General features: G+C 38.3%; 38 protein-coding genes, 1 tRNA gene and 1 pseudogene. 23 read left to right on the top strand and 17 right to left on the bottom strand.

Annotated features, from left to right (window positions below; all coding sequences use genetic code 11):
- Nucleotides 1–33 precede the first annotated feature (33 nt).
- The 9 genes and pseudogenes from AC1DDX_RS00940 to ruvX all read right to left on the bottom strand — a co-directional run.
- Nucleotides 34–201, bottom strand: a pseudogene (locus AC1DDX_RS00940) (magnesium chelatase subunit ChlI family protein); the annotation flags it as partial.
- Nucleotides 202–240: 39 nt separating this feature from the next.
- Nucleotides 241–435: a hypothetical protein gene (locus AC1DDX_RS00935; RefSeq protein ID WP_337717099.1), complete on the bottom strand. Its 195-nt coding sequence runs from the start codon at nt 433–435 to the stop codon at nt 241–243.
- 79 nt (nt 436–514) lie between these two features.
- Nucleotides 515–1855 (bottom strand): signal recognition particle protein, encoded by a 1341-nt coding sequence (gene ffh, locus AC1DDX_RS00930; protein ID WP_172662385.1) that lies wholly within the window; start codon nt 1853–1855, stop codon nt 515–517.
- Between the two features lie 95 nt (nt 1856–1950).
- The gene (locus tag AC1DDX_RS00925; protein ID WP_172662386.1) at nt 1951–2949 is read right to left on the bottom strand and encodes a DUF3078 domain-containing protein; all 999 of its coding nucleotides are present in this window, start codon (nt 2947–2949) and stop codon (nt 1951–1953) included.
- A 404-nt stretch (nt 2950–3353) separates the two neighbouring features.
- A complete protein-coding gene (locus AC1DDX_RS00920) occupies nt 3354–4106 on the bottom strand; it encodes a hypothetical protein (protein ID WP_172662388.1) in 753 nt (250 codons plus the stop codon).
- Between the two features lie 50 nt (nt 4107–4156).
- Nucleotides 4157–5062, bottom strand: a complete 906-nt coding sequence (locus AC1DDX_RS00915) for a glucosaminidase domain-containing protein (protein WP_337717101.1) — start codon at nt 5060–5062, stop codon at nt 4157–4159.
- The gene (locus tag AC1DDX_RS00910) at nt 5062–5742 is read right to left on the bottom strand and encodes a glucosaminidase domain-containing protein (protein WP_288881390.1); all 681 of its coding nucleotides are present in this window, start codon (nt 5740–5742) and stop codon (nt 5062–5064) included. The genes AC1DDX_RS00915 and AC1DDX_RS00910 overlap by 1 nt, the downstream gene beginning before the upstream one ends.
- 3 nt (nt 5743–5745) lie before the next feature.
- On the bottom strand, nt 5746–6381 hold the full coding sequence (locus tag AC1DDX_RS00905) for an O-methyltransferase (RefSeq protein WP_337717103.1): 636 nt from the start codon (nt 6379–6381) through the stop codon (nt 5746–5748).
- 20 nt (nt 6382–6401) lie between these two features.
- Entirely contained in the window at nt 6402–6818 is a 417-nt protein-coding gene (ruvX, locus tag AC1DDX_RS00900) for a Holliday junction resolvase RuvX (protein ID WP_337717105.1), read from the bottom strand.
- A 220-nt stretch (nt 6819–7038) separates the two neighbouring features.
- Between ruvX and AC1DDX_RS00895 the strand changes: the two genes are divergently transcribed.
- The 5 genes from AC1DDX_RS00895 (at nt 7039) to AC1DDX_RS00875 (ending at nt 11206) form a co-directional block, all read left to right on the top strand.
- Complete coding sequence (locus tag AC1DDX_RS00895) at nt 7039–8187, top strand: DNA polymerase III subunit (protein ID WP_337717107.1); 1149 nt, start codon at nt 7039–7041, stop codon at nt 8185–8187.
- Between the two features lie 2 nt (nt 8188–8189).
- Nucleotides 8190–9659, top strand: coding sequence for a PSP1 domain-containing protein (locus AC1DDX_RS00890; RefSeq protein ID WP_288881399.1), 1470 nt, complete (start codon nt 8190–8192; stop codon nt 9657–9659).
- Nucleotides 9652–10125: a gliding motility lipoprotein GldH gene (locus AC1DDX_RS00885; RefSeq protein WP_288881402.1), complete on the top strand. Its 474-nt coding sequence runs from the start codon at nt 9652–9654 to the stop codon at nt 10123–10125. Before AC1DDX_RS00890 ends, AC1DDX_RS00885 begins: the two co-directional genes overlap by 8 nt.
- Nucleotides 10126–10456: 331 nt before the next feature.
- Complete coding sequence (locus tag AC1DDX_RS00880) at nt 10457–10729, top strand: hypothetical protein (protein WP_337717108.1); 273 nt, start codon at nt 10457–10459, stop codon at nt 10727–10729.
- An 18-nt stretch (nt 10730–10747) separates the two neighbouring features.
- Complete coding sequence (locus tag AC1DDX_RS00875) at nt 10748–11206, top strand: hypothetical protein (protein WP_337717111.1); 459 nt, start codon at nt 10748–10750, stop codon at nt 11204–11206.
- A gap of 298 nt (nt 11207–11504) precedes the next feature.
- On the opposite strand, the gene AC1DDX_RS00870 is transcribed toward AC1DDX_RS00875, so the two are convergent.
- The gene (locus AC1DDX_RS00870; RefSeq protein WP_288881408.1) at nt 11505–12806 is read right to left on the bottom strand and encodes a UDP-N-acetylmuramoyl-tripeptide--D-alanyl-D-alanine ligase; all 1302 of its coding nucleotides are present in this window, start codon (nt 12804–12806) and stop codon (nt 11505–11507) included.
- 58 nt (nt 12807–12864) lie between these two features.
- On the opposite strand from AC1DDX_RS00870, the gene AC1DDX_RS00865 reads away from it, so the two are divergent.
- The 8 genes from AC1DDX_RS00865 to AC1DDX_RS00830 all read left to right on the top strand — a co-directional run bounded on the left by AC1DDX_RS00865 (nt 12865) and on the right by AC1DDX_RS00830 (nt 27085).
- Nucleotides 12865–15351 carry a M14 family metallopeptidase gene (locus AC1DDX_RS00865; RefSeq protein WP_288881410.1) on the top strand — a complete coding sequence of 829 codons (2487 nt, stop codon included), beginning with the start codon at nt 12865–12867 and terminating at the stop codon, nt 15349–15351.
- Between the two features lie 309 nt (nt 15352–15660).
- A complete protein-coding gene (locus AC1DDX_RS00860) occupies nt 15661–18840 on the top strand; it encodes a SusC/RagA family TonB-linked outer membrane protein (protein WP_477621710.1) in 3180 nt (1059 codons plus the stop codon).
- A gap of 10 nt (nt 18841–18850) precedes the next feature.
- On the top strand, nt 18851–20362 hold the full coding sequence (locus AC1DDX_RS00855; RefSeq protein WP_288881415.1) for a SusD/RagB family nutrient-binding outer membrane lipoprotein: 1512 nt from the start codon (nt 18851–18853) through the stop codon (nt 20360–20362).
- A gap of 29 nt (nt 20363–20391) precedes the next feature.
- A complete protein-coding gene (locus AC1DDX_RS00850; RefSeq protein ID WP_288881417.1) occupies nt 20392–21036 on the top strand; it encodes an immunoglobulin-like domain-containing protein in 645 nt (214 codons plus the stop codon).
- A gap of 15 nt (nt 21037–21051) precedes the next feature.
- Nucleotides 21052–21537 carry a lipid-binding protein gene (locus AC1DDX_RS00845; RefSeq protein WP_048908074.1) on the top strand — a complete coding sequence of 162 codons (486 nt, stop codon included), beginning with the start codon at nt 21052–21054 and terminating at the stop codon, nt 21535–21537.
- Nucleotides 21538–21988: 451 nt separating this feature from the next.
- Nucleotides 21989–25144 carry a SusC/RagA family TonB-linked outer membrane protein gene (locus AC1DDX_RS00840; protein ID WP_337717113.1) on the top strand — a complete coding sequence of 1052 codons (3156 nt, stop codon included), beginning with the start codon at nt 21989–21991 and terminating at the stop codon, nt 25142–25144.
- 5 nt (nt 25145–25149) lie between these two features.
- On the top strand, nt 25150–26631 hold the full coding sequence (locus tag AC1DDX_RS00835; protein ID WP_172662403.1) for a SusD/RagB family nutrient-binding outer membrane lipoprotein: 1482 nt from the start codon (nt 25150–25152) through the stop codon (nt 26629–26631).
- Nucleotides 26632–26638: 7 nt separating this feature from the next.
- A complete protein-coding gene (locus AC1DDX_RS00830; RefSeq protein ID WP_172662404.1) occupies nt 26639–27085 on the top strand; it encodes a hypothetical protein in 447 nt (148 codons plus the stop codon).
- Nucleotides 27086–27112: 27 nt separating this feature from the next.
- Here the strand turns inward: AC1DDX_RS00830 and AC1DDX_RS00825 are convergent, their stop codons facing one another.
- On the bottom strand, nt 27113–27982 hold the full coding sequence (locus tag AC1DDX_RS00825; RefSeq protein ID WP_288881426.1) for a S66 peptidase family protein: 870 nt from the start codon (nt 27980–27982) through the stop codon (nt 27113–27115).
- 40 nt (nt 27983–28022) lie between these two features.
- Between AC1DDX_RS00825 and metG the strand changes: the two genes are divergently transcribed.
- Complete coding sequence (gene metG, locus AC1DDX_RS00820) at nt 28023–30131, top strand: methionine--tRNA ligase (protein WP_477621709.1); 2109 nt, start codon at nt 28023–28025, stop codon at nt 30129–30131.
- A 274-nt stretch (nt 30132–30405) separates the two neighbouring features.
- On the opposite strand, the gene AC1DDX_RS00815 is transcribed toward metG, so the two are convergent.
- The gene (locus AC1DDX_RS00815; protein ID WP_288881429.1) at nt 30406–30717 is read right to left on the bottom strand and encodes a hypothetical protein; all 312 of its coding nucleotides are present in this window, start codon (nt 30715–30717) and stop codon (nt 30406–30408) included.
- Nucleotides 30718–31320: 603 nt separating this feature from the next.
- Between AC1DDX_RS00815 and AC1DDX_RS00810 the strand changes: the two genes are divergently transcribed.
- The 6 genes from AC1DDX_RS00810 to AC1DDX_RS00785 all read left to right on the top strand — a co-directional run bounded on the left by AC1DDX_RS00810 (nt 31321) and on the right by AC1DDX_RS00785 (nt 40373).
- Nucleotides 31321–32346: a GntR family transcriptional regulator gene (locus tag AC1DDX_RS00810; RefSeq protein WP_172662407.1), complete on the top strand. Its 1026-nt coding sequence runs from the start codon at nt 31321–31323 to the stop codon at nt 32344–32346.
- Between the two features lie 350 nt (nt 32347–32696).
- Nucleotides 32697–35840 (top strand): SusC/RagA family TonB-linked outer membrane protein, encoded by a 3144-nt coding sequence (locus tag AC1DDX_RS00805; protein WP_477621708.1) that lies wholly within the window; start codon nt 32697–32699, stop codon nt 35838–35840.
- A 12-nt stretch (nt 35841–35852) separates the two neighbouring features.
- Nucleotides 35853–37739 carry a RagB/SusD family nutrient uptake outer membrane protein gene (locus AC1DDX_RS00800; protein ID WP_172662409.1) on the top strand — a complete coding sequence of 629 codons (1887 nt, stop codon included), beginning with the start codon at nt 35853–35855 and terminating at the stop codon, nt 37737–37739.
- Nucleotides 37740–37780: 41 nt separating this feature from the next.
- Nucleotides 37781–38965 carry a DUF5000 domain-containing lipoprotein gene (locus AC1DDX_RS00795; protein ID WP_288881434.1) on the top strand — a complete coding sequence of 395 codons (1185 nt, stop codon included), beginning with the start codon at nt 37781–37783 and terminating at the stop codon, nt 38963–38965.
- Nucleotides 38966–38995: 30 nt separating this feature from the next.
- Nucleotides 38996–40126, top strand: coding sequence for a DUF4998 domain-containing protein (locus AC1DDX_RS00790; RefSeq protein ID WP_288881437.1), 1131 nt, complete (start codon nt 38996–38998; stop codon nt 40124–40126).
- Between the two features lie 175 nt (nt 40127–40301).
- Nucleotides 40302–40373 (top strand) — tRNA-Arg (locus AC1DDX_RS00785).
- A gap of 193 nt (nt 40374–40566) precedes the next feature.
- On the opposite strand, the gene AC1DDX_RS00780 is transcribed toward AC1DDX_RS00785, so the two are convergent.
- Nucleotides 40567–41325 carry an SDR family NAD(P)-dependent oxidoreductase gene (locus AC1DDX_RS00780; RefSeq protein ID WP_172659261.1) on the bottom strand — a complete coding sequence of 253 codons (759 nt, stop codon included), beginning with the start codon at nt 41323–41325 and terminating at the stop codon, nt 40567–40569.
- Nucleotides 41326–41544: 219 nt separating this feature from the next.
- Nucleotides 41545–42132 (bottom strand): Crp/Fnr family transcriptional regulator, encoded by a 588-nt coding sequence (locus AC1DDX_RS00775; RefSeq protein WP_288881443.1) that lies wholly within the window; start codon nt 42130–42132, stop codon nt 41545–41547.
- A gap of 189 nt (nt 42133–42321) precedes the next feature.
- On the opposite strand from AC1DDX_RS00775, the gene AC1DDX_RS00770 reads away from it, so the two are divergent.
- Both AC1DDX_RS00770 and AC1DDX_RS00765 read left to right on the top strand, forming a co-directional pair.
- Nucleotides 42322–42795: a DinB family protein gene (locus AC1DDX_RS00770; RefSeq protein ID WP_172659259.1), complete on the top strand. Its 474-nt coding sequence runs from the start codon at nt 42322–42324 to the stop codon at nt 42793–42795.
- 90 nt (nt 42796–42885) lie between these two features.
- On the top strand, nt 42886–43020 hold the full coding sequence (locus tag AC1DDX_RS00765) for a winged helix-turn-helix transcriptional regulator (RefSeq protein WP_353935619.1): 135 nt from the start codon (nt 42886–42888) through the stop codon (nt 43018–43020).
- Here AC1DDX_RS00765 and AC1DDX_RS00760 read toward each other — a convergent pair.
- A complete protein-coding gene (locus AC1DDX_RS00760; RefSeq protein ID WP_172659258.1) occupies nt 42998–44500 on the bottom strand; it encodes a TlpA family protein disulfide reductase in 1503 nt (500 codons plus the stop codon). The genes AC1DDX_RS00765 and AC1DDX_RS00760 overlap by 23 nt on opposite strands.
- Before the next feature lie 113 nt (nt 44501–44613).
- Nucleotides 44614–46041 carry a S41 family peptidase gene (locus AC1DDX_RS00755; protein WP_337717115.1) on the bottom strand — a complete coding sequence of 476 codons (1428 nt, stop codon included), beginning with the start codon at nt 46039–46041 and terminating at the stop codon, nt 44614–44616.
- A 148-nt stretch (nt 46042–46189) separates the two neighbouring features.
- On the opposite strand from AC1DDX_RS00755, the gene AC1DDX_RS00750 reads away from it, so the two are divergent.
- A complete protein-coding gene (locus tag AC1DDX_RS00750) occupies nt 46190–46525 on the top strand; it encodes a hypothetical protein (RefSeq protein ID WP_172659256.1) in 336 nt (111 codons plus the stop codon).
- 77 nt (nt 46526–46602) lie between these two features.
- Here AC1DDX_RS00750 and AC1DDX_RS00745 read toward each other — a convergent pair whose 3' ends face one another.
- A complete protein-coding gene (locus AC1DDX_RS00745; RefSeq protein ID WP_172659255.1) occupies nt 46603–47214 on the bottom strand; it encodes a hypothetical protein in 612 nt (203 codons plus the stop codon).
- Nucleotides 47215–47517 lie beyond the last annotated feature (303 nt).

Raw genomic sequence — 47517 nt, 5'->3', positions numbered from 1 at the left:
TGATTAACCAGCCCAACGGTCGCGGTCAAGGCTTCAACAGTGTATTGCTTCTGCCAGGTGCTCTAATTCAACATCCTGGCATCCTGCCAGATCTGCAATAGTTCTGGATACTTTTAGGATACGATCATAAGCCCGGGCGGATAGTCCCAGCTTTTCCATTGCCTGCTTTATCAATACTTGTCCGGCATTATTTATCTTGCAATTGCTGCTTCCATTGAATTATCCGGGGGCAGCAAGCCTTTAAATCCAATCTTTTACCTCGGCTTTTAAACCAGCCGATTGAATAGCGCTTTCAGCCCATCTTAAACTTTCTTTAATGGCATTGTCGGGCAAATCAACAATATGATGCCTGTTTCCCCCTCCAATACTTACTTCTATGGTAGTGGTTAAAGCATTAACCCCGAAAATAGCGCTTCCAAACGTCTTGGTGAGCATAATTTTGCATACAATATTGTACTGCTAAACGATACTGATTTAGACATTAAGTGGCTGAAATTTGTGAAATTTATTGAAATTACATTTTGCCCTGAGGCATCTTTGGCATATTCCTCATCATTTTTGCAGCTGCGGCCGGGTTAGAGAATTGCTTCATCACCTTACGCATATCTTCAAATTGTTTGATCAGTTTGGTTACCTCTTCGATTTTTGTTCCCGAACCTTTGGCAATACGTAAGCGTCTGCTTTGCTGAATGCTATCAGGGTTTTCGCGTTCGAATTTGGTCATCGACTGAATTACTGCCTCAACGCTTTTGAATGCATCATCTTCAATATCCACGTTCTTCATCATTTTGCCAACACCAGGTATCATGCCCATAAGGTCTTTCATGTTACCCATTTTTTTGATCTGCTGGATCTGATTGTAGAAGTCGTTAAAATCAAACTTGTTTTTACGGATTTTCTTTTGAAGTTCGGCAGCTTCTTTTTCGTCGAACTGCTGTTGTGCACGTTCAACAAGGGAAACTACGTCGCCCATGCCCAGGATCCTTGAAGCCATCCTTTCAGGATAGAATACATCAAGAGCTTCCATTTTCTCGCCTGTACCAATAAATTTGATCGGCTTGTTTACTACAGATTTAATTGATAGTGCAGCACCACCGCGGGTATCACCGTCTAATTTTGTTAATACAACTCCGGTAAAGTCTAATCTATCGTTAAATGCTTTTGCCGTGTTAACCGCATCCTGCCCGGTCATGGCATCAACAACAAACAGGATTTCGTGCGGTTTAGTACTGGCTTTTACGGCGGCGATCTCATCCATCATCTGCTCATCTATTGCTAAACGACCGGCCGTATCTATAATGATTACATTATTATTTTGTTTTTTACCTTCAGCAATACCTTCTAAGGCTATGCCAACGGGATCTTTAGAAGCAATGTTCGAATAAACAGGCACTCCAATCTGCTCACCTAAAATCTGCAACTGATCTACTGCAGCAGGGCGATATACGTCGCCAGCTACCAATAGTGGTTTCTTGCCTTTACTTTTAAGGAAGTTGGCTAATTTACCGGTAAATGTAGTTTTACCAGCACCGTTTAACCCGGCAATAAGTATAATAGTAGGATTGTTCTTTAAATCTAATTCCGTTACCTCGCCACCCATTAAAGCGGTAAGTTCATCGTTCATTACCTTAGTAAGTAACTGGCCTGGCGAAACGGCTGTAAGAACATTTAAGCCTAATGCTTTCTCTTTTACCTCATCGGTAAAGCTTTTAGCTGTTTTATAATTTACGTCGGCGTCTAATAAGGCTTTACGGATTTCTTTCATGGTCTCGGCCACGTTGATCTCTGTAATACTTCCTTGTCCTTTTAAAACCTTAAACGCACGGTCTAACTTATCCTGTAAATTTTCAAACATTTTCTTTAATGCTTAGTGTTCAATTTTTTGTGAATTGCAAAGTTATTAATTTTGCATGATACAGATAACAATATCGGTAATCTTTATGTAGAATATTAACGAGGGAAGGTAAATGCCACACCTAGCGCTAGCGCCTGACTCGCCTGAATCTCCGGATCGGAGTCTTTATCAAATAATCCTACGCCCGTAAGTGTCACATTCATTAATCTGTTTATCTGAGATCTTAACTCTACATCTAAACGATGATCAACGTGTACCAAGGGCCTGTCGTACGGAATAAACATTTGGTATCTGGCTTTCAGATTTACATTCTTAAATATTTGCTTGTCAAAATTACTTACGATCTGAAAAGCGAGCTCGTTCTTGAAGTTTTTGCCGCGTTCCACACCATAATTACCTCCATTATACTGTTGATTGACAGTTGTGTCCAGTTTAAATGTCTGTTTTGCAGTACCTGTACCAATCCTTGTTGAAAAATACCCAACAGGCTTATATTCGAAACCGATTGATTCGGTTAAATATCCTGGGGACATGAATTTAGAAACAAGAGAGGCTTGCTCTTCGTTGTTACCGTCTCTATAATAGGCATAACCTCTATCAAACTGCGACTCAAACGTAACCGACCCAAAGAAATACCAGCTTTTAGATAATCTTAAATCTGCTTTATTATCCCAGAAAATCCTATCCCTTGTTTTCTTTTGCAGCTGGTCTTTGTTTTTGACTTTACCATACTCAAGCATTACCTCACTTATATAACCGTAGCCTTCTTTTCTATATTCAGCACGATAGTTAACAAGCCCGCCAACGGCAAGAGAGTTTACTCCCCCGGCTTTCCAGTTGTTTGAAAAACTACCTTGATTGACGTTAATCCCAACAGAGGTTCTTATCTTCCAATAGTTGATTTTTTCGGCAATCACTACCGGTGGAATTTTTACAGGTGTATAGTTCAGTATTCCTGTCCTTGATGGTAAAGGACTACGCTTTAGTTTTATCTCCAGGCCTTTGGTTTCAATAGGCACAGTATCAATCTCCTGAGCGATCAGGCTTGACGAGGTGATAAACAGTAACAAGAGGCAGATATTAAAACTCTTCATTACTACAAAGAAAAACAAAAATGTGACTTATTAAAAGTTTATTAATAAACTAATTGCAAAACTTACTCTTATCTATGGTTTTTTACTGACGAAACGAATCCACGCAAATGCTTTTCTATGAGATAAATACGATAGATCGGCATCAAAACAGTATGCTTCTTTTTCAAAAGGGATATTGAAATAAGCTAAATAATGATTTTTATATCTGATCAGATTGATCAGGTACATTAGTAAATACAAAAAATAAAAAGGAAGAATAAGCAACTCAAGCTGTTGTCTAAAATGTATCCGCTCATGATTAATTAATACCTTATCAACCTTTAGCGTCTTGTTTTTTAGAATGATGAAAGGGAAAATAGCCATTGCATTGGCCGGTAGTTTGGATAATATGAGAAAGAAGGGCCTCAAAACTCTTCTACTTTTATTTTAGGGAGTGGTTGTAATCTAAAAGCAGCCGGATTCCGCTTATAGCTGGCATAGCTGTTCCTTAAATATACAACAAAAGCATAATCTGAAGCGGTTAAAACGAATTGATAAGTAGGTCGGTATTGTTGCATAAAATCTTCCATTTCATAGTCGCCTAATTGCAGTACCTTCTTAACATAATCTGGCGTAAACCTATAATCTATAATCGCCTCATGGTAATCCCGCTCAAGTATTTTTTGAAGATGGCGGGCATTTTTACCATCTCTGCTGAGCAGATTGTAAATTGCATCAATACCCAAACCTGCGCCTCCCAATCCAAGATTAAGCAAATCTTTTGCTTTACCCTTGTCCAGCGCATACTTATACTCTTTTAATGTATTGGCGTGCGATTCTTTAGGAGTATATTTTCGGCCGGTAATAGATACCTCACGTAAGTTAATTCCTAGCGATTTCAATTGAAAGTACACTGCTTTCTGACCATTATGAATAAGCGTATCGACCGCATAACCTTGCAATACTGCATACAGCGTGTCGCCTACGGCAGCATTTATAGAAAACTCGCCCTTTGGGGTATTGTAAATCCCTTCGTCTTTGCTGGCGTTGTAGATGTATACTTTAGCCAGGCGGAGTTTGGAATCTTTGTCGACCACAAAGCCTTTTACCGTATTGGTTTGGGCAGTTGCAGTAAGCGCAATGCAATAAAGGAGTAATAACAGGCTAAAAAATCTCATTGGAGATACAAAACTACAAGATAACTATCTGCGCTTAATAAACATTAACATTATTTAACTAACACAAGCTTTTGCCCAATCTTAATGCCCGTGTCTGCAAGGTTGTTCAGTGCTTTTATATCGTCCACTGAGATGTTAAAGCGTTTTGATATGTTGTAAAGGGTGTCTCCCTGTTTTACCGTGTAAGGATTCTCCAGGGTTGTTGAGCCAACAGGATCAGGAGTGTTAATTACTACAGCAGGGGTACTTATTTTTAATGTATCAGGAGTTTTAATTACTTGTTTTGAAGGAGGTGTAGCCACAGGGGTGAATTTTTTCTTTTCCTGAGGGATGTTCGCGTTGATTTCTGAGAAAACACGGTCTTCGCGTTTTAGTTTTTCATTCTCAGATTCTGGCAGATCATAAAAATATAACTGATACTTTTCGATAGTATTTATCAGCAGATCCGGATACTTAGGGTTTGTAGCATAGCCAGCTTGTTTTAAACCTACAGCCCAGTTTTTATAATCGTTTTTATCAAGCTCAAAAAGAGCACTGTAACGCTTTCTTCTTAAGAATTCAGAATGATCCCTGTAAGATTCTCTGGCATCTTTATAAACCCGAAAACAGTCATTAGCCTTATCGTCGTCTTTATAATATCCCTTTCCTTTCCATTCAGAAGTACATTTGATGCCAAAGTGGTTGTTCGCATATTTTGCTAAACTGCTATTCCCACTTCCCGATTCAATAATGCCCTGGGCAAGTGTAATACTTGCCGGAATGCCATATTTATTCATCTCTTCAATTGCTACGCCTTTAAATTCATCGATATACATTACTGTAGTACGCGATTTATATTCCGGGTTTGCTTTGTCTGCAGCTTTTTCGATTGCTTTATTGTTGCGACTGTACTTTTTTGTTTTACAGGCAGAAAAAAATAGCACTGCGGAGGCCAGGATGATTATTCTTTTGTTCATTATAGTCTAAGTTTTTGTCCGGGTTTAAGTGCAGCGCCTTTTAACCCATTTTTTTTCATTAGTGAGGCTGCGGTTGTTCCCCTCAATTTTGCTATTTTATTCAGGCTATCGCCTCTTTTAACCGTATATGTTGATCTTGAGGTTTTTGCTGATCTGGATCTGGTGGCAACGACAGGTGCAGGTGGTTCAACATAATCGTCGGGCCGTTCATCGTATTGGGAAAGGTCATTTTTTTTAATGATCCCAATGATCTGTGATGCCCATGTTCTGCTTCTGGCATAGCCACCACGCTGTATACCTCTGGCCCAGTTTCTGTAATCAAACTGGTCATATTTCTCGAAAAGTGAAGTAAAGGACGATCGGCTTTTTAAGAATTCCAGAAAGCTATCATAAGACTTCTGAACAGAAGGATAACCCTTATAGGATGAACGGATTTCGGTATTGCTGTTCGCGCCTTTGATCCCGAAATGATTGTTAAGGTATCGGGCAATTTTACTTGTACCAGATGCTGATTCGTGTATGGCAACAGCAAGAATAACACTGGCAGGTATTTTATGTTCCCGCATCAGTGTTTGAGCATATTCAGCATGCTCTGCAATATATTCTGCTGTGGTTTGGGCGCCTACACTAAATGTTATGGAGATAGCACTAAGCCAAACTAACAGTAATGATTTAAACATACCTTATTTTTTTCTGATGATAAATAACCCATCTCTAACAGGCAAAATGAGTTTTTCTACACGGTCATCTGCCGCAATTTTGTCATTAAATGTAGTGATATTTTTAGTGTCTTTATCCTGATTGGTGTTCAGTACTTTTCCACTCCATAGCACATTATCCACTATAATAAGCCCACCAGGCCTGATTCTGTTGAAAACAAGATCATAGTAAGTGCCATTGTTTTTCTTATCAGCATCAATAAACACAAGGTCGAAGGTTTCTTCCAATGAATTCACAGTTTGGGTTGCATCGCCAAGAATGTATTTTATTTTGCTGTTATAGTCAGATTGAGCAAAGTTATGGCGTACCATGTCTTCGAGCTCCTCATTTATATCCAGTGTATAAATAATTCCTGTCTCTGTTAATCCTTCAGCAAGGCAAAGGGTGGCATAGCCGGTAAAGGTGCCGATTTCTAAAATTCGCTTAGGGCTTACCATTTTACTTAAAAAGCTAAGCACCCGTCCCTGATAATGGCCTGAAAGCATGCGTGGCATCAGCACTTTTAAATTGGTCTCTCTATCTATTTTTTGCAGCAACTCGCTTTCTGGTTCACAGTAATTAAGCAAGAGCTGCTGCATGTCATCGCTGATTAAGCTCATATAATTTTAATAAATGCAATCTATAAACGGTGCTGTTCCATAAAATATTGCAAAATAATAGTAGCCGAGATGGTATCTACGCGCTCTTTATTTTGCCGGTCTTGTTTTTTTAATCCGCTTTGCATAATTGCTTGATGGGCTAGTTTAGAAGTAAACCGCTCATCAATCCAATGTTGGGGGATATCAGGAAAGGTTCTTTTTAAGGTTCTGGCAAAGCCTTTTACATGCTGAGCAGACTCAGAAGGAGAACCATCCATTTGCTTTGGATCGCCAAAAACAAAGGCTTCTACCTGTTCTGTTAAAAGATATTTTTTCAGATATTCTATAGCGTCTTTGGGGTGTATGGTATCGAGCCCTGTTGCAATAATTTGCAGGGGGTCTGTAACGGCTAGTCCGATACGCTTGGTTCCATAATCAAATGCTAAAATTCTGGGCATGTGGGCAAAGATAATAAAATCCGGGAGGTACCTGAGCTTGGGCTAATGTAGGACAGATTGGGGCTAGATTCGGGTTTGCTTCGGGAAACAGGTACTTTTACCCGAAGCAAACTCAAATCTGTCTCGAACTAGCGTCGAACCAGCAACATTGTATGCAGGTATTTTGTCAACTTTAATAGCTGTTATAGCCAAGTCTTAAAATTTTGCTATTTTGCACCAAATGCAGTTTAAGAATATCATAGGTCAGGAAGCTATAAAACAGCAGTTGATACAAACATTTGCTGAGAATAGGATAAGTCATGCGCAGTTGTTTCTTTCGTCAGAAGGAAGTGGTGCTTTGCCTTTGGCAATTGCCTATGCTCAATACATTAACTGTCTTGATAAACAGGCTGATGATAGCTGCGGCGAATGTTCTTCGTGCAGAAAATATGAAAGATATATTCACCCTGACTTGCATTTTTCTTACCCGTTTTTTGCTTCTAAAGATGTAAGAACAGCAGTAGATGTTTTAGATGAATGGCGCAGTATGGTGCTTGCCGATCCTTATTTTGACATGGATATTTGGCGATCCAAATTAAGTGCGGAGAATAAACAGGCAAATATTAACATTGCCGAGTGTCATGATATCATCAAAAAATTAAGTTATAAAGCTTTTGAAGCTGAGACGAAAGTACTGATCATGTGGCTGCCCGAATATCTGGATAAAGAAGGAAACTCCTTATTAAAGATTATTGAAGAACCACCGCAAAATACCCTGTTTATTTTAGTTGCAAACAACCAGGAACAGATTCTTTCTACCCTGTTGTCGCGGACGCAGATTGTTAAAATTCCTAAACTGCCACATGCTACTGTTGAAAGTTATTTGATGGATGAATTTGGCTTGTCGGAAAATCAGGCTACAGAATATAGCTTTCTCGCAGATGGGAATTTGATTGAAGCCAAGCAATTGGTGGCCAATACGCAAAATGAAAATGCCGATAAATTTGCCGAATGGTTAAGGATGGGTTACGGCAACAGGGTTTTGGACTTAACCAATTTTGTAGATCAGATTGCGGGCTGGGGAAGAGAAAATCAAAAGAATTTTTTAAAGTACGGGATTAGCTTTTTAAGAGAATGCAGCCTGTTGTTAAGTGGTGCAGAAGAGCTGGTTAAGCTGCCCGGTTCAGCTATGGACACGGCTAAAAGGTTATCGACCCACGTACTTAATCTAAGTATGGCAGATGCCATTATTTCGGAATTGGAAAAGGCGCATTATCATATCGAGAGAAATGCAAATCCTAAAATTCTGTTTTTAGATGTATCTTTACAACTAGTAAAAATAATTAAGTTTAAAACGCTCCCGAAAGGGACTCAATATATATATAGTTAATTATGGGATGTGGAAGTTGTTCTACAGGTGGCGGATGTGCCCCCTCGGGTTGCAAAAGTAATGGCTCTTGCCTTACTGGAGGATGCGGAAAAATGGAAGTTTACGACTGGCTGTCTAATCTTGACATGCCTTCAAATTATATACCTTTTCAAGTAATAGAAGTTAAATTTAAGGGTGCCAGGAAAGAATTTTTCCTGAATAGCGAGAACATCTACCTAGAAATAGGTGAGTTAATTGCTGTTGAGGGCCCTACCGGCGGTTATGATATCGGCCATGTTTCCTTAACGGGAGAATTGGTACGCATGCAAATGAAACGCCGTAAAGCAACTATTGATCAGGTAACCAGAAAAGTTTACAGAAAAGCTACTGAAGCAGACGTTGAAAAATGGAAGATCGCTAAGGCTTTGGAATGGGAAACCATGCATAAAGCACGTACCCTTGCTTTAGATTTACGTCTATCTATGAAAATCAGCGATGTTGATTATCAGGGAGATAAAACTAAGGCTACGTTTTTTTATACCGCAGAGGGTCGTGTTGACTTTAGGGAGCTGATTAAAAAGATGGCCGAAACGTTTAGAATCCGGATTGAAATGCGCCAGATTGGAATGCGTCAGGAAGCCGGAAGGTTAGGAGGAATTGGGTCTTGTGGTCGCGAACTTTGCTGTTCTACATGGTTAACCAATTTCAAAACGGTATCAACAGCTGCGGCCAGATATCAGAACCTTTCTTTAAATACTTTAAAGCTTGCAGGGCAATGTGGCAAGTTAAAATGCTGTTTAAATTATGAACTGGATACCTATTTAGATGCTTTAAAAGACATTCCTGATCGTATTGAAAGCCTGCAAACTGAAATTGGCGTTGCCCGCCACCAAAAAACTGACATCTTTAAAAAGATTATGTGGTTCAGTTATCCTAATACAGAGGATTGGATTCCGCTAAAAGTTGACCGTGTAAAAGAAATCATGGCAATGAATAAACGTGGGCAAAAACCAATTAATCTTAAAGAAGAGGCTGTTGAATTAACTCCGGTAGCTGTTGTAGAGAAAATACCTGATTACGAAAATGTTGTTGGGCAGGATAGTTTAACCCGTTTAGACGATAAGCCTAGAAATAAAGGCAACAAGAACAATAGAAATAATCCTAACAAGGCCAACGAAAATAGAAATAGCGGAAACAGACCTGAAAAGGGACCAAGACCTCCTCAAAATGCTAAACCTGCACAGGGGCCTAAGCCAGCTGTACAAGGTGCCAGACCAGAGAAAGGGCCTAAGCCTGCACAGGGAGCAAAGCCGGTTCAGCATCCGAAAAAAGGTCAACAGCCTAAACCAGTTAATAAGCCAATAGTTCAAGCGGCCGAAGGTACGATCAATGAACAACCTGGTGCGGCCACTGGTCAGCCATCGGCAAACAGGAATAGAAATAGAAACAATAACCGGAGGAAAAAACAAAAGGAAAAGCCTAAGGATGAATAATTTTAAAGTTTTACTGCTGTCCTCAGTTTTAATCGTTTTCTTTTTTAGCGGATGCGATACCAATACGCTCATGGACAGCAACATGTCTATGCCTGCACGTAACTGGAGTTATCCAAATAAGGTTAAAACATTAGTTGAAATTACGGATAGCAGTAAGCCTTATAATATCTATTTTAAATTGCGCCTTACAGCCGATTACAGGTATTCAAATATTTTTGTTCTATTTCACATGAGTGGAGCGGGACAAAATAAGCACACCAGACGGTATGAATATAGGTTAGCGCAGCCCGATGGGCAGTGGAACGGTTCGGGTTCAGGTAATTTGTTTACCTATAATTTGCCTTTGCTTACCAACTATAAATTCCCTGCTGCCGGTAAATATCAGTTGGAAATAGAGCAGAATATGCGGGATAATCCGCTTGCTGAGATCAGTGATGTGGGAATAAAGGTATCTATTTATCAGTAGAGTACAGTTTTTATAAACATTCAAAATATGTTAAAAATCTATTGCTTTAATTTTGTTTTTTGTGAAATAAGTATTAGGTTTAACTAGCGCTTAATCTTCATGAAAAATGCTCTCAAAAAATGTTGAAAGTAATAATCTTGAAAAAGGTAGCATCGCCTTTATAATAAAAAAAATAATCCATCTTTTTTATTATACCAAGTATTTATGTCCTCGTATTGCAAATCAAAACCCTCAGGTTAATCACTCTGTGAGGAGCAGTACTTTTACGATGATTTATAGTAAAAATTATACTAAAGTTGTTCTAATTTTTTTTATTTCTTTTGTCATATTGATGACCATAGGAGTAATCTACATAGGGCATACAGGCAGATCCGAAACGCTTAACTATCAATTTAATGGAAAGGTTGATAGTGTTAGATATAATATCAAAGGGCAGGCCTATGTCTCAATAAACGGTGTTGAATATTATCTTTTTGATCCTGATTGGAATTTTGATCATAACAGAATTCAAATAGGTGATTCACTGGTTAAGAGAAAGAATTCGATGATAATTGAATTATTTAGACGAAATGTTTTGGTGACTATTGAGGGGAAGGATAATTAATAATAGATTTGTTATACGATGAACTTAAAAATACAAAGGGTATTGCTTTTATATATAGTGGCAATAGGACTCACTATCTCGGCTTGCACATTTAGTCGTACTTATGTGGATAGAGCTGACGATACTCAAGAGGGGAAACAGGTTGTCAATAATTTTTACAATAATATTTCAAACAATAATTACGATGCTCTTGATTTAATGACCAGTGGTGCATTGGTAAATACAGCAGGGAAAAATGCAGTAAGTAAAATAGTGAAACTTATTAATCGTAAGGTTGGTAATTATAAAAGCTATTTGATTGTGGATAGTAATACAACGCGAACCGAAGGAAGTAATAACAAAACAATTTTTAGGTTCAAAGTAAAAGTAGCTTATCAACATGGTACCGTTGATGAAGTAATTGGATTGGAAAAATTAGATGACCTTGATATAAAAGTGATATCTTATAATGCCTATTCAGATTTATTAATACGTTAGAAAATAGTTATACAATTTTTTGAAATGGGCTTATCCGTATGTAGCTATACAGAATAAAAGAGGCGAGATAGTCGTATGGGGTATAATATCGGCCTTCATGCAATTCTTTATCTGAAAATTTCATCGTATTACGAAGGTCAACAAATGCAATATTATAATAGTTTAGGAATCTCTTGAAATAGTATAAGTAAAAAGAATCCCAATATATGGAGATATTTAAACCAGTGCACTACATTTAAATTTTAAGGCAATTGAAAAGAGGAGGCCATGGTTTTATTGACTTCTGTCTCGCTTTTCTCTATAATATGGGAAGCAACTGCTCAAGTGCCATACCTCGGGATCCCTTTAAAAGTATCATATTATCCTTTATAGGGTGCGTTTTTAAGAACTCTTGAGCTTCTGAAGGAGCGGTAAAGAAAACCCCTTTATATTTATCCTTTAGTGCGTAAAAATACTTTCCAATAAAGATCAGTGTTTGTACATTAAGTTGCTCAGCCTGCTTAGCAATAAGCTCATGCTGTTCTGCAGATTCATTGCCCAGTTCAAACATATCTCCGATAATTACAGTTTTTTTGTCGGCAGTTAAAAGAGAAACGTTATTTAGGGCAGCGGTCATACTGCTCGGGTTTGCGTTATAAAAATCACAGATCACAGTATTGTTCTCCGTTTTTGTGATTTGTGAGCGATTGTTGTTAGGGTAGTATCCGGAAAGACCTTTGTTTATTGCTGAAGGAGTAACATCGAAAAATGCCCCAATGCATATGGCCGCCAATATGTTTTCGAAATTGTAAGAGCCTGTTAGATTAACAGATGTTTGGTAGCTGGCCCCTTTGTCTGACCATGAAATTTCAATTAATGGATCTGTTTTGATCAGCTTTCCCGATATTGTATCTGTTGATTCTGTGCCGTAATAGATAACCTTATCAAGATCAGCAGTAGTACTCATTTCCAACAGATAGTGGTTATTTCTATTTATAAACGCAAAACCATGATTGTTCTTTAAATATGCATAAAGTTCTGCTTTTCCTTTTTTAACACCTTCAAATCCTCCAAAGCCATCTAAGTGTGCCATGCCTACATTGGTAATTAAACCGTGAGTAGGCTGCGCTATAGTGCACAGAAACTCTATTTCTTTTTGGTGGTTGGCGCCCATTTCTATTACTGCAATCTCGGTGTCAGTTGTTAGTGATAAAATAGAAAGAGGTACACCAATATGATTGTTTAAGTTTCCTTTGGTGGCAAAGGCATTATATTTTTCTGAAAGAACGGCCTTTATTAGTTCTTTGGTGGTTGTTTTGCCATTACTACCAGTTAAACCTATAACCGGTATATTTAACTGTGAGCGGTGATGTTTGGCAAGATCTTGCAATGTAGTCAGTACATCGGGCACTAAAATGCATTGCTTGCTGGTTTTGTATGAAAGGTTATCTATTATGGCATAGGCAGCACCGTTTGTAAGTGCTTTCTCTGCAAAAGTATTTGCATCAAAATTATCACCCTTTAGGGCAAAAAACAAGCAATCGGGAGTTATATTCCTTGTGTCGGTACATATAACAGGGTGCTTTAGATAATGCTGATAAAGGGATTCGATGGCAGTCATAGATAAAATGAATAATTAATATGGTAAAATTAGTATTTTGGAGTCTTAATTCATCAATATGAGATACTTCTTCCTTTCTTTTTTGTTTTTGCTTGTTGGTTTGAGTGTTGCAGATGCTCAAACAAAGTCTCCGGATGAGTTTTTAGGGTATGCCCTTGGAAGTAAATTTACATCGCACGATAAGGTTGTCGATTATTTTAAGTACATAAGTGGTAAAGAAAAGAACATAAAGATTGTAAGCTATGGCAAAACTTACGAAGGAAGAGAGTTGTTAGTTGCAGTGATATCCTCTAAAGAAAACATAGATGATTTAGAGCAAATCAGGAAATATAATGTAAGTCTGAGTAAGGCAGAATCATTCACAGCACAGAAAGGTAAACAGCCGGCTATATTGTGGTTAAGCTATAATGTACATGGGAACGAGGCCAGCTCTACTGAAACAGCTATGAAAACCATATTTGACCTTGCTGAAGCAAAAACAAGCGACATTAAAGACTGGCTAAAGAATACCGTCATAATTATAGATCCATGCCTTAATCCGGATGGTAGGGAAAGGTATGTGAATTATTTTAACTCGGTTAGCGGACATAAGCCCAATTCTAACCCAATGGCAAGAGAGCATTCTGAGCCTTGGCCCGGTGGTAGGTCGAACCATTATTATTTTGATTTAAACAGAGACTGGGCCTGGCAAACACAAATTGAAACACAGCAACGCCTAAAGTTATATCATGAGTGGATGCCCGAGGTTCATGTGGACTTTCATGAACAAAGTTATAATGAACCCTATTATTTTGCACCTGCGGCCGAACCGATTCATCAGGATGTTACCCCCTGGCAGCGTGAGTTTCAGGTCACTGTTGGGAAAAACAATGCTAAGTATTTTGATGAGAACGGATGGCAGTATTTCACTAAGGAACGCTTTGATCTGCTTTATCCATCGTACGGAGATACGTATCCATTGTACAATGGTGCAGTAGGAATGACTTATGAACAAGGGGGAATTGGGGCCGGACTGTCTGTAGTAACTACTGATGGAGATACGCTTACGCTTAAGGAAAGGATTAGTCACCATTATACTACGGGTATGGCTACTATTGAAACGGTTTCAAAAAATGCCGATAAGCTGGTAAAGGAGTTCAAACTCTATTTTGAAAAAGCGGTTACTAACCCTCCGGGTATTTATAAAACATATATAGTGAAAGCCCAAAACCTGAGTAAAGTTAAAAAGCTTGCTGAGCTCCTAAAAAAGAATGGCATTGCGTATGGGTTTGGATTGGATAAGAACATGCGGGGGTATAATTATGAAACAAAGAAAGTAGAAGGCTTTAAGGTAGATAGGAATGACCTGATTGTAAATCTGCAGCAGCCCAAAGCTGTTTTGGCTAATGTGTTATTTGAACCTCAAACAGCTGTTAATGATTCTAATACCTATGACATTACTGCATGGGCTTTGCCATACGTTTACGGTTTAAAAGCATACGCAAGTAAAGAATCTGTAAAAGGAACTTATCCGGCTTTAGAAGAACCCAAAGAGCAGTCTGAAATAGCAGATAAGCCTTATGCCTGGATTTTTAAGTGGAATTCGATCGAAGATGCGCAGGTGCTTATTGCATTACAGCGGGCAAACATTAAGGTAAGATCGGCTGAACAAGCGTTTACTATTGGTACGAAGGTGTTTCCTGCCGGATCGTTGTTGGTGTACCGAACAGAGAATGAACGGCAGGTAAAGGGGCTTTCGTCTAAGATCGCCAGGATACAAAAAGACCTGAATGCTGTGGTTTATACTTCTGCAAGTGGCTATGTAGATAAGGGAAAGGATTTCGGATCAAATGTTTATCCTATTCTAAATGTACCTAAAGTAGCTATTGTAACAGGTACAGGGATCTCTACTCAAGGTGTTGGTGAGGCATGGCATTTCTTTGAGCAAGAATTGAACTACCCCGTTACCATGATAACGGCTAATAACATAGATAAGTTGGATATTAATAAGATAAATACCTTGATTATGCCAGATGGTAATTACGGGGAAGATATTAACGAGAAATTGGAGAGTTGGATTGAAAACGGTGGGAAAGTAGTTCTGTTTGAAGATGCAATTTCAAGTACGCTGGGGAAAAGACCTTTTAATATTAGGTTGAGAGAGAGTGTAAAAAATGACATAAAGGTTAATGGGGCAAGAAAGTATGGAGAACGCAATCTTGATGATTTGTCGGAAACGATTCCCGGAGCTATTTTTAAAGTTAATCTGGATCAAAGCCACCCAATTTCCGCTGGCTTGGGAGATTATTATTATGCTTTGAAAACGGATGATAAAATCTATGAGCTTTTGAATAAAGATTGGAGTGTAGGTGTCTTAAAATCAAATAGTTATATGTCTGGTGTGGTGGGGAAAGGCGTATTAAAAAAGCTGGATAACGGGATGTTGTTCGGTATTCAATCGGTCTCAAAAGGGACGGTTGTTTATCTTGCGAGTGATATACTTTTCAGGTCGTTCTGGGAAAATGGAAAACAGATGTTTACCAATGCCGTATTTCTGGTTAACTAGATATTATTGAAAATGAGCCTGTTTATGTTGAAATTATAAATCTCCTTAGTTAAACTTTATACTATATAGTGTTAAAATATGTTAAATATTTTGGCAAGATGAGATGTCACTTTGTTTTTTGAACATTTTCCGTGCTTATTGGTTAATATTCAGAATAAAATTTCGTAAAAGCTGTGTTTTTCAATATTCATGATCTGTTTTCTGTGTCATATTTGTGTCATTTAAATTTGGCTATTCTTAAATTATTTATGCTCGCATATCAAATGCGTATATTTAAGCATTATTAACTAACCTAAATTCTAACTTTTTATGAAAAAACTTTTACAAAGTTTGTTCATTTTGGCATTCATAGCAGGCTCTGCTATGGCACAAAATCGAACAATTACTGGTACGGTTACAGACAAGGAAGACGGCAAGCCGCTTCCGGGAGTAACTGTTGTAGTTAAAGGCACAAAAAATGGTACTCAAACTGGAGGCGATGGTAAATACGCATTGTCTGTACCCTCAGCTTCCGCGGAACTTGTTTTCTCTTACTTGGGCTACGTTTCTCAAACAGTAGCTGCTTCTGGAAACACTGTTGATGTTGTTTTACAATCCGATTCTAAATCCTTAACAGAGGTTGTTGTAACAGCCTTGGGTATTAGCAAAACAAAGAAAACAATCGGTTATTCAGAAACTACAGTTAAATCTGAAGATATTAATAAATCGGCCCCGGTAAGTATGTTGGGTGGTTTGCAGGGTAAAGTTGCAGGGGTAACGATATCAAATACTTCAGGTTCACCAGGTGGTTCAACTAAAATTATCCTAAGAGGTTACACCTCAATAAGCGGGGGTAACCAACCTCTATATGTTATTGATGGGGTTCCTTTGGACAATTCAAGCATTGGATCAGACGAGAGCTATGACTTTGGTAATAATGCCAACGATATTAACCCGAACTCTGTAGAAAGCATGAGTATCCTTAAAGGATCTGCCGCTACAGCGTTATACGGATCAAGAGGATCAAACGGTGTAATTTTGATTACTACTAAAAAAGGTACAGCAGGTAAAATGGTTGTTGATTTTTCGCACGCTACAACCATTACGCAAGTGGCATCGGTATTTAAGCCCCAATCTACTTTTGGTCAGGGATGGGATGGTACATTCATCGAATCTGAAAATGGTAACTGGGGTCCTAAGTATGATGGGCAAATGAGAACCTGGGGTGCAATAGTTGATAACTCTCAACTATTAAAACCGTATTCATTCATTAAAAATAATGTTAGAGATGCGTTAACAAACGGAACAGAGTTTAATAGTAATATTTCCTTAAGTGGGGGAAGTGATAAAACTACCTATTATTTTTCTTATGGAAATGTAATGAGTGACGGTTATCTTCCTTCTGATAATGATTCGTATAAAAGGAATAACTTTAGTGTTAAGGCAGCAACTGTAATTGGCAATTTTAACATAGAAGGATCTGTGAACTATGTTTCTAAAACACAAAAATTTGTTGCACAAGGACAAGGTATATCAGGAATTKGTTCTTCGTTTTATGAAGATATTCTGCAAATTCCGCAGGATATTCCAATTAAAGATCTAAGAGATTATAAAAACAAGTTCTTTAATGTAGACAACTACTTTACTCCTTATGCAGAAAATCCATACTATTCTATATATGAGAATGGTAGTCGTTACAAAAATGACCGTATTTATGGGAATGTTAATTTTGGCTTTACTGTAAATGACTGGCTGAAGTTACAATTCCAACAAGGAGCTGATGTTGATAATGCCGGGGATAGACAATGGCACAACAAAAATGCACCAACTTTGGGTAGTTACAATGATGGTGGAAACGTTGAAGGTGCTAAAAGAGCTGCAGATGTTGGTAGAGTGATAGAAGAGTCTATTAAAACTTTTGAATATGACTCTAAACTTAATGCGATATTCAAAAAAACCTTCTCTGATTTCGATATAGACGGAGTAGTTGGGGTTAACTATAATGACAGAGGTTCGCGTTTTCTTACTACAGCTGTAGAAGATCTGGCCATCCCGGGATTCTTTAGTCTTAGTAATTCGGCAAATAAGCCAACTAGTACAGAAACCGAAAGACACAGACGTTTGTTTGGTGCTTATGCTTCTGCAACCTTGGGGTATAAAAACAACCTTTTCTTAACTTTAGCCGGAAGGAACGACTGGTCATCAACATTGGCAACAGGAAACAATAGTTATTTTTATCCTGCAGCGAGTTTGGCATATGTTGTTTCTGAAGCATTTGATATGAAAAGCACTCCAATAAGCTTCCTTAAACTAAGGGCAAGTTATGGAGAAACAGGTAGTGATACTGATCCATACAGGGTTTTTGATGTTTTAAATGCAACCAACGTTACATTAGGTTTTGGTAACATTAGATTTCCGGTAGCTGGAGTGGCAGGATATTCTATTGCAAATACATTAAATAATGTTAACCTTAAACCAGAGCGTGTAAAAGAGTACGAGTTTGGTGGTGATATCAGGTTCTTATCTGATAGAATTGGCTTAGATGTTGCCTACTTTAATAGATTAAGGGTTGATCAAATTTTACCTGTTCCAATTGATCCTGGAAGTGGTTACTTATTCCAGATCTTGAACTTTGGTAAAGTTAGGGTGAGAGGTATTGAGGCAGCACTGAATATCAAACCGGTTAAAACAACTGATTTTAATTGGGACCTAACCTACACGTTTAGCAGGCAGCGCAATATGGTTATGGAGCTACCGGCAGGTTTGGATAAGGTTATTATTAATAATGCATATGATGCAGATTTAGTGGCAATAAAAGGAAAACCACTTGGTGTTTTTCAAGCTCCCGGCCCAGAATACTCTCCTGATGGAAAGATTGTGGTAGATGGAACCGGATTCCCTGTAGTTGCAGCTACAAATAAAGAATATGGCAATATCCAAAGAGATTACTCTATGGGATTAACAAATATGTTTACCTATAAATCTTTTAGTTTAGGCTTTACGCTCGACTATCAAAAAGGTGGGGTATTTTATTCTGGAACAGCAGATTTGTTAAATTTTGTTGGTGCTGATGTTAAATCAACATTTAACGATCGTCGCCCTTTCATTGTTCCTAACTCAGTACAGAAGATTACTGATGCGAATGGAAACCTGATCAGATATGAGGAAAATACGACCCCAATTACAGAAGGTTTGATTGATGATTACTATTATCCAACAACAAATAAAGCAATGGTATATAGTAACCGTATTCTGGATAAAACATTCCTGAAATTAAGAGAAGCCTCATTAAGCTACACCTTGCCGAAAACTATTGCGGGCAAAATAGGCGCAAACAGAGCTATTTTTACTGTTTTTGGAAGAAACCTACTTACCTGGTTACCTGAGTCGAACAGAACAATTGACCCTGAGGTTTCTAACCAGGGTGTTGATTTGGCCAGTGAGTTCGGTGAATTTAGAACGGCTCCTCCAGTAAGGTTCTTCGGAGCATCCTTAAGAGTTACATTTTAATATTTGAACGATGAAAAAAATTAATATACAATATAAACCACTGATTTTATCAGCACTGATTTTCTTAACGTTTGGATGTAAGAAAACATTGGATGTAAATGTTGATCCTAATAACCCGCCAATAGAGCAAGCCTCTCCAGAGGTGTTGTTTCCGTCGGGAATTATGGGGACAGCCGGGATTGTAGGGGGCGAGTTGACAATACTTGGAGGCATATGGTCTCAGTATTGGACTCAATCAAATGCCTCTAATCAATACAAAACAATTGATACTTATAATTTGACTAGAGTCGATCTGAATGGCCCTTATGACAGATTGTTGTCTGGATCACTTGCCGATTTCAATTTGTCTATAAAGCTGGCACAGGAGAGAAGCGATTGGAGATACAATTTAATGGCTACAGTTATGAAAGCCTACACTTATCAGGTACTAGTTGATATTTACGACCAAGTTCCTTATACTGAGGCATTCCAAGGTGCAGCGAACCTACAGCCAAAGTTTGATGATGGCTATAGTATTTATGTTGCTTTATTGGCTGAAATCGATGCAGCCCTGGCTAAAGATTTTTCAGCACCGCTAACAACCAGCCAAGCTAAAGGTGATTTTCTATTTAATGGCGACATGGATAGCTGGGTTCAATTTGCGAATACATTGAAATTAAAAATGTATTTAAGAATGGTGAATGCAAAGCCAGCTGAAGCGCAGGCTGGAATTACCAAGCTTTATGCTGATGGAGCTAACTTTTTAACAATGAGTGCTGGTATTGCTGAGTTTGAAGGAACGCCTAACAATAGTAATCCTTTCTACGAATATAATATCAGAAGATTAAATACAACTACTAACGTCCGAGCAAGTAAAACACTGACTACCTGGTTGGTTAAAAATGGAGATTTAAGAACTGTTACTTATTTTGGAACAGCAACTCCTACGGCAATGCATCAGGGTGATTTTGCTGCAACAGCTCAAGAACAACCATCATATTCATCTGCAACAGTTGCCGCTCAAGATGCAACTGATCCAGTATGGTTTATAAATGAGTCAGAATCTTATTTCATGCAGGCTGAGGCGTTAGAGCGTTATTTTGGCGGTTCAGGAGCAAAAGCTAAATATGATGCCGGAGTAACCGCTGCATTTGCAGAAGCGTCTCAAAGTGGAGGTGCGGCATTTATTGCTCCAGGAGGAAAGTATGCATATAAAAGCGCAGGCTCGTTTGAGGATAAGTTAGAGCAAATTATCGTTCAAAAATGGGCTTCGCTACCAAGATCTGGACATACTATAGAAGCGTTCTTTGAGCAACAAAGAACTGGTTATCCCAAAAACAGCCCGGTTTACTCAACAGATCCGTCTTACGATCCTGAGAACGCCGCCTTACCTAATCATAGAGGAGAATGGGTTTATGCTAAGAATGGGGTTACAGCTGGTAAGTTCCCGAAAAGGTTAGTTTTTCCTGCATCTTCGAGAGATAGAAATAAAAACACGCCAGCTGAAGTTCCAATCTATACAAAAGTTTGGTGGGGAAAATAGGATATTGATTAATAATTTAGAATAGAATCATGAAAAGATATTTAAATATAATTGCTATAGGAATTTTGGTCATGACGTTTCTGTCATGCAAAGACGATTCCTTTAACTATCCTGAAGGAACGGTTGGAATCTCAAAGGTTACTGTTTATCCTATATTAACAGTAAATGGCGACCAATATATGTTTGTGGCCAAGGGTGGGACTTATACTGATCCAGGGGTTGTGGCTAAGGTTGGTGAAGATGAAATCGACGTTAAGACCGACGGACAAGTTAATACTGCAGCTGCAGCGGTTTATACACTTACGTATTCTGCCGCAAACTCTGATGGTTTTTCTGCATCACAGGCTAGATATGTTGTTGTGTATGATACCAAAGCAGATGCTGCCGGGAATGATTATTCGGGTACTTATAAAAGAGCTGGTTTTGCTACTTTTGCGGTATGGGCCAAGGTAGCTCCAGGAGTTTATTTTATTACAAACCCTGGCGGTGCCGTAGGAAATACAGATAAGGTTGTGGCAATCAATCCAACTGGATCGACAATACAAATTCCACCGCAAGGTTCACCTATGGGCGCTTTCAGTTCCACGGTTGGAACAATGAACGGCGGCAGTTACTCATGGGCTTTGGATAATGCCGGATATGGACCTGCTGTTAGATCATTTAGTAAACAATAATCAAAATCATAAGACATGAAAAAATATACATATATACTAGCACTTTTTGTAATAATGCTTTCTGCATGTAAGAAGGATGAAGTTATTGGCGGCACTGCTGTTCAGGACATGTCTGGAGAATGGTGGGTGCAAATAGATGGTGAGGGAGGCTACTATCAGCTTATAACTTATAATACCGCAGATAATTCTTCTACTCAAATGTGGATGGATGCAAGTGGTTTTTGGGCAGGCCCTGGTCAGCATGTATCTTCTAAAATTAATGTGAACGTTCAGGACCTAACATTTTCGGCAGAAAATGCCCCTAATGTAGGAGAATATGAATCTGATGAACCATTAACAATGACAATTACAAATGGTAAGATCATTAAAAATGGCGCTATAGGTCCTTCCTCAAAAGCTGTAACAGATTCGATTTCATTAACAATTAAATTTTCTGATGATCCAGATTCTTATAATCTTAGAGGCTACCATAGAACAAAATTCTCTGGGGATGATCATTAATCCATTCAGATAAATAAAAAAAAGCCAGCCAAAATTGGGCTGGCTTTTTTATTTTAAAGAAGCCGATAGCTTATTTATGCTCAGGCTCATCTTATCCTTATATATTTCTTAGCAGCTAGAATGTTGGGACTTCACCTAGTGTCCTAAAATTGGCCATAGCATAAAGTGCGCCAAAATTATCACGGCATTTCTCTTTAATTCCTATGTAATATTTGCAACAATTTTTAATTCGTTAAAAGTCGGCATTTTTTGATATATTCGAAATCAAATCAACTTTTGCGGATTATATTCGAAATTTTGTTCTCTTTATGGTGTATTTTTTGAATTTTTGATAACATCTCTTCGTGTCATTTTATTGTCATTTGTTTTTGTGGGGCACAATAAAAATATGCTTGCATATCAAAATCGCTATATATTAGGCCATTATTAACTAACCTAAATTTATTATTTTATGAAAAAACTTTTACAAAGTTTGTTCATATTGTTGTTCGTTGCAACTTCTGCAATGGCGCAAGACCGAACAATTACTGGTACGGTTACGGATAAGGAAGATGGAAAACCACTTCCAGGAGTAACTGTGTTGATTAAAGGCTCCAAAGTTGGAACCCAAACAGGTGGAGATGGTAAGTATGCTATCTCTGTACCATCAGGTTCTACCGAATTATCTTTCTCCTACCTAGGCTACACTGTCCAAACACTAGCAATCTCTGGGAGTACCGTTAACGCAGTTCTGGAATCAGATTCTAAAGCCTTAACTGAAGTTGTTGTAACTGCGGTTGGTATAGCAAGGCAGGCTAAGTCTCTTGGTTATTCTGTTACAACTTTAAAGGGAGATGAATTAACAAAGGCTAGAGAAACAAACGTAATCAATTCCCTGGCGGGTAAAGTTTCGGGTGTTAGGGTTACTGCTCAATCAGGAACAGTAGGTGGCTCTTCTAAGATCATCATTCGTGGAGCTTCTTCATTTAACTCGGGTAGTACTTCCAACCAACCGATATTTGTAATCGATGGTTTGCCAGTGGATAATAGTTCACAGCAAGTTAATACCATTTCGACTAGTTCGGTTCCTCAGGGTAGCGCTGGATCAGATTACGGAAATAGAGCCGGAGATTTAAACTCTGACGATATCGAGTCAATGACTGTTCTTAAAGGTGCAGCGGCGACAGCACTTTATGGTGCTCGTGCAAAAAACGGAGCGATTGTAATTACGACGAAAAAAGGTAAAAAGGGACAAACTACCATTACGGTAAATTCTTCTACTCGCTTTGATAATGTATTGAAATTACCTAGTTTTCAAAACGAATATGCCCAAGGTGTTCAAGGTGTATATAGCAGCGGGCCAACTGTCAATAGCTCTAGTTTGAATGGATGGGGACCAAAAATCATTGAAGTACAAGACAAAACTTTTACTAACTACCTTGGTCAACAGATTACATTACAAGCATATCCAGATAACGTAAAGGATTTCTATAATACTGGAAAAACCTATATCAACTCTGTTTCTTTTGACGGTGGCGGCGACTCTGGTGATTATCGCTTTGGTTATACCAATACTACTCAAGACGGTATTATTCCTAATGAAAAGTTGAAAAAGAATGTTGTAAGCTTTAATGCGGGCAGAAATGTTGCGCCAGGGCTTGATGTACGAACAAATGTAAACTACACACGTACTGTAGCAGACGGTCGTCCGGTACAAAGTTCTAACAATCCAAGTGTACTTCAATCAATTGTTTATGGTCTTCCTAGAACGATCGATACAAAGGTGTTAAAAGACAACTATTTCGATCCGGTTACCAAACAACAAATTGCGCTAACACCTACAAGAACTGGTAACAACCCTTATTGGGTAGTTAACAATAACAACTTCTCAAATGTTGTTGATCGTGTATTTGGTAATGCAATAGTAACCTATAAACCTTTGAATTGGTTAACGATTTCAAATAATTTGGGTACTGACTTTTACAACGAATTTAGAAGAGGGGTAACCAGACAAGGAACAATTGGATCTTTGACAGGTGATTTCTATGCAGCAAATATTTACAATAGAATCATTAACAATGACCTGTTGCTTACTGTTGACCAAAAATTAACAGAGGATCTGAGCTTGAAAGTAATTGGTGGATACAATGTCTTTGAAAACTTCTACCGCAGAGACCTTTCAGATGCTCAACAATTAATAGCTGATCAGCTATATAATTATGCAAACGCAGGAAGTGTGGTTACCACAAATACTTCAAATCAGAAACGCATTCAAGGTGTATACGGTGACGTGGGCTTATCTTACAAAGATTATTTGTTTTTAAACGTTACAGGAAGAAATGACTGGTCGTCTACTTTACCTGCGAACAATAGATCATATTTTTATCCGTCTATAAGCTCGAGTTTTGTATTTAGTGAGTTACTTCCAAAGAGCGAATGGTTCAACTATGGTAAATTAAGAGCGAGTTACGCTAACGTAGGTAGTGATACCGATCCTTATCAAGGCGTATTCCAATATTCTCCAATTAGTGCGGCATTTGCTCAATATGGTTACGGTTCTACGTTCCCATTCAATGGAGTACTTGCGTTCAGTAGCCCAGCTACGATTCCGAACCTTAATTTAAAACCACAAAATCAGGCCTCATATGAAGTTGGTGCTGAATTGAGGTTTTTACAAAGTCGTGTTAATTTGGATGTGACTTATTATAATACGAATACTTCTGACCAAATCGTAAGACTTCCATTGCCACAATCGACAGGTTATTCTGCCGCATTATTGAATGCAGGTTCTGTGAAAAACTCTGGTGTAGAGGTTTCGTTGGGATTGATCCCAGTAAAAACACAAGATTTTACTTGGAACATGGATGTTAACTTCTCCAGAAACGTGCAGAAAATCGAATTGCCTTCCAACCTTGCTTCTTATTCACTAGCCAGCGGATGGAGCGGACTTTCAATCAAGGCAGAGTCTGGCAAATCATTTGGTATTTATGGCGTTGCTTGGTTAAGAGATGATGCAGGAAACCTGGTTATTGATGAAGCAACAGGATTGAGGAAAACAGTGAGCGACAAAAGACTAGGTAATATGAGTCCTGATTGGTTAGGTGGAATTAACAATACTTTCTCTTACAAAGGAGCTTCATTGAGCTTCTTGGTAGACATTAGAAAAGGCGGTGTGATCTATTCTAACTCTGTTTCTTCACTAAGAACAAGTGGTTTAGCTAAAGAAACATTGCTAAACAGAGGAAGAGTATTTATTGATAAAGGAGTTGTTGCTTCTGGAAGTACTTTTGTTCCGAATACAACACCGGTAACAAGTATGCAAGATTACTGGGCACAATACACCACTACAAATACTGAAGCAAATATTTTTGATGCTTCTTATGTGAAACTTAGAGAGGTAAGGTTATCATACCAAATTCCAGCTAAGGTTTTCCAAACAAGTGTTAAATTTATTAAAGGAGCTGAGATTGGTGTAGAAGGCAGAAATTTATGGATTATCCATGATAACGTTCCACACATTGATCCCGAGGCTAACTTCTTCGGAACAGAGAGTGTTGCTGAAGGGGTTGAGTTTAACTCAATACCATCAACAAGAACCATTGGTTTCAATATCAGAATTAAGATTTAATGAAAATGAAAAAAATTATATATACGTTTAGTGTCTTAACTATGTTACTGACGCTATCTTCATGCAAGAAATATCTGGATATAAATACAAGTCCAAATACTGCTGAACAGGTTGACCCGAAATTGCTATTCTCTTACGCAACGGTAGCTTATATGAATTTAAGGTCAAGTGGTGATTTGTACATTCCAATAGGATTAGCGGGTCAGTCTTTAAATGCTGGTGGAAACAACCCAACAGGTTGGTCTGGTGGTGACCCTAGTCCTGATATTTATACTTTTTCTGCAAACTTTTTCAATAACACCTGGGTATCTCTGTATGTTAGGGGTGGCGCAAACCTTCAGCAAGCGATAAAGCTTTCAGAAGCTGCATCTCCTGCAAATAATAATGCGGCAGCACAAAGTAAAGTATTGTTGGCGATGATGGTTTATGACATCACTACTACGTTTGGAGATGTTCCATTTACAGAAGCCTGGAAGGCAGAGATTCTATATCCTAAGTTTGACGATCAGAAAACAGTGTTGGAAGGAACACTGGCACTTCTTGATCAGGCATTAGCACAGTTTGATGAGGCAAGCCCATTAAAAATTGGAGCTAATAATGATGGGTATGATCTGCTTTACAAAGGAGATATCGCTAAATGGAAGAAACTAGCTAAATCTTTGAAGCTGCGTACCTTATTAACAATGGTGGATAAAGATCCTTCTAAAGCTGCGGCTATTGGAACATTGGTAAATGACGCTGCACAAGCGATGGTAAATGGTGTAACAGATAATGTTGCCATACCATACCAGGACGTTCCTAATAAGAGAAACCCGAAATATGCAATTAGCCTTCAATACAATGGTGGAAAGAACTTCTTCTTTGCCAGCAAGCCAGTTGTTGATATTATGAATGCTGCTCCATCTGTTGATCCTCGTCTTCCGAAGTTTTTTGATAAGCCTGCAGGGCAAGCAACGTATATTGGTGTTGTACCTGGAGCAGACGCAGTTGATGCTATTAATCCGAGGATTGCTGCTTCTTTGCACTCTCCTGCTGCACCAGAAGTGATGTATACTTATCAAGAGCAGTTATTTGCAGAAGCCGAAGTGTATGCAAGAGGATTGGGAGTTCCAGTAGATTTGGGTAAGGCGAATACGTTATTTAAACAAGGGCTCGCAGAATCATGTAAATTCTTTGGTGTGAGCGCTACCGAGGCGGGTGTATTCTCAACATCTTTTCCAGCGTTTAGCGGACAAGCTAATGCGGTGTTGACAATTCATGAACAACAATGGGTTGATAAAATGGATCGAGGTCTAGATGCCTTTACGCAATGGAGAAGATCTGGAACGGACGGAAGTGAAGTTCCTGTGCTTACACTACCTATAGGTGCACCTGCCGGTCCAATCTTTAGAAGGTTTGAATATCCAATTACGAATGAGATATCTAATAACCCTAATGCGCCGAAAACAACTGTAAGGTATAACGAAAAAATGTGGTTTGATTTATAATAGAAATATGAAAAAGCTTATAATATTACTCTCTCTGACTGCAGTATTTTTCCTGCAGTCATGTGAAAAGAAAGGTCCTGGAGATAACTATGATTTCAGTAATAGCCTTCCTGCTTATGTAGCACTAACTAGTACAGCAACAAAGACTATCAAGGAAGGTGCATCAGGAACATTCACATTTACCTTAAGAACATCAATTCAGCAAACAGTTAAAGTTACCTACAAAGTTGAAGGGGCATTAAATTTGCCTAATCAAACGGTTACAATTGCCAGGGATGCACTGACTTCTGTAGCAACTGTTGCTGTTCCAGTAGGAGTTATTGTAGCTCCAGCAACCACTGCTACTGCTACATTAACTTTAGTTAGTGCTGCAACCGCAGACGGAAATGCGCTGACAATTGGCTCTAAAAATGATGCTAGCAGTCAAAAAGTAACAATTAACATTACGAAATAGAAGTTAAAGTTTTAACATAAGGGTTGTTCAATTAATGAACAACCCTTTTTTACCTACTACCACTGCCCGGTTATCATCCATATGCCCAATAGGGAAATTAAACCATACCGGATACTCATATTCCTTCACTACTTCCCATATTATTTCTTCAGGCGATTGTCCAAAAGGAATTTTCTCTTCAGGCAACTCATTAAAAGCCCCAACAATTAATCCTTTTAGTTTATTCAGTTTTCCTGCCCGCTTCAGCATGTGCATCATGCGATCTATTGCTGCCGGACGTTCCCCTATATCTTCAATAAATAAGATCTTATCCTCATAGTCGACTTCAGAAGCTGAACCAATCGTCATCACCAATAAAGTAAGGTTACCACCTATCAAAATCCCTTGCATATATCCCTCGCGATTCAATGGTGATGGATGGTAATCATACCTTATTTCCTCACCAAATAGCGCAGCCTTCAAAGAAGCTAAAGACTCGGGTGTGGCCTCGTTAAACGTATAAGGCATCTGTCCATGGATACTTTGAATGCCATATTGAGCGTAGATGTGACAAAGCAATACTGTGATGTCGCTGAAGCCGACAAGCCATTTGGGATACTCAACAAATGTGCTAAAGTCAAGATCATCTACAATTCGAATACAACCATACCCCCCTCGTCCAGCAATGATTGCTTTCACAGTGGGGTCATCTAAAAAAAATTGAATATCCTCTGTACGCAGAACATCATCACCAGCAAACTGGTGGTGCTCAGCATGAACGGTCTTCCCGATAATTACTTCCAAGCCCCAGGATTCGAAGAGTTGTACCGCTGAGTCTATACCTCTTGGAAGTTTGCTTGCTGGGCAGACAATCGCAATTTTGTCGCCTTTTTTTAAATATGCTGGCTGTTTAATCATTAATAAAACACTTATCTTTGACAAAATAATAAAAATAGTTTTGGATAACAGTAAAATAAAKAGATATACCGTTACGGCTGCGCTGCCCTATACAAACGGACCTGTACATATTGGACATCTTGCCGGCGTTTACCTACCTGCAGATACCTATGTAAGGTATTTGCGCTCGAATAAAAGAGATGTAAAGTTTATTTGCGGATCTGACGAAAATGGAGTTCCGATTACCTTAAAGGCAAAAAAAGAAGGAACTACCCCGCAGGCTATAGTAGATAAATACCACAAAATTATTGGCGATTCCTTTAAAGAACTTGGTGTTTCTTTCGACATTTATCACCGTACATCTTCTTTAATGCATCATCAAACTGCTTCAGATTTCTTTGAAACACTATATAATAAAGGCGTTTTTACGGAAGAAGTAACTGAACAGTACTACGATGAAAAGGCACAGACTTTTTTGGCCGACAGGTACATTACTGGTACTTGTCCTAAATGTGGAAATGAAAATGCCTACGGCGATCAGTGTGAAAATTGCGGAAGTACTTTAAATGCAACGGATCTTATCAATCCTAAATCTACTTTATCTGGAGAGAAACCAGTACGCAAAGAAACAAAGAACTGGTTTTTGCCGCTTGATAAATACGAGGATCAATTAAGAATCTACATTGAAAGCCACAAAGAGTGGAGACCAAATGTATACGGACAATGCCAAAGCTGGCTTAATGCGGGCCTACAGCCTCGTGCGATGACCAGAGATTTGGATTGGGGTATTAAAGTTCCGGTTAAAGGTGCAGAAGGTAAAGTTTTGTACGTATGGTTTGATGCGCCTATTGGCTATATTTCGGCAACAAAAGAGCTATTTGAATATGCTCGTTTGGGTATCTGGAACCCTAAAGCTGAAGAATATTACATTAACCAAAACGAGGTAGAAAATGGCAACTGGGAACAATACTGGAAAGATGATGAAACCAAGCTTGTTCACTTTATAGGTAAAGATAATATCGTATTCCATTGTGTTATTTTCCCCGCAATGTTAATGGCCCACGGCGATTATATATTGGCGGATAATGTACCTGCAAATGAGTTCCTGAATCTGGAAGGTCAAAAAATATCGACCTCTAAAAATTGGGCAGTTTGGCTTGATGAATATTTGGTTGAATTTAAAGATAAGCAGGATGTTTTGCGTTACGTTTTAACTGCTACAGCACCTGAAACAAAAGATAACGACTTTACCTGGAAAGATTTTCAGGCAAGAAATAACAATGAACTGGTTGCCATTTTAGGTAACTTCATTAATAGGGTGGTAGTTTTAACCCATAAGTATTTCGGAGGGAAAGTTCCAATGTGCATGACTAAAACTCCGGAAGATCAGCAAGTGATTGATGATTTGGCTGCGTACCCTGCAAAAATCAGCGCTTCGATTGAAAATTATCGCTTCAGAGAGGCTTTATCGGAGGTAATGAATGTTGCTCGCTTAGGTAATAAATACCTGGCAGAAACGGAGCCCTGGAAGGTAATTAAAACAGATGAAGATCGTGTTCGTACCATCTTAAATATCAGTTTGCAAATTGCTGCTACTATAGAAATTTTGATTGAACCGTTTTTACCATTTACTGCCGATAAATTGCAGAAAATGTTGAACTACGGCGGTCATTTATGGGAAGATGCCGGTAAAATGGGCTTGTTGAAACGCGGACATCAGCTTAATGAGCCTGTGTTACTATTTGATAAAATCGAAGACGAAACTGTACAAGCTCAAATAGATAAACTTAACAAGAGCAAAGCTGATAATGTTGCTGCAACAGCAACAGTTGAGCCTGCTAAGGAAAACATCCAATTTGAACAGTTTACAGCAATTGATATCAGGGTAGCTACAATTGTAGCAGCAGAAAAGGTTGAAAAGACCAAAAAGCTATTAAAGCTAACGCTTGATACAGGTATAGATCAAAGAACGGTTGTTTCTGGCATCGCCGAATATTATAAACCAGAAGAAATAATTGGGAAACAGGTTAGTTTGGTTGTAAACCTTGCCCCTCGTGAAATTAAGGGTATTCTATCTCAGGGAATGATCTTAATGTCTGAAGATTCGGATGGCAAACTGGCTTTTGTATCGCCAGTACAAAATCATAGCAATGGTAGTGTGATTCGATAATCGAATCACACTATTATTTTACATTGAATGACATTTCTCTCCAGCCGTCAGTTGCATCCGGATTTACTGTTCCTGGAATTATAAAGGCTTTTAATATAGCCGCTGGATTAAAGGATTTACTATTAATTCCTAAGTTCCCGGCAAAGGTCTTTGTGTAATAACGAAGCGTAACCGTTATTACACAAAGGCATCCGGCTTGGGTATCAAAACTGAATTCTGTAGCGGGTACAGTAAGCGGTTTGTATTCATATCTTATTTCAATAGATTGTGTTTCCTATTTCCGGCATCTATAATTTTCCATATCAAATAATGCCACCTGAAAAGCTAAAATGCAATTGTTCCCCTCGGTGGGGAACTTAAGGTCTTTTGGGATGTGCATTTCAGGCAAGGCTATTTTAATGGCCTCACCGGTTGTTGTAACCGTGGGTTGGGCAAACAAAAGCCTTCTTACCGGAGAATCTATATTAAACTCAAAACCATTAAGCTTATCAAATACAGCATTTGAAAAATCAGATGTTTGTGATTCACGGATCAAAGCTGAATTCAGTATCAGAGCATTTTCTCCGGTAAATCGCGAGATGGCCATACTATCATGTTCGCCAATAGTTTGCGAAAGGAGCACTCTGATGTCAGATGCCAGGTTACTGGCTTTGCCAAAAATACCCGCCGCTTTTTTAGTCGCAACAGTTTATCTTATCTTTTTCTTGGATTTGCCCTGAACTATTTGTGTTTTGCCGACTTTTTTAAAAACAGAGTCGCCAACTAGCCCCCTAATGTATTTGCCGTCAAGTCTTCCCATCGTTTGGTGGTTTAAAATTAAACGCGCAGAATAGTTCGGTTACGGAAAAATAAAATTAGAATTTACTGATAATGAGTGGTATATCCAAGTTTTTATTGGCAAAACATGGACTGGACATGGACTTACCATGAACTCAACATGGACTAACTAGAATAGAAGCTAGGTTTAGGCTACTAAATTTTTACAAAATGCACTTTTCTTTGTCCTTTTTGATAAAAAGGCTGACCGGGAGAAGGATGTTGACTGCCAAAAAGTACATTTGATTTATCAGATTCTCTATTTCTTCCGCACCCTTAACCAATAATTTTGAAGATTAGGGCATTTGCTAACGAAATATTAAAGATAATCAATTATGGGATTGCGGGGTGGAACTGATAAACTATTCTTATTATGAAAAATTATCTCAAAATAATTGAAATAAATGAATACTCAAAAACGCCGAAGTATCTTCAGATTTTCGATTCTATACTGAATGCTATTAAAACCAGCGAGATAGATGTTAATGATGTACTGCCCTCCATTAACTATTTAAGTGAAAGCCTTGAGGTTGGAAGAAATACAATTGAACGGGCTTATTTGGGCTTAAAGAAGTTTGGAGTTGTAGATTCCGTGCCAGGGAAAGGCTATTTTGTATCGAATGCTGAATTTGAGCAACCTTTCAAAATTTTGCTCCTCTTTAATAAACTAAGCGACCATAAGAAAATCATATATGATGCCTTTACTGCTAAACTAGGACATGATGTATCCATAGATTTTTATGTTTACAATAACAATTTTAGTCAGTTCAGAAAAATTCTTGAAAATAAGCCAGATCGTTATAACAAGGTTGTGATTATTCCGCATTTCTTTAATGAACATGACAAAGCTTACGCATTGATAAACAGCTTGCCAAAAGAGAAACTGGTATTGGTTGACAAGCTGATCCCGGAAATATCTGGTGATTTCTGTACGGTATACGAGGATTTCGAAAATGATATATCTTATGCACTTGAAGAACTTAAAGTAAGATTGAGTAACTATCATACTATTAAAATTATTTTTCCTTCTAAAAGTTACTATTCCACAAAGATCTTRACCGGCTTTACTGATTTTTGCCTGAAGTATGCTTTTAACTATGAGGTATTGTCAGATTTGAAAAGTGAGACATTTGTACCGGGAACGGCATATATTAATTTGAGGGAAGACCATTTGGTTGAACTTGTAGAAAAAATAGTGAATAATGAACTCAAAATTGGTTCTGAGATAGGGGTCATATCTTATAACGAGACACCGATAAAGAAGCTAATCCTCTCAGGAATTACAACCATATCGACCAATTTTGCAATGATGGGTGAAGCCGCAGCAAACATGGTTCTTGATAATTTAAAGGGGCATTTGGCAATTCCTTTTAAAGTTACGGCAAGGAATTCATTGTGAAACAGATAGATGGTGCTAGCGTAAGTGTATCTGCATCAGACAGAACAGGTTGCGGATGATGCTTGCAAAAACTATTATTGTATTAACCAAATACAAACCAAACAGTATGCGTCCTCTCATTCTTATTAAAATGCAGTATCGTTTTCTGTTTTATTTACAGAGAGGCAGGTACTTATGAAATAGAACTTATACATCCATTTATGTCAACTATCCATACTTCTTTATTGGCCTAAAGAAGTATTGAATAGCCAACAGTCAAATGTCACAATTCTTTTAGTGCAGCACGGAACCACGGAAGCAACCTAGAGAYCCGTTAGCTGCGAATATTTACATTTAAACAGAGTAAAGGTATGAAAAAAACGCTTGTTCTCATAGCTCTCTCAATGGTGTGCAATTTTGTTTTTGCACTGAAATTGAGAGAAATAGAGACTTTAAATGAAATTGCCGCCCCGCGCATCGTCACGGGAACTGTTTTAGACGAAACAGGAGTGGGAATTCCGAATGTTACAATCACCGTTGAGGGTTCTAAACCTAAACGTGCCGCAATGACCAGCCCCGACGGTAAGTACAGCATACAGGTAAACAGTGATTTGGAAGTGCTGATTTTTTCTTTTGTTGGATACGCTACACAGAAAATTACAATTGGTGATAAAAATACAGTCAATGTTAAACTATTACCCGATGATAAAAATGCGCTTGAAGAAGTTGCAGTAGTTGCTTTTGGCACTCAGAAGAAAAACGATTTAGTAGGCTCAGTTGTGTCTGTTAAGGTATCAGACCTTAAAATTCCATCAAGCAATCTAACAACGGCTCTGGCGGGTCGTATTCCAGGTATGATTGCATTTCAGCGTGGTGCGGAACCAGGTAAAGACAATGCAAATTTCTTTATACGCGGTGTTACTACGTTTGGGTATAAAAATGATCCCCTGATATTAATTGATAACATGGAGGTTGGTACAACTGAACTCGCCCGTTTACAGACCGATGATATTGCCAGTTTTTCTGTGATGAAAGATGCAACTTCAACGGCATTATATGGTGCCCGTGGAGCAAATGGGGTAATTTTGATTACCACAAAGCAGGGGGCAGTTGGTAAGGCACAAATTTCATTTCGATTAGAAAATTCGCTCTCAGCCTCGGTAAAGGATATTGAACTTGCAGACCCTGTTACCTACATGAAGCAGGCTAACGAAGCCGTATTAACGCGCAATCCTTTGGGACAAGTATTGTATAGCGACGAAAAAATTGCTAATACCGGAGTAGGCTTAAACCCGAATATTTATCCGGCAAATGATTGGAGGGCTTTGGTTTTTAAAGACTATACCACCAATCAACGCGCTAATCTAAATGTGAGCGGAGGTGGCGAAGTTGCAAGGTATTTTGTTTCCGGATCCTTAAGTAAGGATAATGGATTATTAAAAGTAGATCAACGGAATAATTTCAATAACAATATAGATTTAACAAGTTATTCGCTTCGATCTAACGTAAATATAAACCTGACCAAAACAACTGAAATGGTGGTTCGTTTAAGTGGTAATTTTGACGAATATACGGGCCCTATAGATGGTGGTGCCGAAATGTACCAAAAGGTAATGCGTTCCAACCCGGTACTCTTCCCCCAATATTATCCTGTCGATGAGCAGCACCAATTTGTAAAACACATCATGTTTGGTAACTCTGACATAGGCGGTGGTGGATATACAAATCCATACGCAGACTTGGTTAGGGGCTACAAGGATTCTTCAAGATCATTGATGCTGGCACAATTAGAACTTAAGCAAGATCTTTCTTTTTTAACTCAAGGGCTTAATGCACAGGTGATGATGAATACTAACCGCACCACATTTTTCGATGTAACCAGGGCTTATAATCCTTATTTCTATAAGCTTATAGGTTATGATCCTGTAGATAATACATATGCAATAGACGCTATGAATGAAGATACTGGGACAGAATATTTAAATTATGCTCCAGGAAATAGAGTTCTGAATTCTGTATTTTACGGACAAGGGCAGATAAATTACAGTCGTAGTTTCGCAAAGCATGGGTTTAGTGCCCTGATTGTTGCTATGTTGCAGAACAATTTAAGTGCAAATGGTAGTGACCTTCAACAATCTCTTCCTTCCAGAAATATGGGTGTTTCGGGCAGGGCAACGTACAATTATGATAGTCGTTATTATCTGGAGTATAACTTTGGTTATAACGGATCAGAAAGATTTGCTGCTAAACAGCGTTACGGTTATTTCCCGTCTGTAGGTGTTGCTTGGACGCTTTCTAATGAGAAGTTTTTCGGGAAAATTAAACCCATCGTAAATAATTTAAGATTAAGAGCAACCTATGGGTTAATTGGAAATGATGCGATTGGCTCACCTTCAGATCGGTTCTTTTACCTTTCTAATGTAGACATGAATGCAAGCATTAGAGGGGCTACTTTTGGGAATGGACTTGGTGCCGGTAGTTATTTAAATGGAGTAAATATTTCCAGATATGYCAATGAAGATATTACCTGGGAGAAATCAACTAAATCCAATTTAGCGTTGGAAATAGGACTTTTTGACAAATTAAAAATCACTGCCGAGGTTTATTCAGAAAAGCGTAAAAATATACTAATGAGCCGAGCGGCAATTCCTGTTACCATGGGCTTAACGGCTGATATAAGAGCCAATGTTGGTGAAGCTTCAGGAAAAGGAACGGATATTTCCTTTGAATATAATCAACACGTAGGGCAGGATTTTTGGATTGCAGCAACCGGAAATTTTACCTATGCAAGAAGTAAATTTACCGTTTATGAAGAACCAGTTTATAATGAAAAATACCGTAGCCGCATTGGCCACCCTATTTTCCAGGATTATGGATTGATTGCAGAACGTCTGTTTGTTGATGATGTAGAAGCAGCAAACTCTCCAAAACAAAATTTCGGACCTTACGGCGGTGGAGACATTAAATATACGGATGTAAATGGCGATGGTCAGATTACAGGCGCGGATATGGTACCTATTGGCAACCCTAGATTACCGGAAGTAGTTTATGGCTTTGGTTTTTCTTCGGGGTATAAAAGTTTTGATTTTTCTGCCTTCTTTCAGGGATTATCAAATGAGTCATTCTGGATTGACTCGCGTGCCACATCTCCTTTCAATAATGAGACCCAACTCTTAAAAGCTTATGCTGATAGTCACTGGTCTGAAGATTCACGTGATATACATGCGCTTTGGCCGAGATTAAGTCCCACAATTAATGACAACAACAATCAAAGAAGTACCTGGTTTATGCGTGATGGCGCATTTCTACGACTTAAACAAGTTGAAATTGGCTATAAGATACCTAACAGTATCCAAAAAAGATTACATACATCAAGTTTTAGACTTTATGTGAATGCAACCAACTTGTTCAATATCAGTAAGTTCAATTTATGGGATGTAGAAATGGGTGGCGATGGTTTAGGTTATCCTATACAACGTGTATTTAACGTAGGTCTAAATATTTCACTGAAGTAAATCATACAAATTATGAGAAAATATATTATACTCGGAGCCAGTTTTCTGGTCTTTTTAGCCGGGCTTAGTTCCTGCAAAAAATTTCTGGATGTTGTGCCTGATAACGTAGCTACCATTGATAATGCATTTACCTTACGTACACAGGCGAAGAAATTTTTATACACTTGCTACTCCTTTATGCCGAAAAATGGCCAGTTGGGAGATGATCCGGCAATGGTTGGTGGCGATGAGCTCTGGGAAATACCCGAAAGAGGTGCTTATTTAGACATGGCCAAAGGATTTCAAAGTAAAGTAGGTCCATTGGGCGACAGGTGGCAGCAAATGTATCAGGGAATAAGAGATTGCAACATCTTTCTTGAAAACATTGGAAAGGTGCCAGACATGGAACCAGAAGAGAAGATTAGCTGGATTTCAGAGGTGAAATTTCTTAAGGCATACTATCACTTCTGTTTAGTTAGAATGTATGGGCCAATTCCCTTGATTAAAAATAATTTACCCATCTCTGCGGATGTTAATGAGGTAAAAGTTTTCCGCGATCCCGTGGATTCCTGCTTCAATTACATTGCAACCTTGCTTAACGAGGCAGCGCCTGGTCTTCCATTAACCATAATCAGTCCGGCAACAGAAGCAGGGCGTATTACCTTGCCAATTGCATTGTCTTTAAGGGCAAAAGTATTGGTTACTGCAGCTAGCCCGTTATTTAACGGAAATACAGACCAGTCGGCTTTAAAAAACTCGAATGGAACGCAATTATTTAATACTACGTATTCTAAAGCTAAATGGGATACTGCGGTTGTTGCCTGTAAAAGAGCAATAGATGTGTGTGCATCAGCAGGGATGAAATTGTATATTTATAATCCATCCTTTCAGCAATTTATCGTTAGCGATACCATCAAAACCCAATTAAGTATTAATGGTGCTGTTACAGAAAAATGGAATAGCGAGGTCATTTGGGCAAATACACAATCGGACACCTATAATTTACAAAGGTTAATATCTAGCTGGTGGGATCCCAGATATCTTGATGGTGTGATCACCAGAGGTGAGCTGTCGCCACCTTTAAAAATTGCAGAAATGTTCTATTCCTCCAATGGTGTTCCGATTAACGAAGACAAAACTTATGATTACACAGGCCGCTATAATTTACGGGTTTCGGGAGATGCAGATAGGCTATATGTACATAAGGGCTATACTACGGTAGGCTTACATTTTAACAGGGAGCCACGTTTTTATGCCGACTTAGGATTTGATGGAGCTGTCTATTACGGGCACGGACGTTATGACGACAAAGATTTTATGGGGCTATTTTATTTAGAAGGTAAATTTAAACAGCGTAACGGTAAAGGTAAATATGGATTCAATACTGTGACCGGATATAATCTTAAAAAGCTGATCCATTTTCAAAACGTGATCAATTCACAAGATGATTATTCGGTTGTTAACTATCCTTACCCAATTATGCGTTTGTCTGACCTGTATTTGTTGTATGCCGAAGCCTTAAACGAATCTGAAGGGCCGGGTACAGAAGTAAACAAATATATTGATTTAGTGAGAGCCCGGGCTGGTTTGCCTACGGTTGCTGCATCATGGACTAACTTCTCGACCAATCCAGTAAAATACCAGAATAAGGACGGTATGCGCGCTATTATTCATCAGGAAAGGTTAATTGAACTATCTTTTGAGTCGCAGCGCCTATGGGATCTTCGAAGATGGAAAGAATCTGCCACCGAATTGAATAAGCAAATTCTTGGTTGGGATCTTTCACAAACAGAACCTATTTCCTACTATAGAACTACAGTGGTTTATAACCAGTCGTTTGGATCAAAGGACTATTTCTGGCCTATTGACGAAAACTATATTGTTAACAATAGAAATTTGGCTCAAAACTTAGGTTGGTAGATCATATCGTTTAAGGACTAATCATTTAATTAAGAGAGAAAATGAAAAAAATATATTTTATCGGAGCATTGTTCACCGCTCTTTTATGGTACGGTTGTTCAAAAGAAGGGCGGATGGATTTTGTAGATGGAAATACACCTGCTCCGATGCAAGTTAGCAATATAAAAGTAGAGGCAACCCCAGGGGGCGGCATATTAACCTACAAGCTTCCTGCAGATTTAAACCTGGCTTATGTTAAGGCTGTGTATGAAATACAAAAAGGTGTGTTTAGAGAGGCGAAATCATCGAGATATACAGATACCCTTCGTTTGGTAGGTTTTGGAGATGAATTGGTTCACACAGTGAAGGTATACAGTGTGGCTGCCAACGAAAAAGAATCTGAACCGATTTTGGTTGAATTACAACCAAAAACACCCCCTGTTAAATCTGTATTTGAATCAGCAGTTTTTAAAGAAACCTTCGGTGGGGTTAACGTAGCTATATTAAATCCTTTTAAAGCGGACTTGGCAATAGTAGTATTGAAAGATACCACAGGAAACAATAACTGGGTTACGGTGAGGACCTTTTATACAGCAGCCACCGCCGGAGATTTTGCCGCCCGCGGTTTTGATGCTAAGGCACAAAAATTTGCAATGTACATCCGGGACCGCTGGAATAATAAATCTGATACGATAATTAAGACATTAACTCCTAAACCTGAAATCGAAATACCAAGCGATACTTATAAAAAATTGGTATTACCTACTGATCAGGTTGCTCTTGCTAATGCCGGTTATAATATTGAGAATTTATGGAATGGCTTAGCCGATAGAAGACTTTATGCTTCATCAAACGCTTCATCTCTACCGCAATGGATCACGATTGACTTAGGGAAAAAAGTTTTGCTGAGTAGATTTAAACAATACATGGAACAAAATGACCATTGTTATACCGGATCTGGTTTGAAAAATTTTGAACTGTATGGCTCAAATTCCCCAAATCCGGATGGCAGCTGGACAAGCTGGACTTTGCTGGGTGAATTTACCACACTTAAACCATCAAACTTGCCGTTAGGTCAAAAAACAAATGAAGATATTAATTATGCCTGTAACCTGGGGGCTGATTTCTATTTCGCCACGCAACCCGCTGCGGTACGGTACCTTCGTTTGAAATCTTTAGAGACCTATAGTAGCCCGGGGCAGGTAGTAATCATGGAGCTTAAATTCTTTGGACAAATAGTACCATAGATGGCTTATCTAAACAAAAAACATAGTATTATGAAAAAGACATATCATTTCAGTTTAATATTATTTGCCGCAATCTGTCTGGTTTCTGCCTGTAGAAAGATGGATGCAACATATAAAGAATACGTTGTCCCTTCTGGTTTGGTCTACCCCGGAAAAGCAATAGCAATTGCACAGTCTGGGCGAAACAGGGTTCAAATTGTATGGCCAAAGGGTGTTGATAAGACTGTTGTTAAAGCCAAAGTTTATTGGAATAGTTTTGCCGATTCTGTAGTTGTTGATGTTGCTGCGATTACCGGGGATACGGTAAAAGTAATGGTAGACAATTTGCAAGAAAAAAACTACACATTCGTTATCCGTACCTTTGATGCGCAGGGAAATATCTCGGTTCCGGTAGAAGTAAATGGTGGCTCTTATGGAGAAAGGTATCAATCACAATTATTAACCAGGCCCGTAAACTCTACATTAATTAATGCGGCGGGCAAGTTAACTATAAACTGGGGTGGTGCTGATGTTGCCAATGGAGCTTATGCCTCAGAGATTAAATACACAGATGTTTCGGGAGCTGCCAAAACTCAAATATTCCCGGTGCTTCTTAAAACTACTGAAGTGAAAACTACAGAAATAACCGACATGCTGGCAAATACAAATTACCAGTTTAGAACGATATTTAGGCCAGACTCATTGAGTGTTGATAAGTTCTATACGTCTTATTCAGATGGTGGTTTGTTCTCTATTGATAAAGGAGACTGGCATGTTGTTGCGTTTTCGTCTCAACATCCAGGAGGGGATAATGCAGCAGTTAATTTTATTGACGGGACCGAGCATACTCGTTGGCATACCTGTGCTGGTTGTTCAAATTATCCACATTGGATAGTAATTGATATGGGTGCACCTAGAATACTTACTCAATTTGGAGTTTGGAGAACAGATTTTGATTCACCTGGGGGAGATAAACGTGGACCGGATAAGTTTGAGTTTTTAACCAGCACAGATAATGTAACCTGGGTAAGCCAGGGAAGTTTTGATTTCGATCATAACTTGAACGGTGAGCAACGTTATGTGCTTCCTAATAGTCCAAAAGCAAGATATTTTAAATTTGTTGGTACTCAAGGATCAGATAGTAATATGGTGCTGGGTGAAATCAGTGCCTACGGCCTTTAAAGAAACAAGCTTAGGTGCAATAAATGCTTGTAAATTAGTTTGGCTTGCCAGCAGGGTGGTTCCTGCTGGCATTTTTATGAAAGTTAAATTTGTTGGAAGTACTATTTAAAGGCATTGTTTTATTATTATATTTGCGCCTGCTATTACTATTTATCCTTTAATAGCATTTATTATTGGTCCCGTAGTTCAACGGATAGAATAGAAGTTTCCTAAACTTTAGATATGAGTTCGATTCTCGTCGGGACCACTGAAATGAGTAACAAAACGTATAAAAGCCTGCAAATCGATGATTTGGAGGCTTTTTTTGTATTGGGGTGAGCATTTTCAAAATGCTGACTCACTACAGAATATGTAGTAGGGACATGGTCCGATCAAAGGTTTCTGAAGGCAAATAAAAGTCCCCGATGATCACCGTCGGGGACTCAAAACCACAGCATGATTTAAAAGCCGTACATTCCGCCCGACACGGAAATTTGCTCACCCGTAACCCACGCGGCATCATCGGAAGCCAGAAATACGGCTGCTTTCGCAATATCTTCGGGCTTACCTCTGCGACCAAGTGGTGTGTTGGCAATAAACATTTTTTCATACTCACTGCCGGTAGTGACGCCCGCACTAGCTGCACCTTCTGTTTCCGTAGCACCCGGCAAAATAGAATTGATGCGAATCTTTTGGATACCCAGTTCTTTCGACAAAGAGATCGTTATGGCATCTAAAGCCGCTTTAGTTGCGGAATATAACGAGGCTCCCGGAAGAGGCATCTTGCTTGCGCCTGAGCTGATATTGATTATATTGCCACCCTTATCACCAAACAATTTTAAAGCTGCCTGAATAGTTTGTATGGGACCAAGTACATTGACATTAAAACTATTATGAAAAGTTTCTGCTGATATCTGTTCAATAGGTGCATATCCCTGATAAACCGCGTTATTTACCAAAATATCCAGGCTGCCGAATGCCTTATTAGTTTCCTCAAACAACCTGTTTACATCAGCTTCTTTAGATACATCGGCCTGTACCGCAATGGCTATGCCTCCGTTGTCAGTAATTTCCTTCACCACTTTATCTGCACCTTCTTTACTTGAAGCGTAATTCACAACTACCTTTGCGCCTTCTGCCGCAAAGTGTTTGGCGATAGAGGCACCTATTCCTTTCGAAGCACCGGTAACTACCGCTACTTTGTTTTCTAATTTACTCATGATTTTTATGTATTAATATATCCAAAGATCCTGACTTACAGGGAACTGGATATTGATATGGATCATTAAGTAAGCTTGACCCAGATCAAGTTAAGGCGATGACCTTAATCACTTTAATCGGATAAGGATTTGTAAAATAACAACTTAACAAAGATGCAAAAAAGCAAAGCAGTAGAATGCTAGAGCGGTCACTACTGCTTATATCGATTGAGATTAGATTTATTTAAAAGAATTTTTCTTTAATCTGCTCAAAGTTTCCGGGGACAAGCCCAGATAAGAAGCGATCATGTTTTGCGGGAACCGTTGTAGAAACTGCGGATAATTGCTGATCAAGTCCTCGTAACGCTCTTCAGCGGTATAGATCATAGCGGCCTGCATTCTTTTTTGTGTTGCAATGGTGTTATTTTGACTAATTACGTTGGACATCGCTGAAAAGGCAGGTATATGCTTAAGAAACTCCTCAATTTGAGCATTGGTAGATTGCAGCACCTCCAGATTCTCCAGCGCTTCAATATTAAAGCGGCTTGGCGTTAACAGGTAAAAGCTTTCAAAATCCACTATCCACCAGTTTTCCAAAGACAATTTCAGTATATGTTCATGCCCTTTGTCATCTACCGTAAAGGTCCTGGCGGATCCTTTTACAATAAACCCAATATATTTGCACACGTCCCCTTCCTGTAAGAAGTATTGTCTTTTTCGAAGTTTTTTGGGTTTAAAATGTGCCATTAACAAATGCTTGTCATCCTCTGAGAGCGATTTGCCAGATGTTTCTTGAATGTAATAGAAAAGCGTCTCAAAATTTGACATCGTTCAAGTATATAATTATTCGCAATTTACTCAAGCTTCCTGATAAAAGAACAAGAAAAGCAAACATCTTAAATCACTAAGTAAGCCATGACTGTGTATCAATCGGAGAAAGTTTGAACTTCAACAGGAAAAGGTTACTTTAGAGAACATAATGGCTTCTTCTGATGCTAAGCACTTAAACCAACTTAAATGATTAATGAACGTTTCGAATGTGAAATTTTAAGAGCTAGCAGGATTAGGCTATTGCAATTAATGGAAACAAGTAACTACGAAATATTATTTAAAATTCCAGAGGGTTTTAACAATAATATAATTTGGCAAATCGGTCATTGTATTACTTCTCAACAGAGGCATATGTATATGCGTAGCGGGTTACCAATGTATATATCTAAGGAATTCATGGAGTCCTTCAAAATTGGATCGTCTCCGGGTTCTTGGAAAATTACTCCGGATGTTAACGAGGTGAAACATTTATTGATTGATACAGTTAACCACCTTGAATCCGATCTTGAATCCAGATTATTTGTCAACTATAACCCGTTTGAGTTACCCATCGGAATTCAAGTGAAAAATCATGTCCAGGCTTTACAAGCCGCTAATTATCACGAAGCGGAGCATAGTGGGAAGATTTTTACGTATTTGAAGTTGTTAGTCAAAGAATGACGTACTCAATATGATCTTTCTATACGGTAGTGCTTTCTGAATTGTGAAGTAGACACTTTTCACAACTAAAAGAGTTGGGAGAAGTGTCTACTGGAAAGATTGGCTTATAAGGAACTACCGCCAAGGGTAGAATATAAGTTGTCTGAAAAAGGCTTAGCTAAAACCCAAATGGTTGATTTGATGACCTTCTTGTTATTCAGAATTAATGAACTAACACAGAGTTGATTTGCTGATACAGTGCTTCTTTGTCGCTTGGGCGTAAAGCCTTACTTACGGCTACCTTTCCCTCTTTATCAAAAATGAAATACTGGGGGTAGTATTCAGCTTTATCCTGGTTGTCTGCCAATAATTCTTTCCACAGCGGGGCTATAGTTTGTCTGTTCTTACGGAAGTGTACTCCTGTTAACCCGTTTACTTTAATGAACTCTTTCCAGATGGCATCGCGATCTTCCTCATCCATATCCAGATAAAGAAATATAACATCCTTATTGGTAAAAGCAGATTTGAGTTGAGGCATAAATTTAAGCTCCTCTTTGCAGGGGCCACACCATGTGCCCCAAACATCAAGATAAACCACTTTGCCTTTATACTTAGCTATAACATCATAAACTGATTGTATTTTGTCGTAATCCTTTAAAACCACGATATCAGTGTTTGATTCGTTCTGAGCAAGCATTTGCCTTAATGAATTTACTTTTTGATCAATCTCCTGATTAAATTTGCTTTGAGGAAACCGCTTTTTAAATACCTCTGAAAGCGCAGCGATTTGCCTTAGGTCTTTGTCATAGTACAAGTTTATGATCTGCTGATATGTATACTGTTCGGTAACTGGTTCAGGAAAGTTCTTGGTACTGCCCACCCACCTCCAATATGGCTTTCCATATTTTTTTACTACTACATTGGCACTATCTAAACTGATCCCATAGTACGGTATCGGTTCGGTGGGCTTGATGTTATCTTTTTTAATCTTTAAAAAAGCTTTGGTTTCCAGGTACCGGAGATAGTTGTCGGCAAAGGAGTAATACTGAAGACCAGCAGGAAAAACTTCAGGTTTAATGATGCTATTATCAAAAAGATTAATAATCATGCTGTCGATAGCAGGCTTATTGTTGAGCTGTGTTCTCGCAAAATCATTTAGATAATTGTAAGCAAGATATTTTACTTCTGATATGATCAGCTTTTTGTTCTTCAACGAAATTTTTGAGGCCGTTATGATATCGATTTTTTCATCTCGTTTAGCAAGATAAGGCTGGATCAGCTTAGCATTCAATTCAGTAAAATTAAGACCTCCATAAAGATGTGCTGCCTGTTCTTCCATAAAGGCCGGATTTTCCATTATGTTGATTTTTTGCAGCAGCTTGTTTTCCAACAAAGCAGTACCTGATAAGAGCTCAAGGTTTTTATTATTTTCGTTTATACTAGCTGTTAAATTTTTATTCCTGGTGATCAGAAGCGTGTAAAACTGTCTTTGAAAAATCAAGCTGACAAAATTTTGTGTTTCAGTAGGTAGGGTGATATTGAATGTGCCATTTTTCGCTACAGGAATAGATATAGAATTCTCTTTATGAAAACCGTATACCAATGGAATGTTGACGACTAGATCTTCTTTGCCAGTATAATTTAGGATTTTTCCCATAAGGTTAAACTGGGCCGAAGCCTGTATAACAACAAACATTAAGCACAATAGAGCAATATTTTTTTTCATACCTGATTGTTTTTTAACACAATAATAACCTTTAGATGAACTGATTTATTAAAATGTGATGAACAACGGTAAAAATGTGATGAATCAGAAAACTTACTCAATGAATGAACTCACTATCCTTTCTTTTTTAGATCCTTAACGATGTATTCAACCCACTGCTTTCCTGGTATTTTGAGTTTAACATCAGGACTAAAGCCCGCCTCATCAATTGGATTTTTATCGGTCCAGCTCGATTTTGAAACGGGCATCATTAGAATTAGCTCTCTACATGGAAGTGGAGTTGTTGAAGTTGGGCCTTCATAATCCATCATTCCTACACTATTTGAACCGTATCTTGTGGTTTTTTTGCTTTGTTTCATCAATTGAAAAAAGTATTCTGTAGAACTCCCGCAAAGTTCATCAGTTATTAGCGCTACCCGGGAGGGATTGCCGAGAACAGAATCAATTGGAATAGTTAATCCAGGAACTTCATAAAAGGTACTTTTAGCGGTCGGGAGCTCCTCGTAGATTTTTTTGAGTGTGCTTATATATTCATCGGGATAATATTTCTTTGCATCCTCGGGCAAAGGATTTTTTACAAGAGATTCAAGCTCCGATCTTTTAATCTGGACATTGTCTTTTGATATGCGAAGTAAGGGGGCGTCCTGTTTAATGGGATTGGTTATTACATAAGGCAATAGAAAGCTCCAGCCGGAATTGCCTCCTCCATTTCCACGGAGATCGATGATCAGGTACTTACTATTTCTAATAGCTTTGTCGTTTGTTGCRACCAATTTCTCGATCTTACTGTCGTTGTTAAAGAAGGTTGGAATTTTGATATAACTGGTTTCTTCATCTAACTGATTAAAATCTAATCCATTGTTATTATTCTTCCATGTGTTTAACTCCCTTTTTTCACTAGCGGTCATTTCTCTTGGTGAAATCCTTCCAAAAAGTGAAAAATTCCATAATTGCAGTAAGCCGCCTCTTTGCTGAGCATAAAAATCTATACTGTTCAACACATTGTATTGTTGTAACAGATAACCCTTTTTGTGGGGTTTTAGTTTAAAATAAACCAAACCTTTTGGAAGCTTTTCATCCTTTGCTTTAAGGATAATGGCCTTGTATTCGTTATCTGGAAATTTCTTTATTCCCAGGGTGATTGAGCTGTCTGGATTGGTCCATATACCTTCAACGCTATTGTCAGGTTTCAGGATTTTGAAGTAAGATTCATCAATGTCTTCTTTCTCATTGTCGTAATCATTTTTATTCAGGTAGGATAATGAGAAATGTTTGTCCTTAAAAAATCTTATATAGTCTTTTATGAGGTAGAAACATTTTTTTGCATTGCTTTCATTTCCTGCCTTTGCACGTAGACTGGTTATTAGATTATCATAATCAGACTTTGTCTTTGCATCCACTTTAGTGGGGAAGCCAGCATAGTTGATTTCAGTTTTAACAATGGTTTCATTTAAATTGTCCAGACAGTTACACGATACCTGTTGTGCTATTAGTAAATAAGGGAATGCAAGGATGATAAGAAGGGCGCTCAATTTTTTCATTGCGGTAATTTGGTTGAGGATTAATATATTAAAGATGTCAGGTTTTTAGTTTTTATTACAAGCCTTAAATTAGATAAAAAGCGTAAGATTATTAGCCCAAAAAATTGTCACCAGAATAGAAATGATGTAAATTGCGCAAAAATTAATTATGAGCCCAGTAAACGTTATTCCTGAATACAAGAATTTTAGTGAGTTTTATATTCAAGCGGTTCTTCCTTACAAAGAATTAAATCCAACTCATATTAGGTTAGATGGAAAAATGCTAGGGAATACAAGAAATTTTTCAGCTTATTTTTGGTATTTAGATAAAAAATGGAAAGTTGGCGCTGATACGCACATTGATCGACTGAAACTGGCTTTTGAAGCATGCAAAGCAAGTGACGAGCCATTCGTAGTAAAGTATACCAGGGATAAAAAGGGAGAATATTTAGAGATTAAGGGGCAACCGATAAGGGATAAGAAGTTCTATGTTTATAAAGCGTGAGAGAAGTAAGGATCATAAAAAAACCTTTAGATGAAGATCTAAAGGTTTTAAATTCATAACATCTTTTATCAGTCGAATTACTTTAATTCGTCAAGTTTTACGCTTTTCAAAAATGATTCTAATTCCTGAAGACTGTATCCTGTTCCATCCAAGCTTACAGAATACCTGTCTTTGTAAAGGAATTTGATAGATGAGCTAACTGAGCTTTCAGATTTGGTTTCCTCTGTTATAGAACGAATGCCATTAACGTCTACTGTTTTAGACACAGTTCCATTAGATTCTGATTCTCTGTCCATACTTAGTGTCATGGCCATTAAAGAAATAATAGCGCTTCCAGATTCTCCTGCGCCATCAATGATGCCAACTTTTACATATTTACTGTCGTCGCCATATTCAGCTTCAATAGTGCTCAAGCCACTTACAGCATAACCGCCAGCACTAAAGCTTTTTCTTTTCAACCCGTCGAGTGTTTCTGGTACTGCAGCTTTCAGCTGCTCATTGGTTAGGGGTGTTAGTTTTTTTAGTTCAGCGGTCATCTCCTCCATCTTATCTGCGGATTGAGCCACCTTATTCAGATTGCTGACTTTGTCGATAACACTGCCAGTCCCTGAATCACTTTCTTCTTTTTTTTGATTACCACAAGAGAGCATTAAAAATGCCATGCCTGCTAGTATAGATTTTTTCAGCATAGGATTATATTTAAATGTTTCCGAATGTAATAAATATATCAGAATTAGTATGTTAAATTCTGATGAATATTTTATCTAATTGTTTAGCTGACAGTATGTTTGTTTCCATATGTTCGCTTTATTAAGGTCTTTTTCATTATAATTGCTAAGTTTACTTCAAAATGAACTTTAATCCAAACCTAAACCAAGTGATTGTGAGTAGTTAAGCCCTTTATTAAGGTCTTTTTCATTATAATTGCTAAGTTTACTTCAAAATGAACTTTAATCCAAACCTAAACCAAGTGATTGTGAGTAGTTAAGCCC

It is taken from the genome of Pedobacter sp. 10L46_2, from assembly GCF_056395165.1.
This window is presented reverse-complemented; position numbering and strand designations above follow the sequence as displayed.

What these genes read in the sequence shown, in the direction of transcription:
- AC1DDX_RS00815 (WP_288881429.1), bottom strand. Translation starts at nt 30,717, where the DNA reads ATGGCCATCTCGCGATTTACCGGAGAAAATGCTCTGATACTGAATTCA.
- AC1DDX_RS00770 (WP_172659259.1), top strand. Translation starts at nt 42,322, where the DNA reads ATGATTAATGAACGTTTCGAATGTGAAATTTTAAGAGCTAGCAGGATT.
- AC1DDX_RS00880 (WP_337717108.1), top strand. Translation starts at nt 10,457, where the DNA reads ATGACCATAGGAGTAATCTACATAGGGCATACAGGCAGATCCGAAACG.
- AC1DDX_RS00935 (WP_337717099.1), bottom strand. Translation starts at nt 435, where the DNA reads ATGCTCACCAAGACGTTTGGAAGCGCTATTTTCGGGGTTAATGCTTTA.
- AC1DDX_RS00910 (WP_288881390.1), bottom strand. Translation starts at nt 5,742, where the DNA reads ATGTTTAAATCATTACTGTTAGTTTGGCTTAGTGCTATCTCCATAACA.
- AC1DDX_RS00845 (WP_048908074.1), top strand. Translation starts at nt 21,052, where the DNA reads ATGAAAAAATATACATATATACTAGCACTTTTTGTAATAATGCTTTCT.
- AC1DDX_RS00750 (WP_172659256.1), top strand. Translation starts at nt 46,190, where the DNA reads ATGAGCCCAGTAAACGTTATTCCTGAATACAAGAATTTTAGTGAGTTT.
- AC1DDX_RS00800 (WP_172662409.1), top strand. Translation starts at nt 35,853, where the DNA reads ATGAGAAAATATATTATACTCGGAGCCAGTTTTCTGGTCTTTTTAGCC.
- AC1DDX_RS00825 (WP_288881426.1), bottom strand. Translation starts at nt 27,982, where the DNA reads ATGATTAAACAGCCAGCATATTTAAAAAAAGGCGACAAAATTGCGATT.
- AC1DDX_RS00885 (WP_288881402.1), top strand. Translation starts at nt 9,652, where the DNA reads ATGAATAATTTTAAAGTTTTACTGCTGTCCTCAGTTTTAATCGTTTTC.
- AC1DDX_RS00745 (WP_172659255.1), bottom strand. Translation starts at nt 47,214, where the DNA reads ATGCTGAAAAAATCTATACTAGCAGGCATGGCATTTTTAATGCTCTCT.
- AC1DDX_RS00760 (WP_172659258.1), bottom strand. Translation starts at nt 44,500, where the DNA reads ATGAAAAAAAATATTGCTCTATTGTGCTTAATGTTTGTTGTTATACAG.
- ffh (WP_172662385.1), bottom strand. Translation starts at nt 1,855, where the DNA reads ATGTTTGAAAATTTACAGGATAAGTTAGACCGTGCGTTTAAGGTTTTA.
- AC1DDX_RS00915 (WP_337717101.1), bottom strand. Translation starts at nt 5,062, where the DNA reads ATGAACAAAAGAATAATCATCCTGGCCTCCGCAGTGCTATTTTTTTCT.
- AC1DDX_RS00790 (WP_288881437.1), top strand. Translation starts at nt 38,996, where the DNA reads ATGAAAAAGACATATCATTTCAGTTTAATATTATTTGCCGCAATCTGT.
- AC1DDX_RS00830 (WP_172662404.1), top strand. Translation starts at nt 26,639, where the DNA reads ATGAAAAAGCTTATAATATTACTCTCTCTGACTGCAGTATTTTTCCTG.
- AC1DDX_RS00890 (WP_288881399.1), top strand. Translation starts at nt 8,190, where the DNA reads ATGGGATGTGGAAGTTGTTCTACAGGTGGCGGATGTGCCCCCTCGGGT.
- AC1DDX_RS00835 (WP_172662403.1), top strand. Translation starts at nt 25,150, where the DNA reads ATGAAAAAAATTATATATACGTTTAGTGTCTTAACTATGTTACTGACG.
- AC1DDX_RS00850 (WP_288881417.1), top strand. Translation starts at nt 20,392, where the DNA reads ATGAAAAGATATTTAAATATAATTGCTATAGGAATTTTGGTCATGACG.
- AC1DDX_RS00905 (WP_337717103.1), bottom strand. Translation starts at nt 6,381, where the DNA reads ATGAGCTTAATCAGCGATGACATGCAGCAGCTCTTGCTTAATTACTGT.
- AC1DDX_RS00925 (WP_172662386.1), bottom strand. Translation starts at nt 2,949, where the DNA reads ATGAAGAGTTTTAATATCTGCCTCTTGTTACTGTTTATCACCTCGTCA.
- AC1DDX_RS00865 (WP_288881410.1), top strand. Translation starts at nt 12,865, where the DNA reads ATGAGATACTTCTTCCTTTCTTTTTTGTTTTTGCTTGTTGGTTTGAGT.
- AC1DDX_RS00895 (WP_337717107.1), top strand. Translation starts at nt 7,039, where the DNA reads ATGCAGTTTAAGAATATCATAGGTCAGGAAGCTATAAAACAGCAGTTG.
- AC1DDX_RS00795 (WP_288881434.1), top strand. Translation starts at nt 37,781, where the DNA reads ATGAAAAAAATATATTTTATCGGAGCATTGTTCACCGCTCTTTTATGG.
- AC1DDX_RS00855 (WP_288881415.1), top strand. Translation starts at nt 18,851, where the DNA reads ATGAAAAAAATTAATATACAATATAAACCACTGATTTTATCAGCACTG.
- AC1DDX_RS00920 (WP_172662388.1), bottom strand. Translation starts at nt 4,106, where the DNA reads ATGAGATTTTTTAGCCTGTTATTACTCCTTTATTGCATTGCGCTTACT.
- AC1DDX_RS00775 (WP_288881443.1), bottom strand. Translation starts at nt 42,132, where the DNA reads ATGTCAAATTTTGAGACGCTTTTCTATTACATTCAAGAAACATCTGGC.
- AC1DDX_RS00870 (WP_288881408.1), bottom strand. Translation starts at nt 12,806, where the DNA reads ATGACTGCCATCGAATCCCTTTATCAGCATTATCTAAAGCACCCTGTT.
- AC1DDX_RS00780 (WP_172659261.1), bottom strand. Translation starts at nt 41,325, where the DNA reads ATGAGTAAATTAGAAAACAAAGTAGCGGTAGTTACCGGTGCTTCGAAA.
- ruvX (WP_337717105.1), bottom strand. Translation starts at nt 6,818, where the DNA reads ATGCCCAGAATTTTAGCATTTGATTATGGAACCAAGCGTATCGGACTA.
- AC1DDX_RS00875 (WP_337717111.1), top strand. Translation starts at nt 10,748, where the DNA reads ATGAACTTAAAAATACAAAGGGTATTGCTTTTATATATAGTGGCAATA.
- AC1DDX_RS00840 (WP_337717113.1), top strand. Translation starts at nt 21,989, where the DNA reads ATGAAAAAACTTTTACAAAGTTTGTTCATATTGTTGTTCGTTGCAACT.